This window comes from Pseudomonas sp. B111, assembly GCF_026428275.1.
GTDB lineage: Bacteria > Pseudomonadota > Gammaproteobacteria > Pseudomonadales > Pseudomonadaceae > Pseudomonas > Pseudomonas aeruginosa.
In genome coordinates, this window is record NZ_CP097857.1 from 2756559 (window position 1) to 2812423 (window position 55865).

General features: G+C 68.6%; 51 protein-coding genes (2 of these 51 cut by a window edge). 27 read left to right on the top strand and 24 right to left on the bottom strand.

What is annotated here, in order from left to right:
* Nucleotides 1-1050: the 5' portion of a UDP-glucose 6-dehydrogenase gene (locus M6E97_RS12745; protein ID WP_033939472.1), read on the bottom strand. The gene continues 312 nt to the left of window position 1, outside the view; 1050 of the gene's 1362 nt are visible here — the first part of the coding sequence; it begins with the start codon at nucleotides 1048-1050; its stop codon lies beyond the left edge, outside the window.
* Nucleotides 1051-1203: 153 nt separating this feature from the next.
* Here M6E97_RS12745 and M6E97_RS12750 point away from each other — a divergent pair, with 153 nt between their 5' ends.
* On the top strand, nucleotides 1204-1428 hold the full coding sequence (locus tag M6E97_RS12750) for a DUF3203 family protein (protein WP_003088627.1): 225 nt from the start codon (nucleotides 1204-1206) through the stop codon (nucleotides 1426-1428).
* A gap of 5 nt (nucleotides 1429-1433) precedes the next feature.
* On the opposite strand, the gene amrR is transcribed toward M6E97_RS12750, so the two are convergent.
* The gene (gene amrR, locus M6E97_RS12755) at nucleotides 1434-2066 is read right to left on the bottom strand and encodes a TetR family transcriptional regulator AmrR (RefSeq protein ID WP_003088626.1); all 633 of its coding nucleotides are present in this window, start codon (nucleotides 2064-2066) and stop codon (nucleotides 1434-1436) included.
* 164 nt (nucleotides 2067-2230) lie between these two features.
* On the opposite strand from amrR, the gene mexX reads away from it, so the two are divergent.
* Genes mexX through M6E97_RS12770 form a run of 3 tightly spaced genes read left to right on the top strand, consistent with a single transcriptional unit; the run spans nucleotide 2231 to nucleotide 6792 of the window.
* Entirely contained in the window at nucleotides 2231-3421 is a 1191-nt protein-coding gene (mexX, locus tag M6E97_RS12760; RefSeq protein WP_003088624.1) for a multidrug efflux RND transporter periplasmic adaptor subunit MexX, read from the top strand.
* A 15-nt stretch (nucleotides 3422-3436) separates the two neighbouring features.
* On the top strand, nucleotides 3437-6574 hold the full coding sequence (gene mexY, locus M6E97_RS12765; RefSeq protein WP_033939474.1) for a multidrug efflux RND transporter permease subunit MexY: 3138 nt from the start codon (nucleotides 3437-3439) through the stop codon (nucleotides 6572-6574).
* A complete protein-coding gene (locus M6E97_RS12770; RefSeq protein ID WP_033939475.1) occupies nucleotides 6574-6792 on the top strand; it encodes a hypothetical protein in 219 nt (72 codons plus the stop codon). Before mexY ends, M6E97_RS12770 begins: the two co-directional genes overlap by 1 nt.
* A 22-nt stretch (nucleotides 6793-6814) precedes the next feature.
* On the opposite strand, the gene M6E97_RS12775 is transcribed toward M6E97_RS12770, so the two are convergent.
* The gene (locus M6E97_RS12775; RefSeq protein ID WP_003088602.1) at nucleotides 6815-7744 is read right to left on the bottom strand and encodes an SdiA-regulated domain-containing protein; all 930 of its coding nucleotides are present in this window, start codon (nucleotides 7742-7744) and stop codon (nucleotides 6815-6817) included.
* 192 nt (nucleotides 7745-7936) lie between these two features.
* On the opposite strand from M6E97_RS12775, the gene liuR reads away from it, so the two are divergent.
* The 6 genes from liuR (at nucleotide 7937) to liuE (ending at nucleotide 14981) form a co-directional block, all read left to right on the top strand.
* Nucleotides 7937-8341, top strand: coding sequence for a liu genes transcriptional regulator LiuR (gene liuR, locus M6E97_RS12780; protein WP_023112462.1), 405 nt, complete (start codon nucleotides 7937-7939; stop codon nucleotides 8339-8341).
* 48 nt (nucleotides 8342-8389) lie between these two features.
* A complete protein-coding gene (gene liuA / locus M6E97_RS12785) occupies nucleotides 8390-9553 on the top strand; it encodes an isovaleryl-CoA dehydrogenase (RefSeq protein ID WP_034005057.1) in 1164 nt (387 codons plus the stop codon).
* A 122-nt stretch (nucleotides 9554-9675) separates the two neighbouring features.
* Nucleotides 9676-11283, top strand: a complete 1608-nt coding sequence (gene liuB, locus M6E97_RS12790; protein WP_003110688.1) for a methylcrotonyl-CoA carboxylase subunit beta — start codon at nucleotides 9676-9678, stop codon at nucleotides 11281-11283.
* Between the two features lie 13 nt (nucleotides 11284-11296).
* A complete protein-coding gene (locus tag M6E97_RS12795; RefSeq protein ID WP_003110689.1) occupies nucleotides 11297-12094 on the top strand; it encodes a gamma-carboxygeranoyl-CoA hydratase in 798 nt (265 codons plus the stop codon).
* Nucleotides 12091-14058 carry a methylcrotonyl-CoA carboxylase subunit alpha gene (liuD, locus tag M6E97_RS12800; RefSeq protein WP_034005061.1) on the top strand — a complete coding sequence of 656 codons (1968 nt, stop codon included), beginning with the start codon at nucleotides 12091-12093 and terminating at the stop codon, nucleotides 14056-14058. Before M6E97_RS12795 ends, liuD begins: the two co-directional genes overlap by 4 nt.
* 20 nt (nucleotides 14059-14078) lie before the next feature.
* The gene (gene liuE / locus M6E97_RS12805; RefSeq protein WP_003088593.1) at nucleotides 14079-14981 is read left to right on the top strand and encodes a bifunctional 3-hydroxy-3-isohexenylglutaryl-CoA lyase/hydroxymethylglutaryl-CoA lyase; all 903 of its coding nucleotides are present in this window, start codon (nucleotides 14079-14081) and stop codon (nucleotides 14979-14981) included.
* Between the two features lie 67 nt (nucleotides 14982-15048).
* On the opposite strand, the gene M6E97_RS12810 is transcribed toward liuE, so the two are convergent.
* Nucleotides 15049-15852 carry an IclR family transcriptional regulator gene (locus M6E97_RS12810; RefSeq protein ID WP_033939479.1) on the bottom strand — a complete coding sequence of 268 codons (804 nt, stop codon included), beginning with the start codon at nucleotides 15850-15852 and terminating at the stop codon, nucleotides 15049-15051.
* 160 nt (nucleotides 15853-16012) lie between these two features.
* Between M6E97_RS12810 and hmgA the strand changes: the two genes are divergently transcribed.
* The 7 genes from hmgA to bdhA all read left to right on the top strand — a co-directional run bounded on the left by hmgA (nucleotide 16013) and on the right by bdhA (nucleotide 24657).
* A complete protein-coding gene (gene hmgA / locus M6E97_RS12815) occupies nucleotides 16013-17311 on the top strand; it encodes a homogentisate 1,2-dioxygenase (RefSeq protein ID WP_003088587.1) in 1299 nt (432 codons plus the stop codon).
* A gap of 4 nt (nucleotides 17312-17315) precedes the next feature.
* Complete coding sequence (gene fahA, locus M6E97_RS12820; protein WP_003111363.1) at nucleotides 17316-18614, top strand: fumarylacetoacetase; 1299 nt, start codon at nucleotides 17316-17318, stop codon at nucleotides 18612-18614.
* On the top strand, nucleotides 18611-19249 hold the full coding sequence (gene maiA / locus M6E97_RS12825) for a maleylacetoacetate isomerase (RefSeq protein ID WP_003128823.1): 639 nt from the start codon (nucleotides 18611-18613) through the stop codon (nucleotides 19247-19249). Before fahA ends, maiA begins: the two co-directional genes overlap by 4 nt.
* Before the next feature lie 84 nt (nucleotides 19250-19333).
* The gene (locus tag M6E97_RS12830; RefSeq protein WP_034005062.1) at nucleotides 19334-20686 is read left to right on the top strand and encodes an MFS transporter; all 1353 of its coding nucleotides are present in this window, start codon (nucleotides 19334-19336) and stop codon (nucleotides 20684-20686) included.
* A 68-nt stretch (nucleotides 20687-20754) separates the two neighbouring features.
* The gene (gene hbcR / locus M6E97_RS12835; protein ID WP_003128846.1) at nucleotides 20755-22185 is read left to right on the top strand and encodes a sigma-54-dependent transcriptional regulator HbcR; all 1431 of its coding nucleotides are present in this window, start codon (nucleotides 20755-20757) and stop codon (nucleotides 22183-22185) included.
* 276 nt (nucleotides 22186-22461) lie between these two features.
* Nucleotides 22462-23853, top strand: coding sequence for a GntP family permease (locus tag M6E97_RS12840; protein ID WP_003088575.1), 1392 nt, complete (start codon nucleotides 22462-22464; stop codon nucleotides 23851-23853).
* A gap of 33 nt (nucleotides 23854-23886) precedes the next feature.
* Nucleotides 23887-24657 carry a 3-hydroxybutyrate dehydrogenase gene (gene bdhA, locus M6E97_RS12845; RefSeq protein WP_023097704.1) on the top strand — a complete coding sequence of 257 codons (771 nt, stop codon included), beginning with the start codon at nucleotides 23887-23889 and terminating at the stop codon, nucleotides 24655-24657.
* Nucleotides 24658-24847: 190 nt separating this feature from the next.
* On the opposite strand, the gene M6E97_RS12850 is transcribed toward bdhA, so the two are convergent.
* The 4 genes from M6E97_RS12850 to M6E97_RS12865 form a co-directional block, all read right to left on the bottom strand.
* On the bottom strand, nucleotides 24848-26272 hold the full coding sequence (locus M6E97_RS12850; protein WP_003088572.1) for a short-chain fatty acid transporter: 1425 nt from the start codon (nucleotides 26270-26272) through the stop codon (nucleotides 24848-24850).
* Between the two features lie 212 nt (nucleotides 26273-26484).
* A complete protein-coding gene (locus tag M6E97_RS12855; RefSeq protein WP_033939481.1) occupies nucleotides 26485-27666 on the bottom strand; it encodes an acetyl-CoA C-acetyltransferase in 1182 nt (393 codons plus the stop codon).
* A 149-nt stretch (nucleotides 27667-27815) separates the two neighbouring features.
* Nucleotides 27816-28472: a CoA transferase subunit B gene (locus tag M6E97_RS12860; RefSeq protein ID WP_003088567.1), complete on the bottom strand. Its 657-nt coding sequence runs from the start codon at nucleotides 28470-28472 to the stop codon at nucleotides 27816-27818.
* A 34-nt stretch (nucleotides 28473-28506) separates the two neighbouring features.
* The gene (locus M6E97_RS12865) at nucleotides 28507-29205 is read right to left on the bottom strand and encodes a CoA transferase subunit A (protein WP_003088566.1); all 699 of its coding nucleotides are present in this window, start codon (nucleotides 29203-29205) and stop codon (nucleotides 28507-28509) included.
* Nucleotides 29206-29336: 131 nt separating this feature from the next.
* Here M6E97_RS12865 and M6E97_RS12870 point away from each other — a divergent pair, with 131 nt between their 5' ends.
* The 6 genes from M6E97_RS12870 (at nucleotide 29337) to M6E97_RS12895 (ending at nucleotide 34884) form a co-directional block, all read left to right on the top strand.
* Nucleotides 29337-30257 carry a LysR family transcriptional regulator gene (locus tag M6E97_RS12870; protein ID WP_003088564.1) on the top strand — a complete coding sequence of 307 codons (921 nt, stop codon included), beginning with the start codon at nucleotides 29337-29339 and terminating at the stop codon, nucleotides 30255-30257.
* 67 nt (nucleotides 30258-30324) lie between these two features.
* Nucleotides 30325-32280 (top strand): acetoacetate--CoA ligase, encoded by a 1956-nt coding sequence (locus M6E97_RS12875; protein WP_033939482.1) that lies wholly within the window; start codon nucleotides 30325-30327, stop codon nucleotides 32278-32280.
* A 57-nt stretch (nucleotides 32281-32337) separates the two neighbouring features.
* Nucleotides 32338-32616, top strand: a complete 279-nt coding sequence (locus M6E97_RS12880) for a peptidylprolyl isomerase (RefSeq protein WP_023099661.1) — start codon at nucleotides 32338-32340, stop codon at nucleotides 32614-32616.
* Between the two features lie 18 nt (nucleotides 32617-32634).
* Nucleotides 32635-32991 (top strand): MmcQ/YjbR family DNA-binding protein, encoded by a 357-nt coding sequence (locus M6E97_RS12885; RefSeq protein ID WP_003111913.1) that lies wholly within the window; start codon nucleotides 32635-32637, stop codon nucleotides 32989-32991.
* Nucleotides 32988-33551, top strand: coding sequence for a putative glycolipid-binding domain-containing protein (locus M6E97_RS12890; RefSeq protein ID WP_003132242.1), 564 nt, complete (start codon nucleotides 32988-32990; stop codon nucleotides 33549-33551). The genes M6E97_RS12885 and M6E97_RS12890 overlap by 4 nt, the downstream gene beginning before the upstream one ends.
* 124 nt (nucleotides 33552-33675) lie before the next feature.
* Entirely contained in the window at nucleotides 33676-34884 is a 1209-nt protein-coding gene (locus M6E97_RS12895; protein WP_023099663.1) for an MFS transporter, read from the top strand.
* Here the strand turns inward: M6E97_RS12895 and M6E97_RS12900 are convergent.
* The 10 genes from M6E97_RS12900 to pedF all read right to left on the bottom strand — a co-directional run bounded on the left by M6E97_RS12900 (nucleotide 34829) and on the right by pedF (nucleotide 45271).
* The gene (locus M6E97_RS12900; protein WP_003139741.1) at nucleotides 34829-36613 is read right to left on the bottom strand and encodes a NahK/ErcS family hybrid sensor histidine kinase/response regulator; all 1785 of its coding nucleotides are present in this window, start codon (nucleotides 36611-36613) and stop codon (nucleotides 34829-34831) included. The genes M6E97_RS12895 and M6E97_RS12900 overlap by 56 nt on opposite strands.
* Nucleotides 36597-37760, bottom strand: a complete 1164-nt coding sequence (gene ercA / locus M6E97_RS12905; RefSeq protein WP_003088548.1) for an alcohol dehydrogenase-like regulatory protein ErcA — start codon at nucleotides 37758-37760, stop codon at nucleotides 36597-36599. The genes M6E97_RS12900 and ercA overlap by 17 nt, the downstream gene beginning before the upstream one ends.
* A gap of 85 nt (nucleotides 37761-37845) precedes the next feature.
* A complete protein-coding gene (locus M6E97_RS12910) occupies nucleotides 37846-39672 on the bottom strand; it encodes an alpha/beta hydrolase family protein (RefSeq protein ID WP_033939484.1) in 1827 nt (608 codons plus the stop codon).
* 4 nt (nucleotides 39673-39676) lie between these two features.
* A complete protein-coding gene (gene pqqE / locus M6E97_RS12915; RefSeq protein ID WP_020750927.1) occupies nucleotides 39677-40822 on the bottom strand; it encodes a pyrroloquinoline quinone biosynthesis protein PqqE in 1146 nt (381 codons plus the stop codon).
* Nucleotides 40794-41072, bottom strand: a complete 279-nt coding sequence (pqqD, locus tag M6E97_RS12920; RefSeq protein ID WP_003088542.1) for a pyrroloquinoline quinone biosynthesis peptide chaperone PqqD — start codon at nucleotides 41070-41072, stop codon at nucleotides 40794-40796. The genes pqqE and pqqD overlap by 29 nt, the downstream gene beginning before the upstream one ends.
* Entirely contained in the window at nucleotides 41069-41821 is a 753-nt protein-coding gene (gene pqqC / locus M6E97_RS12925) for a pyrroloquinoline-quinone synthase PqqC (RefSeq protein ID WP_003111679.1), read from the bottom strand. The genes pqqD and pqqC overlap by 4 nt, the downstream gene beginning before the upstream one ends.
* 9 nt (nucleotides 41822-41830) lie before the next feature.
* The gene (pqqB, locus tag M6E97_RS12930) at nucleotides 41831-42745 is read right to left on the bottom strand and encodes a pyrroloquinoline quinone biosynthesis protein PqqB (protein ID WP_031636222.1); all 915 of its coding nucleotides are present in this window, start codon (nucleotides 42743-42745) and stop codon (nucleotides 41831-41833) included.
* 52 nt (nucleotides 42746-42797) lie between these two features.
* The gene (gene pqqA / locus M6E97_RS12935; protein WP_003106462.1) at nucleotides 42798-42869 is read right to left on the bottom strand and encodes a pyrroloquinoline quinone precursor peptide PqqA; all 72 of its coding nucleotides are present in this window, start codon (nucleotides 42867-42869) and stop codon (nucleotides 42798-42800) included.
* A gap of 357 nt (nucleotides 42870-43226) precedes the next feature.
* Nucleotides 43227-44747 carry an aldehyde dehydrogenase family protein gene (locus M6E97_RS12940; protein WP_033989473.1) on the bottom strand — a complete coding sequence of 507 codons (1521 nt, stop codon included), beginning with the start codon at nucleotides 44745-44747 and terminating at the stop codon, nucleotides 43227-43229.
* Nucleotides 44748-44833: 86 nt separating this feature from the next.
* Nucleotides 44834-45271 carry a cytochrome c-550 PedF gene (pedF, locus tag M6E97_RS12945; protein ID WP_003088533.1) on the bottom strand — a complete coding sequence of 146 codons (438 nt, stop codon included), beginning with the start codon at nucleotides 45269-45271 and terminating at the stop codon, nucleotides 44834-44836.
* A gap of 312 nt (nucleotides 45272-45583) precedes the next feature.
* Between pedF and exaA the strand changes: the two genes are divergently transcribed.
* Nucleotides 45584-47455: a quinoprotein ethanol dehydrogenase gene (gene exaA, locus M6E97_RS12950; protein WP_003088524.1), complete on the top strand. Its 1872-nt coding sequence runs from the start codon at nucleotides 45584-45586 to the stop codon at nucleotides 47453-47455.
* Between the two features lie 53 nt (nucleotides 47456-47508).
* Nucleotides 47509-48156 (top strand): pentapeptide repeat-containing protein, encoded by a 648-nt coding sequence (locus tag M6E97_RS12955; RefSeq protein ID WP_003139757.1) that lies wholly within the window; start codon nucleotides 47509-47511, stop codon nucleotides 48154-48156.
* Between the two features lie 26 nt (nucleotides 48157-48182).
* On the opposite strand, the gene M6E97_RS12960 is transcribed toward M6E97_RS12955, so the two are convergent.
* From M6E97_RS12960 to M6E97_RS12970, 3 genes are read right to left on the bottom strand one after another with little or no spacing between them, the layout of a single operon-like run.
* On the bottom strand, nucleotides 48183-48860 hold the full coding sequence (locus M6E97_RS12960) for a response regulator transcription factor (protein ID WP_003160135.1): 678 nt from the start codon (nucleotides 48858-48860) through the stop codon (nucleotides 48183-48185).
* Nucleotides 48861-48872: 12 nt separating this feature from the next.
* Entirely contained in the window at nucleotides 48873-49523 is a 651-nt protein-coding gene (locus tag M6E97_RS12965) for a sensor histidine kinase (RefSeq protein WP_003139766.1), read from the bottom strand.
* A gap of 8 nt (nucleotides 49524-49531) precedes the next feature.
* Complete coding sequence (locus M6E97_RS12970; protein WP_003088510.1) at nucleotides 49532-49672, bottom strand: hypothetical protein; 141 nt, start codon at nucleotides 49670-49672, stop codon at nucleotides 49532-49534.
* 515 nt (nucleotides 49673-50187) lie between these two features.
* On the opposite strand from M6E97_RS12970, the gene agmR reads away from it, so the two are divergent.
* A complete protein-coding gene (gene agmR / locus M6E97_RS12975; RefSeq protein ID WP_003107754.1) occupies nucleotides 50188-50853 on the top strand; it encodes a response regulator AgmR in 666 nt (221 codons plus the stop codon).
* Between the two features lie 9 nt (nucleotides 50854-50862).
* Nucleotides 50863-51726 (top strand): DMT family transporter, encoded by an 864-nt coding sequence (locus M6E97_RS12980; RefSeq protein WP_003113465.1) that lies wholly within the window; start codon nucleotides 50863-50865, stop codon nucleotides 51724-51726.
* 1 nt (nucleotide 51727) lies between these two features.
* Here the strand turns inward: M6E97_RS12980 and nahK are convergent, their stop codons facing one another.
* The 3 genes from nahK to M6E97_RS12995 all read right to left on the bottom strand — a co-directional run.
* Nucleotides 51728-54373 (bottom strand): hybrid sensor histidine kinase/response regulator NahK/ErcS', encoded by a 2646-nt coding sequence (nahK, locus tag M6E97_RS12985; RefSeq protein ID WP_079381538.1) that lies wholly within the window; start codon nucleotides 54371-54373, stop codon nucleotides 51728-51730.
* Complete coding sequence (gene nosP / locus M6E97_RS12990; protein WP_003139768.1) at nucleotides 54303-55466, bottom strand: nitric oxide-sensing protein NosP; 1164 nt, start codon at nucleotides 55464-55466, stop codon at nucleotides 54303-54305. The genes nahK and nosP overlap by 71 nt, the downstream gene beginning before the upstream one ends.
* Before the next feature lie 102 nt (nucleotides 55467-55568).
* On the bottom strand, nucleotides 55569-55865 hold the 3' end of the coding sequence (locus tag M6E97_RS12995; RefSeq protein ID WP_003139769.1) for a porin. Its footprint extends 903 nt past the window's final position; 297 of the gene's 1200 nt are visible here — the last part of the coding sequence; its start codon lies off the right edge, out of view; the stop codon is at nucleotides 55569-55571.

Here is a 55865-nt window from a genome sequence, read left to right on the forward strand (position 1 = left end):
CACCCCGTGGCGCAGCAGTGCCTCCAGCAGGACCAGGCTCGGCGCCTCGCGCAGGTCGTCGGTACCCGGCTTGAAGGCCAGCCCCCAGAGCGCCACCGTGCGCCCTTGCCAGCGTCCCTGGAACAGTTCGCCGAGGGTCTCGAAGAGCAGTTCCTTCTGCCGCGCGTTGCGCGCTTCCACCGCACGCAGTATCTGGCTGTCGAAGCCCTGTTGCTCGGCGCTGCGGATCAGCGCGCGGACGTCCTTGGGAAAGCACGAGCCGCCGTAGCCGCAGCCGGCGTAGATGAAATGGGTGCCGATGCGCTTGTCGCTGCCCATGCCGCGGCGCACGTCCTCGATGTCGACGCCGGTGAGGGCGCACAGCCCGGCCATCTCGTTCATGAAGGAAATCTTGGTGGCGAGGAAGGCATTGGCCGCGTACTTGCTGAACTCGGCCTCGCGACGCCCCATCAGCAGGACCCGCTCGTGATTGCGCAGGAACGGCGCGTAGAGCTGGCGCAGGGTTTCCCCGGCCTGCGCCTCGGCGCTGCCGATGATGACCCGGTCCGGGCGCCTGAAGTCGTCCACCGCCGAGCCTTCCTTGAGGAACTCCGGATTGCTCGCCACCGCCACCCGGAAGCGCTTGCGCCGGCGCGCCAGGCCCAGGCGGATGATCTCTTCGACCCGTTCGGCGGTGCCCACCGGCACGGTCGACTTGTTGACCACGATGCAGGCCTGGCGCAGTTGCGCGCCAAGTTGCTCGGCGACCACCATCACGTGGCTGAGGTCGGCCGAGCCGTCCTCGCCGCACGGCGTGCCGACGGCGATGAACACCACCTCGGCGTCGGCCAGGCCTTCCGCCAGGCTCGCGGTGAAGGTCAGGCGGGCGGCGTCCAGCTGATCGCGCAGGATGTTTTCCAGGCCCGGTTCGTAGATCGGCATCTCGCCGCGTCTCAGCCGCGCGACCCGCTCGCGGTCACGCTCCACGCAACGCACCTGGTTGCCCATCTCGGCGAAACAGGCCGCCGTCACCAGTCCCACATAGCCCGCACCAATCACGCATAGCCGCATGGCGTCGTCCTCCGCTGGCCTCGCCCTCTCTCTGCGGACGATTGCAGCCAAGCGCGGTGGCAGGCGCGTGACGCTGGCGTGAAGCTACCGTGACAGAACCCGCGCGGATGCCCGGGGTCCACCCAAGGTAGGCGGAAAAAACAGGAGGCTCCCATGTCCATCGAAATCGACTCGGAACAAGGCATCTGCAGCGTGGAGATCGAAGGCAGCCGGCATCGCGCGCCGGTCGACAGCCTGCGCATCGGTACCGACGCCGAGGCGCGCCTGTCGGTGCTCTACATCGACGGCAAGCGCCTGCACATCAGCGAGGAAGACGCCCAGCGGCTGGTGGTCGCCGGCGCCGAGGACCAGCGCAGGCACCTGATGGCGGACGATTGACGCCCTCAGGCGTCCGCCAGCAACAGGTAGGGAGAACTGCGCAGGCTGTCGAGGCCGGCGCGGAACATGCGTTCGGCGCGGTTCCAGGGATCGTCGCGCAGGCGCTCGGTCCAGGCCAGGGTGCCGCAGATGCCGTCCCAGAGCGATTGCAGATAGATGCTGGCCAGCTCGACGTCCAGCCGCGCCGGCAGTTCGCCGCGCTCCACCGCCCGGCGGATCTGCCGGAGGCCGAAGCGTTGCCCCTGCTTCTCGAGCAGCTCGCGGCGGCGCAACAGCGGCTCGTTCTCGTCGCTGCGTTCGCACTTTAGGTAGAGGATCTCCAGCACCCGCTGCACCGAACCGGGCTCGCAGCACTGGCGGAGAAAGCCCATGCCGGCGCGCAGGAGGATGTCCAGCGCCGGCACCCTGGCGTTTTCGTCGGGTACCTCGATCTGGCCGAAGGCGCGGTCGCACATCGCCAGGCAGACCTCGATCTTGTTCTTGTAGTGGCCGTAGACCGCACCGCGAGAAACCCCGGCGGCGTCCGCCAGGTCGGCCATGGCAGTAGTGCCCACGCCCTTTTCCAGGAAAACCCGCTCGGCGGCATCGAGTATGCCGTCGCGGGTTTTCTGGGATTCCTCTTTGGTTTTCCTGGCCACTGAACGTCCTCACAAGGGAAAGGCGCCGCAGATCATAAGGATATGTTACAGAAACGCCAATTAATTAATCACTCATGATTGATTATATGCTACTGTCGCGCCGCTCGTGAGTTGCGGTGCCCTTTCCCGGGCAAGCTCGCGAGTTCACGAATCGAGGGACACCCATGCACATCCAATGGACCGGCTCGCTGCGCGGGCTGCTGGCGGCCCTGGTCGCCCTATTCCTGCTGGGCTGCGAAGAAGCAGCGGACACCGGGAAGACTGCGGAGGCCCCCGCCGAGGTCGGCGTGATCGTCGCCAGGCCGGCGCCTATCGGCATCACCAGCGAGCTGCCCGGACGCCTGGAAGCGTACCGCCAGGCTGAAGTGCGGGCGCGCGTCGCCGGCATCGTCACCCGTCGCCTGTACGAGGAAGGCCAGGACGTCCGCGCCGGCACCGTGCTGTTCCAGATCGACCCTGCGCCCTTGAAGGCGGCCCTGGACATCAGCCGCGGCGCCCTGGCCCGGGCCGAGGCCAGCCACGCGGCGGCGGCCGACAAGCTCAAGCGCTACGCCGACCTGATCAAGGACCGCGCCATCAGCGAACGCGAGTACACCGAAGCGCAGACCGACGCGCGCCAGGCCCTGGCGCAGATTGCCTCGGCCAAGGCCGAACTGGAGCAGGCCCGCCTGCGCCTGGGCTACGCCACGGTCACCGCGCCGATCGACGGCCGCGCGCGGCGTGCGCTGGTCACCGAAGGCGCGCTGGTCGGCGAGGACTCGCCGACACCGCTGACCCGCGTCGAGCAGATCGATCCGATCTACGTGAACTTCTCCCAGCCGGCCGGCGAAGTCGCCGCCATGCAGCGGGCGATCCGCGAAGGCCAGGTGAAGGGTGTCGCCGACAAGGACATCGCCGTGCGCCTGGTCCTGGCCGACGGCAGCGAGTACCCGCTGGCCGGCGAGCTGCTGTTCTCCGACCTGGCGGTCGACCCCGGCACCGACACCATCGCCATGCGTGCCCTGTTCCGCAATCCGCATCGCGAATTGCTGCCCGGCGGCTACGTGCAGGTGCGCCTGCAGCGCGCGGTGAACCCGCAGGCGATCACCGTCCCGCGCGACGCGCTGATCCGTACCGCCCAGTCCGCCGTGGTCAAGGTGGTCAACCCACAGGGCGTGGTGGAAGACGTGGAGGTCCGCGCCGACACCCTGCAGGGCCGCGACTGGATCATCAGCCGCGGGCTCAAGGGCGGTGAGCGGGTGATCGTCGAGAACGCCGCCCAGCATGCCGCCGGCTCCAGCGTCCAGGCGGTGGTCCGCCAGCCGGCCAGCGCCGACGCCCCCTCACCGCTGGCCGCCTCGCCGGCGGGCCAGTGACGGAGAACGCTACGAATGGCTCGTTTCTTCATTGACCGGCCGGTCTTCGCCTGGGTGATCTCCCTGCTGATCGTGCTCGCCGGGGTCCTGGCGATCCGCTTCCTGCCGGTCGCCCAGTACCCGGACATCGCGCCGCCGGTGGTCAACGTCAGCGCCAGCTATCCCGGCGCCTCGGCCAAGGTGGTCGAGGAAGCGGTGACCGCGATCATCGAGCGCGAGATGAACGGCGCGCCCGGCCTGCTCTACACCAAGGCCACCAGCAGCACCGGCCAGGCTTCGCTGACCCTGACCTTCCGCCAGGGCGTGAACGCCGACCTCGCCGCGGTGGAAGTGCAGAACCGCCTGAAGATCGTCGAGTCGCGCCTGCCCGAATCGGTGCGGCGCGACGGCATCTACGTGGAGAAGGCGGCGGACAGCATCCAGCTGATCGTTACCCTTACCTCCTCCAGCGGCCGCTACGACGCCATGGAGCTGGGCGAGATCGCCTCGTCCAACGTGTTGCAGGCGCTGCGCCGGGTGGAGGGCGTGGGCAAGGTCGAGACCTGGGGCGCCGAGTACGCCATGCGCATCTGGCCCGACCCGGCCAAGCTGACCTCGATGAACCTCAGCGCCAGCGACCTGGTCAACGCCGTGCGCCGGCACAACGCCCGCCTCACCGTGGGCGACATCGGCAACCTCGGGGTCCCCGACTCGGCGCCGATCAGCGCCACGGTGAAGGTCGACGACACCCTGGTGACGCCCGAGCAGTTCGGCGAGATTCCGCTGCGCATCCGCGCCGACGGCGGCGCGATCCGCCTGCGCGACGTGGCCCGCGTCGAGTTCGGCCAGAGCGAGTACGGCTTCGTCTCGCGGGTCAACCAGATGACCGCCACCGGCCTGGCGGTGAAGATGGCGCCCGGCTCCAACGCGGTGGCCACCGCCAAGCGCATCCGCGCCACCCTCGACGAGCTGTCGCGCTACTTCCCGGAGGGCGTGAGCTACAACATCCCCTATGACACCTCGGCGTTCGTCGAGATCTCGATCAGGAAGGTGGTCAGCACCCTGCTCGAGGCGATGCTGCTGGTGTTCGCCGTGATGTACCTGTTCATGCAGAACTTCCGCGCCACCCTGATCCCGACGCTGGTGGTGCCGGTGGCCCTGCTCGGCACCTTCACGGTGATGCTCGGCCTGGGCTTCTCGATCAACGTGCTGACCATGTTCGGCATGGTCCTGGCGATCGGCATCCTGGTGGACGACGCGATCATCGTGGTGGAGAACGTCGAGCGGCTGATGGCCGAGGAAGGCCTGTCGCCGCACGACGCCACGGTCAAGGCGATGCGCCAGATCAGCGGTGCCATCGTCGGCATCACCGTGGTGCTGGTCTCGGTATTCGTGCCGATGGCGTTCTTCAGCGGCGCGGTGGGCAACATCTACCGCCAGTTCGCGGTGACCCTGGCGGTCTCCATCGGCTTCTCGGCGTTCCTCGCGCTGTCGCTGACCCCGGCCCTGTGCGCCACCCTGCTGCGCCCGATCGACGCCGACCACCATGAGAAGCGCGGCTTCTTCGGCTGGTTCAACCGCGCCTTCCTGCGCCTGACCGGACGCTACCGCAACGCGGTGGCCGGCATCCTCGCCCGGCCGATCCGCTGGATGCTGGTCTACGCCCTGGTCATCGGCGTGGTCGCCCTGCTCTTCGTGCGCCTGCCGCAGGCGTTCCTGCCGGAAGAGGACCAGGGCGACTTCATGATCATGGTGATGCAGCCCGAAGGTACGCCGATGGCGGAGACCATGGCCAACGTCGGCGACGTCGAGCGCTACCTGGCGGAGCACGAACCGGTGGCCTACGCCTATGCGGTCGGCGGCTTCAGCCTGTACGGCGACGGCACCAGCTCGGCGATGATCTTCGCCACCCTGAAGGACTGGTCGGAACGCCGGGAGGCCAGCCAGCACGTCGGCGCCATCGTCGAGCGCATCAACCAGCGCTTCGCCGGCCTGCCCAACCGTACGGTGTATGCGATGAACTCGCCGCCGCTGCCGGACCTGGGTTCCACCAGCGGCTTCGACTTCCGCCTGCAGGACCGTGGCGGGGTTGGCTACGAGGCCCTGGTCAAGGCCCGCGACCAGTTGCTGGCGCGCGCCGCCGAGGACCCGCGTCTGGCCAACGTGATGTTCGCCGGCCAGGGCGAGGCGCCGCAGATCCGCCTGGACATCGACCGACGCAAGGCGGAGACCCTCGGCGTGAGCATGGACGAGATCAACACCACCCTGGCGGTGATGTTCGGCTCGGACTACATCGGCGACTTCATGCACGGCAGCCAGGTGCGCAAGGTGGTGGTCCAGGCCGACGGCGCCAAGCGCCTGGGCATCGACGACATCGGCCGGCTTCACGTGCGCAACGAGCAGGGCGAGATGGTCCCGCTGGCGACGTTCGCCAAGGCCGCCTGGACCCTCGGCCCGCCGCAACTGACCCGCTACAACGGCTATCCCTCGTTCAACCTCGAGGGCCAGGCCGCGCCGGGCTACAGCAGCGGCGAAGCCATGCAGGCGATGGAGCAATTGATGCAGGGCCTGCCCGAGGGCATCGCCCACGAGTGGTCCGGCCAGTCCTTCGAAGAACGCCTGTCCGGCGCCCAGGCGCCGGCGCTGTTCGCCCTCTCGGTGCTGATCGTGTTCCTCGCCCTGGCCGCCCTCTACGAAAGCTGGTCGATCCCGCTGGCGGTGATCCTGGTGGTGCCGCTGGGCGTGCTCGGCGCACTGCTCGGGGTGAGCCTGCGCGGTCTGCCCAACGACATCTACTTCAAGGTCGGCCTGATCACCATCATCGGCCTCTCGGCGAAGAACGCCATCCTCATCATCGAGGTGGCCAAGGACCATTACCAGGAAGGCATGAGCCTGCTGCAGGCGACCCTGGAGGCCGCGCGCCTGCGCCTGCGACCGATCGTCATGACCTCGCTGGCGTTCGGTTTCGGCGTGGTCCCGCTGGCGCTCTCCAGCGGCGCCGGTTCCGGCGCCCAGGTCGCCATCGGCACCGGGGTGCTCGGCGGGATCGTCACCGCCACGGTACTCGCGGTGTTCCTGGTACCGCTGTTCTTCCTGGTGGTCGGGCGCCTGTTCCGGTTACGCAAGGCGCCGCGCACCGGCACCTCGCCCCAGATCCCCACGGAGCAAGCCTGATGCCCCTAACGAAACTCTCGCTCCCCACCCTGGCACTGTGCGTCGGGCTGCTCGGCGCCTGCCCGCCGACGCCTCGCCAGCCGCGCGCGGCCCCCATCGTTCCGGCCAACGGCCCCGACCTTCGGGGCAAGCTGGACGACTGGCAACAGCAGTTCACCGACCCGCTGCTGCGACAGATGATCGGCTACGCGCCGGCGCTATCCGGCGCGCAAGCCTGAATTCCGCCGTCCTTTTCCCACCCTAGTCGGCCGCCGGCAGCGCTCGGCTGAAGCGGTAGAACAGGTTCGGCTCGCTGACCACGTACAGGCTGCCCCGGTCGTCCATCGCCAACCCTTCGGCCTGCGGCACGTCGTCCGTCAGGCCATGGTTGCCGCCACGCAGGGTCAGGCTGCCGAGCGGATCCCCGGCGCGATCCAGTTCGATGACCACCCGCGACTCGTCGGAAAGCACCAGCAGGTGATCGCTGGCCTTGTCGTAGTAGAGGCTCGACAGATCGGTGAGGAACAACCCGCGATCGCGCTGCGGGTCGCCGCCGACGCTCAGGTCGAGCGCCTCGCCGCGGTCGTTGAAGAAGCCGTTTACCTCGATGATGCCCACCGGCGCCTTTTCCCGGGCCACGAACAGGCGCTCGCGCAGCGGGTCGTAGGCCAACCCCTCGAAGCCCTTGTTGCGTTTGTTTGCACTGCCCAGGGAGAACTTCCGGGCGTTGCGCGGATCGTCGATGTCGATCACCCGGGTGTCGGCGTCGACATGGATCTCCACCAGGCGTTGGCGACGCTCCTCGGCGACCACGTAGACGCCGGGCCGGATGTACTCGATAGCCTCCGGATCCTGGAAACCGCGCAGGGGGATGCGTCGCAACAATTCGCCGTCCAGCGACAGCTCGAGGAAATGCGGGTCCTGGTTGGTCACGCTGACCAGGCTGCGCCGGCTGGGGTCGAAGGACAGCGCCGAGACGTTGGACTCCGCGCCCAGCACGCGGGCTTCGATATCGACCCGATAGTCGGCCAGGCGCAGGGCGTTCTCGCGCGCAACATCGCCGCCGTAGCGCTGCTCCAGCTTGAACCAGATGCGCTCGAACGCGCGCTGCTGCTGACCCGCCACCAGCAGCGCAAGCAACGCGGCGAGCAGGCAAGCCAGCAGTGTCCTGTAGGTCATCAGCCGACTCATCGTTACGACTCCTCCGAGAAACACAGTGTTCGGCGAAGCAGAACAGAGCCATCCGTGCCCTTTCATGAGGCGCCGATTAAATATTTCTGACAAGTATCTTTCACGGCTGTCATTTTTCCCCCGTTCCAGGCGTTGACAGGATTTCGGTGCAGCTTTACGTTAACGTAAAGGTAAACAAGCAGGTGCCTGCGCATGTCCACCACCTACACCATCTCCGATCTCGCCCGCGAACTGGACATCACCACCCGTGCCATCCGCTTCTACGAGGAGCAAGGCCTGCTCTCCCCCGAGCGACGCGGCCAGGAACGCATCTATTCGCCGCGCGACAAGGTCAGCCTGAAGCTGATCCTGCGCGGCAAGCGCATCGGTTTTTCCCTCGCCGAATGCCGCGAACTGATCGAGCTCTACGACCCGGACCCGAGCAGCGGCAACCAGAAGCAGTTGAACACCATGCTGGAGAAGATCGCCGAGCGCCGCGCCCAGCTGGAACAACAGTTGCTGGACATCGAACAGATGCAGCTGGAACTGGATACTGCCGAGGAGCGCTGTCGAGCTGCGCTGATCAAAAGCTATAACAAACAACCAGTTGCAACATAAACCTCATTCGAAGCTTTAAACCGGACAAGCACAATTACAGGTGAAAGCATGACCTATCCCAGCCTCAACTTCGCCCTCGGCGAAACCATCGACATGCTCCGCGACCAGGTCCGCAGCTTCGTCACCGCCGAACTGCAGCCGCGCGCCGCGCAGATCGACCAGGACAACCAGTTCCCCATGGACATGTGGCGCAAGTTCGGCGAGATGGGCCTGCTCGGCATCACCGTCGACGAGGAGTACGGCGGTTCGGCGCTGGGCTACCTGGCCCACGCCGTGGTCATGGAAGAGATCAGCCGGGCCTCGGCCTCGGTGGCGCTCTCCTATGGCGCGCATTCCAACCTCTGCGTCAACCAGATCAAGCGCAACGGCAACGCCGAACAGAAGGCCCGCTACCTGCCGGCCCTGGTATCCGGCGAACACATCGGTGCGCTGGCGATGAGCGAACCCAACGCCGGCTCCGACGTGGTCTCGATGAAGCTGCGCGCGGACCGGGTCGGCGACCGCTTCGTTCTCAACGGCAGCAAGATGTGGATCACCAACGGTCCCGACGCCCATACCTATGTGATCTACGCCAAGACCGACGCGGACAAGGGCGCGCACGGGATCACCGCGTTCATCGTCGAACGCGACTGGAAAGGCTTCAGCCGCGGGCCGAAGCTGGACAAACTGGGCATGCGCGGCTCGAACACCTGCGAACTGATCTTCCAGGACGTCGAGGTGCCCGAGGAGAACGTCCTCGGCGCGGTCAACGGCGGGGTCAAGGTACTGATGAGCGGCCTCGACTACGAGCGCGTGGTGCTTTCCGGCGGCCCGGTGGGAATCATGCAGGCGTGCATGGACGTGGTGGTGCCGTACATCCATGACCGCCGCCAGTTCGGCCAGAGCATCGGCGAATTCCAGCTGGTCCAGGGCAAGGTGGCCGATATGTACACCGCCCTCAACGCCAGCCGCGCCTACCTGTACGCCGTGGCCGCCGCCTGCGACCGCGGCGAGACGACCCGCAAGGACGCCGCCGGGGTGATCCTCTACAGCGCCGAGCGCGCCACCCAGATGGCCCTGGACGCGATCCAGATCCTCGGCGGCAACGGCTACATCAACGAGTTTCCCACCGGCCGCCTGTTGCGCGATGCCAAGCTCTACGAGATCGGCGCCGGCACCAGCGAGATCCGCCGCATGCTGATCGGCCGCGAGCTGTTCAACGAAACCCGCTGAAGCCTCGCTCTCCCCGGCCCTTTTCCGCCAGGGAGAGGGCATTCCATTGCATCGACAGGCGCATCGCCAGGTCGGGAGCGGGCGCCAACCGCTTCCGCCCACCTCGACACGGAGCCACCGCCATGGCCATCCTGCACACCCAGATCAATCCACGCTCCGCCGAGTTCGCGGCCAACGCCGCGACCATGCTGGAACAGGTCAACGCCCTGCGCACCCTCCTCGGCCGCATCCACGAAGGCGGCGGTAGCGCCGCCCAGGCCCGGCACAGCGCGCGCGGCAAGCTGCTGGTGCGCGAACGCATCAACCGCCTGCTCGACCCCGGCTCGCCGTTCCTCGAGCTTTCCGCCCTCGCCGCCCATGAGGTCTACGGCGAAGAGGTCGCCGCCGCCGGCATCGTCGCCGGGATCGGCCGGGTCGAAGGGGTGGAATGCATGATCGTCGGCAATGATGCCACGGTGAAGGGCGGCACCTACTATCCGCTGACTGTGAAGAAGCACCTGCGGGCCCAGGCCATCGCCCTGGAAAACCGCCTGCCATGCATCTACCTGGTGGACTCCGGCGGCGCCAACCTGCCGCGCCAGGACGAGGTGTTCCCCGACCGCGAGCACTTCGGCCGGATCTTCTTCAACCAGGCCAACATGAGTGCCCGCGGCATCCCGCAGATTGCCGTGGTGATGGGCTCCTGCACCGCCGGCGGGGCCTACGTGCCGGCGATGTCCGACGAAACCGTGATGGTGCGCGAACAGGCCACCATCTTCCTCGCCGGGCCGCCGCTGGTGAAGGCCGCTACCGGCGAGGTGGTCAGCGCCGAGGAGCTTGGCGGCGCCGACGTGCACTGCAAGGTCTCCGGGGTCGCCGACCACTATGCCGAGGACGATGACCATGCCCTGGCCATCGCCCGCCGCTGCGTCGCCAACCTCAACTGGCGCAAGCAGGGCCAGCTGCAATGCCGTGCACCGCGCGCGCCGCTGTACCCCGCCGAGGAGCTGTACGGGGTGATTCCCGCCGACAGCAAGCAGCCCTACGACGTGCGCGAAGTGATCGCACGGCTGGTGGACGGCTCCGAGTTCGACGAGTTCAAGGCGCTGTTCGGCACCACCCTGGTCTGCGGCTTCGCCCACCTGCACGGCTATCCGATCGCCATCCTGGCCAACAACGGGATCCTCTTCGCCGAGGCCGCGCAGAAAGGCGCGCACTTCATCGAACTGGCCTGCCAGCGCGGCATCCCGCTGCTGTTCCTGCAGAACATCACCGGTTTCATGGTCGGCCAGAAGTACGAGGCCGGTGGCATCGCCAAGCACGGCGCCAAGCTGGTGACCGCGGTGGCCTGCGCGCGGGTGCCGAAGTTCAGCGTGCTGATCGGCGGCAGCTTCGGCGCCGGCAACTACGGCATGTGCGGACGCGCCTACGACCCGCGCTTCCTGTGGATGTGGCCGAACGCGAGGATCGGCGTAATGGGCGGCGAACAGGCCGCCGGGGTGCTCGCCCAGGTCAAGCGCGAGCAGGCCGAGCGCGCCGGCCAGCAGCTCGGCGTCGAAGAGGAGGCGAAGATCAAGGCGCCGATCCTCGAGCAGTACGAGCACCAGGGCCATCCCTACTACTCCAGCGCGCGACTGTGGGACGACGGCGTGATCGATCCGGCGCAGACCCGCGAGGTGCTCGCCCTGGCGCTTTCCGCCGCCCTCAACGCCCCCATCGAGCCGACCGCCTTCGGCGTGTTCCGCATGTGACGAGCAGACCAGCATGAGCGAATTCCAGACCATCCAGCTTGAGATCGACCCGCGCGGCGTAGCCACCCTGTGGCTGGACCGGGCGGAAAAGAACAACGCCTTCAATGCCGTCGTGATCGACGAACTGTTGCAGGCCATCGATCGCGTCGGCAGCGACCCGCAGGTCCGCCTGCTGGTGCTGCGCGGCCGTGGCCGGCACTTCTGCGGCGGTGCCGACCTGGCCTGGATGCAGCAGTCGGTGGACCTCGACTACCAGGGCAACCTGGCCGACGCCCAGCGCATCGCCGAACTCATGACCCATCTCTACAACCTGCCCAAGCCGACCCTGGCGGTGGTCCAGGGCGCGGTGTTCGGCGGCGGGGTCGGCCTGGTCAGTTGCTGCGACATGGCCATCGGCAGCGACGAGGCGACCTTCTGCCTGTCCGAGGTACGCATCGGCCTGATCCCGGCGACCATCGCCCCGTTCGTGGTCAAGGCCATCGGCCAGCGCGCCGCGCGGCGCTATTCGCTGACCGCCGAGCGCTTCGACGGACGCCGCGCCAGCGAACTGGGCCTGCTCAGCGAAAGCTGTCCCGCCGCCGAACTGGAAAGCCAGGCCGAGGCCTGGATCGCCAACCTGCTGCAAAACAGCCCGCGCGCCCTGGTCGCCTGCAAGGCGCTCTACCATGAGGTCGAGGCCGCCGAGCTGAGCCCGGCGCTGCGCCGCTACACCGAGGCGGCCATCGCCCGCATCCGCATCAGCCCGGAAGGCCAGGAAGGCCTGCGCGCCTTCCTGGAGAAACGCACGCCCGCCTGGAGAAACGACGCATGAACCCGGACTACCGCAGCATCCAGCGCATCCTGGTCGCCAACCGCGGCGAGATCGCCTGCCGGGTGATGCGCAGCGCGCGCGCCCTCGGCATCGGCAGCGTCGCCGTGCACAGCGACATCGACCGCCACGCCCGCCACGTCGCCGAAGCCGACATCGCCGTCGACCTGGGCGGCGCCAAGCCCGCCGACAGCTACCTGCGCGGCGACAGGATCATCGCCGCCGCCCTCGCCAGCGGCGCCCAGGCGATCCACCCCGGCTACGGCTTCCTCTCGGAGAACGCCGACTTCGCCCGCGCCTGCGAGGAAGCCGGCCTGCTCTTCCTCGGACCGCCGGCGGCGGCCATCGACGCCATGGGCAGCAAGTCGGCGGCCAAGGCGCTGATGGAAGAAGCCGGCGTGCCGCTGGTGCCCGGCTACCACGGCGAAGCCCAGGACGCCGAGACCTTCCGCCGGGAAGCCGGAAGGATCGGCTACCCGGTGCTGCTCAAGGCCGCCGCTGGCGGCGGCGGCAAGGGCATGAAGGTGGTGGAGCACGAAGCCGAGCTGGCCGAGGCCCTTTCCTCCGCCCAGCGCGAGGCCAAGGCCGCCTTCGGCGACGCGCGGATGCTGGTGGAGAAATACCTGCTGAAGCCGCGCCACGTGGAGATCCAGGTATTCGCCGACAGCCATGGCCAATGCCTGTACCTCAACGAACGCGACTGTTCGATCCAGCGCCGCCACCAGAAGGTCGTCGAGGAAGCCCCCGCCCCCGGTCTCGGCGCGGAACTGCGCCGGGCCATGGGCGAGGCCGCGGTACGCGCGGCGCAGGCGATCGGCTACGTTGGCGCCGGTACCGTCGAATTCCTCCTCGACGAACGCGGCCAGTTCTTCTTCATGGAAATGAACACCCGCCTGCAGGTGGAACACCCGGTCACCGAGGCCATCACCGGCCTCGACCTGGTCGCCTGGCAGATCCGCGTCGCTCGCGGCGAGGCGCTGCCGCTGACACAGGAACAGGTGCCGCTGAACGGCCACGCCATCGAAGTGCGGCTCTACGCGGAAGACCCCGAGGGCGGCTTCCTCCCCGCCAGCGGCCGCCTGGCGCTGTACCGCGAAGCACCCGCCGGCCCCGGCCGGCGGGTCGACAGCGGGGTACGCGAAGGCGACGAGGTCTCGCCGTTCTACGACCCGATGCTGGCCAAGCTGATCGCCTGGGGCGAAACCCGCGAGGAAGCCCGCCAGCGCCTGCTGGCGATGCTGGCGGAAACCTCGGTCGGCGGCCTGCGCACCAACCTGGCATTCCTCCGCCGCATCCTCGGCCATCCGGCGTTCGCCGCCGCCGAACTGGACACCGGTTTCATCGCGCGCCACCAAGACGACCTGCTGCCGGCGCCGCAAGCGCTGCCGGAGCATTTCTGGCAGGCCGCCGCCGAAGCCTGGCTGCAGAGCGAACCGGGCCACCGTCGCGACGACGACCCGCATTCGCCGTGGAGCCGCAACGACGGCTGGCGCAGCGCCCTGGCGCGGGAGTCCGACCTGATGCTGCGCTGCCGCGACGAACGCCGCTGCGTCCGCCTGCGCCACGCCAGCCCCAGCCAGTATCGCCTCGACGGCGACGACCTGGTCAGCCGGGTGGACGGTGTCACCCGTCGCTCGGCGGCATTGCGCCGCGGACGCCAGTTGTTCCTCGAATGGGAGGGCGAACTGCTGGCCATCGAAGCCGTCGACCCGATCGCCGAGGCCGAGGCCGCCCATGCCCACCAGGGCGGTTTGAGCGCGCCGATGAACGGCAGTATCGTGCGGGTCCTGGTCGAGCCCGGCCAGACGGTCGAAGCCGGCGCCACCCTGGTGGTGCTGGAGGCGATGAAGATGGAGCACAGCATCCGCGCGCCCCACGCCGGGGTAGTGAAGGCGCTGTATTGCAGCGAGGGCGAACTGGTCGAGGAAGGCACGCCGCTGGTGGAGCTGGACGAGAACCAGGCCTGACAGCCAAGACGAGGAACAGCATGAACCTGCCGAAGAAGGTCCGCCTGGTGGAGGTCGGTCCGCGCGACGGACTGCAGAACGAGAAACAGCCGATCGAGGTGGCCGACAAGATCCGCCTGGTCGATGACCTGAGCGCCGCCGGCCTGGACTACATCGAAGTGGGCAGCTTCGTCTCGCCCAAGTGGGTGCCGCAGATGGCCGGCTCGGCCGAGGTATTCGCCGGCATCCGCCAGCGTCCCGGCGTGACCTACGCGGCGCTGGCGCCGAACCTGAAAGGCTTCGAGGCGGCGCTGGAGTCGGGGGTGAAGGAAGTGGCGGTGTTCGCCGCCGCGTCGGAAGCCTTCTCCCAGCGCAACATCAACTGCTCGATCAAGGACAGCCTGGAGCGCTTCGTACCGGTGCTGGAGGCGGCGCGCCAGCACCAGGTGCGGGTGCGCGGCTACATTTCCTGCGTGCTCGGCTGTCCCTACGACGGCGATGTCGATCCGCGCCAGGTCGCCTGGGTCGCCCGCGAACTGCAGCAGATGGGCTGCTACGAGGTGTCCCTGGGCGACACCATCGGCGTCGGCACCGCCGGCGCCACCCGCCGGCTGATCGAGGCGGTGGCCAGCGAGGTTCCCCGCGAGCGCCTCGCCGGGCACTTCCACGACACCTACGGGCAAGCCCTGGCGAACATCTACGCCAGCCTGCTGGAAGGCATCGCGGTATTCGACAGCTCGGTGGCCGGCCTCGGCGGTTGTCCCTACGCCAAGGGCGCCACCGGCAACGTCGCCAGCGAAGACGTCCTCTACCTGCTGAACGGCCTGGAGATCCATACCGGGGTCGACATGCACGCCCTGGTCGACGCCGGCCAGCGTATCTGCGCGGTGCTCGGCAAGAGCAACGGGTCGCGAGCGGCGAAAGCGTTGCTGGCCAAGGCCTGAGAAGCGGCGGATAACCGCGAGCGGTTATCCGCCCTACCCGACATCACGCCCAGGCTCGGAGACTGCGTCATCTACCCTGGGTGCCGTCATACCCCATCCGCCAACTGATAGCTCGAGTCGTCGCAAGCAGCCGTTCCGCCGCCGGCCCCTGTTCCTCGGCCTGGAAGATGCTCGCCGGGCCGACCACCGTGAGCACCGCCGCCACCCGCCCGCGGGCATCGAACACCGGCGCCGAGAGCGCTTCCACCCCAGGCATCAGCAGCCCATGGATCGCATGCAGGCCGCGCGCGCGGATGCCCTCCAGCAGCACCGCGTAGGCCGCCGGGTCGGCCAGCGGATGGTCGGCACGCCCGGCCAACTCTTCCTCGCGCAGCTCGGCCACCTCGCGTTCCGGCAGGAACGCGGCGAACACCAGGCCGGTGGACGAACCGAGCAGCGGCAGCACCGAGCCGACCTGGGTGACCACCGTCACCGCGCGCACCGCCTGTTCCACCTGTACCACGGTGGCGCCACGGTTGCCCCAGACGGCGAGGAAGCAGGTCTCGTTGAGCACGTCGCGCAGCTCGGCCAGCGGCGCGGCGGCGCTCTTCAGCACGTCCATGCTGTCCAGCGCCGCCAGGCCCACGCGCAGCGCCTCGCGCCCCAGCGAGTAATGATTGGTGGAGGCGTCCTGGACCGCGAAGCCGCTGGCGATCAATGCCTGCAGATAGCGATGGACCTTGCTCGCCGGCATCCCCACATGCTCCGCCAGGCGCGACAGCGAGGTCGCCGGGGAGAGTTCGGCGAGGGCCTTGAGGATATCGGTACCGACTTCGGCGGAGCGGACCTTCTGCTTGCCGGAGGTTCCGGCGGGACTGCTGTTCTTTTCCATGGACGCGGGTTCCTGCGGGCGGGGCCGACGTTATAGCTTGACGCTGCCTTCCACTCAAATTACGTTATGCGTAATTGAATTACGATAAAAATAACGCAGCCAGCGTGCCAGGTCCCCGGCGGATCGGCGGCAAGCTGCCCCCACTCCCCGGAGGCCTCAGATGAACCTCGACTCCACTGCCCTCGCCTATCAATCGGGCTTCGGCAACGAATTCAGCAGCGAAGCGCTCCCCGGCGCCCTGCCGGTCGGCCAGAACTCCCCGCAGAAAGCGCCCTACGGCCTGTACGCCGAACTGCTCTCCGGCACCGCCTTCACCATGGCTCGCAGCGAGGCCCGGCGCACCTGGCTATACCGCATCACGCCGTCGGCCAAGCATCCGCCGTTCCGCCGCCTGGAACGACAGATCGCCGGTGCCGAACTGGATGCGCCGACCCCCAACCGCCTGCGCTGGGACCCGCTGGCACTGCCCGAGCAGCCCACCGACTTCCTCGACGGCCTGCTGCGCATGGCCGCCAACGCGCCCGGCGACAAGCCCGCCGGCGTGAGCATCTACCAGTACCTGGCCAACCGCTCGATGGAGCGTTGCTTCTACGACGCCGACGGCGAACTGCTGCTGGTCCCGCAGTTGGGCCGCCTGCGCCTGTGCACCGAACTCGGCGCGCTGCAGGTCGAACCGCTGGAGATCGCGGTGATCCCGCGCGGGATGAAGTTCCGCGTCGAGCTGCTCGACGGCGAGGCACGCGGCTATATCGCCGAGAACCACGGCGCGCCGCTGCGCCTGCCCGACCTCGGCCCGATCGGCAGCAATGGCCTGGCCAATCCGCGCGACTTCCTGGCCCCGGTGGCGCGCTACGAAGACAGCCGCCAGCCGCTGCAACTGGTGCAGAAATACCTCGGCGAGCTGTGGGCCTGCGAGCTTGACCACTCGCCGCTGGACGTGGTCGCCTGGCACGGCAACAACGTGCCCTACAAGTACGACCTGCGCCGCTTCAACACCATCGGCACGGTCAGCTTCGACCACCCGGACCCGTCGATCTTCACCGTGCTGACCTCCCCCACCAGCGTCCATGGCCTGGCCAACATCGACTTCGTGATCTTCCCGCCGCGCTGGATGGTGGCCGAGAACACCTTCCGTCCGCCATGGTTCCACCGCAACCTGATGAACGAGTTCATGGGCCTGATCCAGGGCGCCTATGACGCCAAGGCCGGCGGCTTCGTGCCCGGCGGCGCCTCGCTGCACAGTTGCATGAGCGCCCACGGCCCGGACGCGGAAAGCTGCGACAAGGCCATCGCCGCCGACCTCAAGCCGCACAGGATCGACCAGACCATGGCCTTCATGTTCGAGACCAGCCAGGTCCTCCGGCCGAGCCGTGCCGCCCTCGAGACGCCGGCCCTGCAGAATGACTACGATGCCTGCTGGGCGTCGCTCGTATCCACCTTCAACCCGCAACGGAGATAACCCCATGAACCAGCCAACCCCCACTCGTAGCTGGGTCGCCTCCGCCAATGGGCATGCCGACTTTCCCCTGCAAAACCTGCCGCTGGGCATCTTCAGCCGTGCCGGCCTGAGCCCGCGTTGCGGCGTGGCCATCGGCGACTCGATCCTCGACCTGGACGCGGCGCTGGCCGCCGGCCTGTTCGAGGGGGCCGCCGGCGAAGCCGCCGAAGCCACCCGCGGCGGCGCGCTGAACGCCTTCTTCGCCCTCGGCAAACCGGCCCGCGTGGCGCTGCGCCAGCGCCTGCTGGAGCTGCTCGGCGAAGGCGCCGCGGAGCGCCCGGAGCTGCTCCATGCGGCCGCCGAGTGCCAAATGCACCTACCGGCCAGGATCGGCGACTACACCGACTTCTACGTCGGCATCCGCCATGCCGAGAACGTCGGCAAGCTGTTCCGCCCGGACAACCCGCTGCTGCCCAACTACAAGCACGTGCCCATCGGCTACCACGGCCGCGCCTCGACCGTGCGCGTCTCCGGCAGCGAAGTGCGCCGGCCCAACGGCCAGACCCTGCCGGCCGGCGCCAGCGAGCCGGTGTTCGGTCCCTGTGCGCGTCTGGACTACGAACTGGAGCTAGGCATCTGGATCGGCCAGGGCAACGCCCTCGGCGAAGCCATCCCGGTTTCCCGCGCCGCCGAGCACATCGCCGGCTTCTGTCTGCTCAACGACTGGTCGGCGCGCGACATCCAGGCCTGGGAATACCAGCCGCTCGGCCCGTTCCTGTCGAAGAGCTTCATCACCAGCGTTTCGCCCTGGGTGGTCACCGCCGAAGCCCTGGAGCCGTTCCGTCGCGCCCAGCCAGCGCGCCCCGAAGGCGACCCGCGGCCGCTGCCGTATCTTTACGACGACAACGACCAGGCCCACGGCGCCTTCGACATCGAGCTGGAGGTCCTGCTGCTCACCGAGGGCCTGCGCGAGAAAGGCCTGCCGCCGCAGCGCCTGACCCTGAGCAACAGCCTGAGCATGTACTGGACGGTGGCGCAGATGGTCGCCCACCACAGCGTCAATGGCTGCCAGTTGCAGCCCGGCGACCTGTTCGGCTCCGGCACCCTGTCCGGCGCCGAGCCCGGCCAGTTCGGCTCGCTGCTGGAGATCACCGCTGGCGGCAAGCAGCCGGTGCAACTGGCCTCCGGCGAGACCCGGCGCTTCCTCGAGGACGGCGACGAGGTCATCCTCCGCGCCCGCTGCAAGCGCGAGGGACACGTCTCGATCGGTTTCGGCGAATGTCGCGGCAAAGTGCTCGCGGCCCATCCGGGGGCGCGCGGATGAAGCTCTATACCTACTACCGTTCCACCTCCTCCTACCGGGTGCGCATCGCCCTGGCGCTGAAGGGGCTGGACTACCAGTCGCTGCCGGTCAACCTGGTCCGCGACGGCGGCGAACACCGCCAACCCGCCTACCTGGCGCTCAACCCGCAGGGCCGCGTACCGGCCCTGCAGGTCGACGAGGGCGAGCTGCTGATCCAGTCGCCGGCGATCATCGAGTACCTCGAGGAGCGCTACCCGCACCCCGCCCTGCTCTCCAGCGATCCGCTGCGCCGCGCCCACGAGCGCGGAGTCGCGGCGCTGGTCGGCTGCGACATCCACCCGTTGCACAACGCCAGCGTGCTCAACCTGCTGCGCCAGTGGGGACACGACGAAGAGCAGGTCCGGCAGTGGATCGGCCACTGGGTCGGCCAGGGTCTCGCCGCCGTCGAGCAACTGATCGGCGACCAGGGTTGGTGCTTCGGCGACCGGCCAGGCCTGGCCGACGTCTACCTGGTCCCGCAGCTCTACGCCGCCGAGCGCTTCGGCGTGGCGCTGGACGCCTGGCCACGGATCCGCCGGGTCGCCGACCTGGCCGCCGCCCATCCGGCGTTCCGCCAGGCCCATCCGGCCAACCAGCCGGACACCCCGGCCGCCTGAGGGACCGCAGAGTCCCGCTCCTGAAGATAAAGGGGGGCGTCCGCCGGACGCCCCATCACCAATAAGAACCTCAGGTACCTTGCGATGCACAACCAGATCGCCAGCTTTCGCGCGGCGCTCGACGCGCGCCCCGTGTCCCGCTACCAGTGGCTGTTGCTGCTGCTCCTCGCCCTGTTGCTGGTCACCGATGGCTACGATGCCCAGGTGCTCGGCTACGTGGTGCCGACCCTGGCCCAGGAATGGGGCCTGGACAAGGCCGCGTTCGGCCCGGTGTTCAGCGCCAACCTGTTCGGCCTGACCGTCGGTTCGCTGCTGGTGACGTCGCTGGCGGACCGCTTCGGCATCCGCCGGGTGCTGCTCTGCTGCGTGCTGATCTACGCCAGCCTGACCGTCCTGATGGTCTTCGCCGGTTCCCTGGAAAGCCTGATGCTGGCGCGCTTCGTCTGCGGCATCGGAATGGGCGGGGCGATGCCCAGCGCCATGGCGCTGATGGCCGAGTATTCGCCACCGCGCCTGCGTACCCTGATGGTCACCCTGGCGGCCTGCGGTTTCTCCTTCGGCGGCGCCGCCGGCGGTTTCGTCGCCGCCGCCTTCATGGACGGCTTCGGCTGGCAGGCGGTGTTCCTCGCCGGCGGCGTCACCCCGTTGCTGCTGTTCCCCTTCCTCCTCCTGTTCCTGCCGGAGTCGCTGCCGCGCCTGCTCCGCGACGCACCGCCCTATGCCCGCCTGCGCCAGCTCAGCGAGCGCATGGCGCCGGGCTGGCAGCCGCCGCCGGCACAGGCCGACGCCGAGCCGGCGGCGAGCCTGACCGTGCTGGAGCTGTTCCGCCACGGTTACGCGCGGCCGACCCTGCTGCTCTGGGCGACCTTCTTCGTCAGCCTGATCCTGCTCTACTTCATGGTCAGCTGGCTGCCCTCGCTGCTCCAGGAAAGCGGCCTGACACGCAATGCGGCGAACCTGGCGACCTCGATGTTCCTCTTCGCCGGCACCCTCGGCGCGATGCTCCTGGCCTGGCTCGCCGACCGCCTGCGCAGCAAGGTCCGCCTGCTGGCGGCGATTCTCGCCGGCGCCGCGCTGTTCACCCTGCTCCTCGGCCTCAACCACGACCAGCCGCGCTGGCTGCTGGCGTTCGTCTTCGCCGCCGGCTTCTGCATCATCGGCGGGCAGTTGACCCTGAACGCCTTCGCCAGCAACTTCTACCCGGCCCAGGTACGCGCCACCGGCACCGGCTGGGCGCTGGGCGTGGGCCGCTTCGGTTCGATCCTCGGCCCACTGTTCGGCAGCCTGCTGCTGGGCATGCACATATCCGTGGAGAACATCTTCATGCTTGCGGCGATTCCCGCCGGGCTCGCCGCGCTACTGATCCTCCAGGTCCGCTCGCCCGCTGCCCAGGCACAACGGGAAAGCGCCGCCGCGCTGGCCGTCGAGGAGTCCTGAGCCTTCACCGCGAGCGGCTTCCCGGCTACAGTGGCGGGCCGTTTCGCCGTCCGCCGCAGGAGCCGCCGATGAACGACGCCGACAGCCTCCAGGATTACCAACGCGTACGCCAGCAGGCGATCCGTTCGCTGTTCGAGATCGTCGAAGGCTCCAGCGAAGGCACGGTGATCGTCGACCGCGAGGCCCGCATCGTCTGGATCAACCAGCGCTACGCCCAGCGTTTCGGCCTCGCCGACCCGGCGCAGGCCATCGGCCGGCCCTGCGAAAGCGTGATCCCCGGTAGCCTGCTGCGCGAGGTGGTAGGCAGCGGCAAGCCGATCCTGCTGGACATGATGGATAGCGCGAAGGACCCGCTGGTGGTGATGCGCCTGCCGATCCACGACGACGCCGGCGAAGTGATCGGCGCCATCGGCTTCGCCCTGCTCGACGAACTGCGTTCGCTGTCGCCGCTGGTGACCCGCTACCTGAGCATGCAGCGCGAACTGGCCTCGACCCGCTCGCAATTGCAGGCGCGCCAGGCCAAGTACAGCTTCAGCCACTTCGTCGGCACCAGTCCGGCCAGCCTGGAAGTCAAGCGCCGCGCCCGTCGTGGCGCGGCCAGCGAAGCGCCGGTGCTGTTGCTCGGCGAGACCGGCACCGGCAAGGAACTGCTCGCCCACGCCATCCACAGCGCTTCGCCGCGGGCGCACAAGGCCTTCGTCAGCGTGAACGCCGCGGCGATCCCGGAAAGCCTGCTGGAGGCCGAATTCTTCGGTACCGCCCCGGGGGCCTTCACCGGTGCCGAGCGCAAGGGCCGGCCAGGCAAGTTGCAGGTGGCCCAGGGCGGCACGTTGTTCCTCGACGAGATCGGCGACATGCCGCTGGCCTTGCAAGGCAAGCTGTTGCGCGTGCTACAGGAGAAAGAGTTCGAAGCGGTGGGTTCCAACGAAGTGATCCGCAGCGACATCCGCCTGGTCGCCGCCACTTCCATCGACCTGCAGCAGGCGATGCGCGAAGGCCGTTTCCGCGCTGACCTCTACTACCGGCTGAACGTCCTGCCGATCGAGATCCCGCCGTTGCGCCAGCGCCTGGACGACCTCCCGGCGCTCTGCGAGTCGATCCTCGACAGCCTCGACCACGGCCGTCTCCACGAACTCGGCGGCGACGCCCTGGCGCTGCTCGCCCGGCATGCCTGGCCGGGCAACGTCCGCGAACTGCGCAACGTGCTGGAACGCGCGCTGCTGCTGGCCGACCAACCGTTGCTGGACGCCGCCGCCCTCGGCGCGGCGCTGGGCCCCCTGCAACCGCTGCCGGAGCTGCCTCGAGCGGCGGACGACAGGCCGGTCGGGGATTTCCAACAGGCCCGCGAAGCCTTCGAGCGCGACCTGATCGGACGGGCCCTGGCGCAGAGTGCCGGCAATGTGGTGGAAGCGGCGAAACGCCTGGGCCTGGGTCGCTCGACCCTGTACAAGAAGATCGTGGCGCTGGGCATGCGTCTCGATAACGGGACCCATCTCTAAATAGAGACGAACTGAGACCTGCATAGCCACGGAACTTTCGCTCGATTACGTCTCCATTTTGAGACAACGCTATTCCCCACGCTCCCCTTCGTCTCGCCGCAGCCCGCGAAAACCGCGACTCTGGGGCCTGGCACGGTTATCGCAACGTGCCTTTCCGACGGCCCTGCCCCGTTCCAGGCCGTCACGCCGGTGCCCGCACCGTTCGACAACAAGAAACAGGCCCGGAGCGCCTTCCCCATGCGAAGCGCGCCCCGCAGCGCCGTGGAGATATGCCCGATGAGCGTGATCATCGCCCTTGCCGCCCTGGGCCTGCTGATGCTGGCCGCCTACCGCGGCTACAGCGTCATCCTGTTCGCCCCCCTCGCCGCCCTCGGCGCCGTCCTGCTCACCGATCCCAGCGCGGTCGCGCCGACCTTCACCGGGGTGTTCATGGAGAAGATGGTCGGTTTCATCAAGCTTTACTTCCCGGTTTTCCTGCTTGGCGCGGTGTTCGGCAAGCTGATCGAGCTGGCCGGCTTCTCCCGCTCCATCGTCGCGGCGGCGATCCGCCTGCTCGGCACCCGCCAGGCGATGCTGGTGATCGTACTGGTCTGCGCGCTGCTCACCTACGGCGGCGTCTCGCTGTTCGTGGTGGTGTTCGCGGTCTACCCGTTCGCCGCGGAGATGTTCCGCCAGAGCGACATCCCCAAGCGGTTGATTCCGGCGACCATCGCCCTCGGCGCGTTTTCCTTCACCATGGACGCGCTGCCCGGCACCCCGCAGATCCAGAACATCATCCCCTCGACCTTCTTCGGCACCCACGCCTGGGCCGCGCCCTGGCTCGGCACCCTCGGCGCGCTGTTCGTCTTCGCCGTGGGCATGCTCTACCTGCGACGCCAGGCGAACAAGGCGCGGCGCAACGGCGAAGGCTACGGCAGCGACCTGCGCAACGAGCCGGAGACCGCCGATGACCTGCGCCTGCCGAATCCCTGGCTGGCGCTCTCGCCGCTGGTGCTGGTCGGGGTCGCCAACCTGCTGTTCACCCACTGGATCCCGCAATGGTACGGCCAGGTCCATACCCTGCAACTGGCCGGCATGGCCACGCCGTTGCAGACCGAGGTCGGCAAGCTCACCGCGATCTGGGCAGTGCAGGCGGCCCTGCTGCTGGGCATCCTGCTGGTGCTGGCGAGCGGCTTCGCGGCGATCCGCAGCCGCCTCGCCGAAGGCACCCGCAGCGCGGTGGCCGGCTCGCTGCTGGCGGCGATGAACACCGCCTCGGAATACGGCTTCGGTGCGGTGATCGCCTCGCTGCCGGGCTTCCTGGTGCTGGCCGACGCGCTCAAGAGCATTCCCAATCCGCTGGTCAACGAAGCGATCACCGTCACCCTGCTGGCCGGCATCACCGGTTCCGCGTCGGGCGGCATGAGCATCGCCCTGGCGGCGATGTCCGATACCTTCATCGCCGCCGCCAACGCCGCGCAGATCCCCCTGGAAGTCCTCCACCGGGTCGCCGCCATGGCCAGCGGCGGGATGGATACCCTGCCGCACAACGGCGCGGTGATCACCCTCCTGGCGGTCACCGGCCTGACCCATCGGGAGGCGTACAAGGACATTTTCGGCATTACCCTGATCAAGACCCTGGCGGTGTTCTTCGTCATCGGGCTGTTCTACGCCACCGGCCTGGTCTGATCCGCCCTTTTTTCATCCAGCGGGAGAAACAGCATGACCCTGAAAGGCAAGACCGCCCTGGTCACCGGTTCCACCAGCGGCATCGGCCTGGGCATCGCCCTGAGCCTGGCCGAGGCCGGCGCCGACCTGCTCCTCAACGGCTTCGGTGAGGTCGACGCGGCGCTGGCGCAGGTCCGCGCCCACGGCGTGCGCGCAGAGCACCACCCGGCCGACCTCTCCAGCCCGGAGCAGATCGGCGAACTGATGGCCTTCGCCGAGCGGACCTTCGGCGGCGTCGACATCCTCGTCAACAACGCCGGCATCCAGTACGTGGCGCCGGTGCAGGAATTCCCCATGGAACGCTGGGACGCGATCATCGCGATCAACCTGTCCTCGGTGTTCCATACCACCCGCCTGGCCCTGCCGGGCATGCTCGCGCGCGGCTGGGGGCGGATCGTCAACATCGCCTCGACCCACGGCCTGGTCGCCTCAGCCGGGAAGAGCGCCTACGTCGCCGCCAAGCATGGCGTGCTCGGCCTGACCAAGAGTGTGGCGCTGGAAACGGCGCGCACGCCGGTGACCTGCAACGCCATCTGCCCCGGCTGGGTGCTGACCCCGCTGGTGCAGAAGCAGATCGACGCGCGCATCGCCGAGGGCGTCTCGCCCGAACAGGCGGAACACGACCTGCTGGCGGAAAAGCAACCCTCGCTGGCCTTCGTCACCCCCGAGCAACTCGGCGGACTGACGCTGTTCCTTTGCAGCGAAGCCGCCGACCAGGTGCGCGGCGCGGCCTGGAACATGGATGGCGGCTGGGTGGCGCAGTAGCCGGGGCGGCCAGCCTCTCCCCAGACCCTCTCCCTGAAGGGAGAGGGAACCATCCGGAGTTCGCCCGCCCCATTGCGTAGGGCGGATAACGCCACAGGCGTTATCCGCCGATACCTCGTTTCCCGGCGCGGCTGTCCTCTCCCCAACCTTCTCCCTGAAGGGAGAGGAAGTTATCGGGGGTGGCGATGCGCTACGGCATCACCGGCGGGATGTACGCCAGGGTGCTGCCCAGGGCCCAGAGCAGCACCAGCACCAGCGGGATATGCACCAGCAACTGGACGAACGAGAAGCCGATCAGGTCGCGCGCCTTCAGCCCCAGCACGCCGAGCAACGGCAGCATGTAGAACGGGTTGATCAGGTTCGGCAGCGCTTCGGCGGCGTTGTAGATCTGCACCGCCCAGCCGAGGTGGTATTGCAGCTCGTTGGCTACCTGCATCACGTACGGCGCCTCGATGATCCACTTGCCGCCGCCGGAGGGAATGAAGAAGCCCAGCACCGCCGAGTACACGCCCATCAGCAGCGCGTAGGTGTCGTGGGAGGCGATCTGTACGAAGAAGGTCGAGATATGGTGGGCCAGGGTCTCGCCGTCGCTGCCGTTGACCGTGGTCATGATCGCCGCGATCGAGCCGTACAGCGGGAACTGGATCAGCACCCCGGTGGTGGTCGGCACCGCGCGCGCCACCGCGTCGAGGAAGCTGCGCGGGCGCCAGTGCAGCAACGCGCCGAGCATCAGGAACAGCAGGTTATAGGTGTTCAACCCGGAGATCGCCAGGATCGCCGGCTTGGTCGAGAACTCGTGGACCAGCCAGCCACCGGCCAGCAGTACCAGCAGGATGATCAGCAACGGGCTGTGCTCCAGCCACTCGCCGGGCCGGGTCGGCGCCAGCCTGGCCGGAGCGGTGAAGCTCACGTCGACCCCGCAATCCTTGGCGTCGCGGGCGCTGGCGGCGCTCGGCGCGGTCATGTAGGCGATCACCAGCGAGACCAGGATCAGCGCCAGCAGCATGACCCCGGACTGCCAGAGGAAGATGGTCTCGGTGAACGGGATCACCCCGGTGATCGCCAGGATCGACGGTGGCAGGCTGGCCGGGTTGGCCTGCAACTGCGCGGCCGACGACGACAGGCCCAGCGCCCACACCGCGCCCAGCCCGAGGTAGGCCGCGGCGCCGGCGGCGCGGTAGTCCATGCGCAGGTCGCTGCGGCGCGCCAGGGCGCGTACCAGCAGGCCGCCGAAGACCAGGCTGAGGCCCCAGTTGAGCAGCGAGGCGAGCATCGACACCAGCGCCACCCAGCAGACCGCCGAGCGGCCATTCTTCGGCACCCGCGCGAGCAGGTCGATGAGACGCGAGGCGGGGCCTGAACTGGCCACCACATAGCCGCCGATGACCACGAAGGCCATCTGCATGGTGAATGGGATCAGGCTCCAGAAACCGTCACCGAAGGCTTTCGCCGTGGCGGTCGGTCCGGCGCCCATGGCCAGCGCGGCCAGGCTGACGATGAGGATGGCCAGGGCGGCGAACACCCAGGAGTCGGGAAACCAGCGCTCGGCCCAGTTCGAGCAACGCATGGCAAAGCGCGCGGAGCGGCTTTCTTGGATGGGAAGGATAGCGGTCATCGCGGATTCTCTCGGTTTTATTGTTATTCGGCGACTACGGGGCCGCCTGTGTGTGCTACGGCTCCCTGGGCACCCGGCCGTCCCGAGGGGCGGAACGGTACGGGGCCGGTCGGACGGTCAAGGCCGTCCGCCGCTCGTTCCCTGGACACGAGCGCGCCATGCCCCCGCGAAAGGACATGGCGCGATCACGCCGCGAGCGGCAGGTCGATGGATCAGTCGCGGGCCAGGGTCAGGGCGACGCCCTGCCCGCCACCGATGCACAGGGTGGCGAGGCCCTTCTTCGCGTCGCGACGGATCATCTCGTGCAGCAGGGTCACCAGCACCCGGCAGCCGGACGCGCCGATCGGGTGGCCAAGGGCGATGGCGCCGCCGTTGACGTTGACCCTGACGGCATCCCAGCCCAGTTCCCGGCCCACCGCCAGGGACTGCGCGGCGAAGGCCTCGTTGGCCTCGATCAGGTCCAGTTGCTCCAGGCTCCAGCCGGCCTTGTCGAGCGCGCGACGGGTGGCGGAGACCGGGCCGATGCCCATGATCGCCGGGTCGACCCCGGCGCTGGCGTAGCTGGCGATCCGCGCCAGCACCGGCAGGCCCAGGGCCTTGGCCTTGGCCGCGCTCATCAGCAATACCGCGGCGGCGCCGTCGTTGAGGCTGGAGGCGTTGCCGGCGGTGACGCTGCCGTCCTTCCTGAAGGCCGGCTTGAGCTTGGCCAGGGCCTCGACGGTGGTGCCGGCGCGCGGCTGCTCGTCGGTGTCGAAGCTCAGCGGCTCGCCCTTGCGCTGCGGGACCTGGATCGGCGTGATCTCGTCGCGGAAGCGCCCGCCCTCGATGGCGGCGATGGCCTTCTGCTGCGAAGCGGCGGCGAAGGCGTCCTGCTCCTCGCGGGTCAGGCCGTACTTCTCCGCCAGGTTCTCGGCGGTGATGCCCATGTGGTAGTCGTTGAAGGCGTCCCACAGGCCGTCCTCGATCATGCTGTCGACCAGCTTCGCATGGCCCATGCGCAGGCCGGTGCGGGCGCCGGGCATGACGTAGGGCGCCAGGCTCATGTTCTCCTGGCCGCCGGCGACGATCACCTCGGCGTCGCCGCAGCGAATCGCCTGGGCGCCCAGGTGCAGGGCCTTGAGGCCGGAGCCGCAGACCTTGTTCAGGGTCATGGCCGGCACGCCGACCGGCAGGCCGGCCTTGATCGCCGCCTGGCGCGCCGGATTCTGCCCGGAACCGGCGGTGAGCACCTGGCCGAGGATCACTTCGTCGACCTGGCCGGCATCGAGACCGGTCTGTTCGAGCAGGCGGCGGATCACCGCGGCGCCCAGCTCGGGGGCGGGAATGCCGGCCAGCGAGCCCTGGAAGCTGCCGACGGCGGTACGGGTAGCGGCGACGATGACGACGTCTTGCATGGATGGTTCTCCTGGATTCGCCCGTGGCCGGGCCGAATCGCTGCGGGTGGACGTAGGCGGTGCGACAGCCTCCTATCCTACGCCCTCTGGAAAGGACGGTCCGCGCGGCCGGCGCCTTGCGTGGAGGCGCCGGCCGCGCGGGCCGCGATTCAGAAACTCATTTCCGGCACGTGCTCGGGGACGATCAGCTTGCCGGCGGTCTTCGCCACGATCTCCTCGACGCTGACCCCGGGGGCGCGCTCGCGGAGGATGAAGGCGCCGTCCTCGATCTCCAGGTAGGCCAGGTCGGTGAGCACCTTGCGAATGCAACCGCAACCGGTCAGCGGCAGGGTGCAGTACGGCAGCAGCTTGGACTCGCCGTCCTTGGAGGCGTGGGTCATGGTGACGATGATGTTCTCGGCGCCGGCCACCAGGTCCATGGCGCCGCCCATGCCCTTGACCAGCTTGCCGGGGATCATCCAGGAGGCGATGTTGCCGCGCACGTCCACCTCGAAGGCACCGAGCACGGTGAGGTCGACGTGGCCGCCACGGATCATGGCGAAGGATTGCGCCGAGTCGAAGATCGACGCGCCGACGCGAGCGGTCACGGTCTGCTTGCCGGCGTTGATCATGTCGGCGTCGACTTCCGCCTCGCTGGGGAACGCGCCCATGCCGAGCAGGCCGTTCTCCGACTGGAGCATGACGTCGATGCCCTCCGGCACGTAGTTGGCCACCAGGGTCGGGATGCCGATGCCGAGGTTGACGTAGTAGCCGTCCTTCAATTCGCGCGCCACGCGCTGCGCCATCTGTTCGCGGGTAAGTGCCATCTGGGGAAACCTCTTGTCGTTGTAGCGGCCGCCGTCAGGCGCGCAGCGTGCGTTTCTCGATGCGTTTCTCGAAGCGACCCTGGATGATCCGGTCGACGTAGATGCCGGGGGTGTGGATCTGCGTCGGGTCCAGTTCGCCGGGCTCGACGATCTCCTCCACCTCGACCACCGTGATGCGCCCGGCGGTGGCGACCAGCGGGTTGAAGTTCTGCGCGGTGTGGCGATAGACGACGTTGCCGAAATGGTCGGCCTTCCAGCCCTTGACGATGGCGAAGTCGCCGGTGATGGCCGGCTCGAGGATGTAGTGGCGGCCATTGAACTCGCGCGCCTCCTTGCCCTCGGCGACCGGGGTGCCGTAGCCGGTGGCGGTGAAGAAGGCCGGGATGCCGGCGCCGCCGGCGCGGATCTTCTCGGCCAGCGAGCCTTGCGGGGTCAGTTCGACTTCCAGCTCGCCACTGAGCAGTTGTTGCTCGAACAGGGCGTTCTCGCCGACGTAGGAGGCGATCATCTTGCGGATCTGCCGGTCTTCCAGCAGCACGCCGAGGCCGAAACCGTCGACGCCGCAGTTGTTCGAGACCACCGTGAGGTCCCTGACCCCGCGCCGGCGGATTTCCGCGATCAGGTTCTCGGGAATCCCGCAGAGGCCGAAGCCCCCGGCGAGGACGGTCATGCCGTCGGTCAGGCCTTCGAGGGCCTCTTCGTAACTGCCTACTCGCTTGTCGAGTCCGCTCATGCTGCTGTGCCTCTTCCGGCTCTTGTGATTGTGCGTGCGGCAGTCTGACTGCCGGGTCGCACAGAGCTTCTCCGCTGCGGACTGATTTGTTAAGTTTGTTTTTCCAATCCATTGATGAGAAAAACAAATAAATGACCGTCAAGCAGTTGCGCGCCTTCCTCGCCGTGGCGCAGAGCCTCAGCTTCGCCCAGGCCGGCGAACGCCTGCACCTCTCCCAGCCGGCCCTGAGCCTGGCGATCAAGAGCCTGGAGGAAAGCCTCGGCGGTCCGCTGCTGGAACGTACCACCCGCAGCGTCAGCCTCACCCCCGAGGGCGAGACCCTGCTGCCGCTGGCGCTGCGCCTGCTGGCCGACTGGGACAATACCGAGGAATTGCTGCGCCAGCACTTCACCCTGCAACTGGGCAAGGTCTCCATCGCCGCCATGCCCTCCTTCGCCGGCAACCTGCTGCCGCTGGTCTTGAAGACCTTTCGCGAACGCCACCCGCGGGTCAACGTGGCGGTGCACGACGTGATCAACGAGCAGGTGCTGGAGATGGTCCGCAACCGACGCGTCGAGCTGGGCATCGCCTTCGAGCCGGAGTCCCTGGAAAACCTCGAGTTCACCCCGTTCTACAGCGACCGCTTCGTCGCCGTGGTGCCGACCGGCTCGCCGCTGTCCGGGCAGGAGCGGATCAGTTGGCGCGAACTGCTCGGCGAGCCCTTCATTACCCTGCAACGCCCCTCGGCGGTGCGCCTGCTCCTGGAAGAAAGCGTGGCCGCCGAGCACGGCCGCTTGCCGGTGGCGTTCGAGAGCCACCAACTGGTCACGGTCGGGCGGATGGTCGCCCAGGGACTCGGTGTCAGCGCCGTGCCGACCCTGTGCATCCAGCAGATGCAGGAACTCGGCGCGCGCTGCCTGCCGCTCTACGCGCCGCAGGTGCAGCGACGGGTCGGCCTGCTGCGGCTGAGCGAGCACAAGCTGTCCACCGCCGCCCAGGCCCTCAGCGACGTGCTGCTGCATGGCACCGACTGGCGCTCGCTGGCGCTGCCGCAGGACCAGTCCACGGAGTGAGGCAGGCAGCGGCGGGTCCGGTTATGCTTCCTGCATGTCCCGGAACAACAACAAGGACGGACACGCCATGCCCGCACCGCTCTGGAGCCCTTCCGCCGAACGCATCGCCGCCAGTCGCATGGAGGCCTTCCGGCGCTTCGTCAACCAGCGCCATGCCCTCGGCCTGGTCGACTACCCGGCGCTGCATGCCTGGAGCGTGGAGCGGCGCGAGGCGTTCTGGCAGGCCATCGTCGACTTCTTCGAGGTGCGCTTCCAGCAACCGCCGCGTGCGGTCCTCGAGGAAGGCGCGCAGATGCCCTCGGCGCGCTGGTTCCCCGGCGCCACGCTGAATTTCGCCGAACACCTGCTGCGCCGCCGCGATGATGCCCCGGCGCTGATCGCGGTGAGCGAAGACGGTCGCCGCGAGGTGCTCAGCCACGCCGAACTGGCCCGTCACGTGGCGGGCCTGCAGAAGCGTCTCGCCGCCCTGGGCATAGGCCCCGGCGACCGGGTCGCCGCGCTGATGCCGAACACCTGGCAGACCGTGGTCGGCATGCTCGCCACCGCCAGCCTCGGCGCCACCTGGTCGAGCTGCTCGCCGGACTTCGGCACCCAGGGCGTGATCGACCGCTTCGGCCAGATCGAACCGCGGGTGCTGATCGCCTGCGCCGGCTACCGCTACGCCGGCAAGTCGCTGGACCTGACCGCCAAGCTCAACGAGGTGCTCGCCGGCCTGCCCGGCCTGGAGCAACTGCTGGTGGTGCCCTACGACCGTCCGCAGGCGCAGCCGCAGGACTACCGCTGCCAGGCGCGGGTCGCGCTGTGGGACGGGTTCTACCAGGCCGAGGGCGAGCCGGTCTTCACCCCGGTGCCCTTCGAGCAGCCGCTGTACATCCTCTATTCGTCGGGCACCACCGGGGTACCCAAGTGCATCGTCCATGCCACCGGCGGCGTGCTCCTGCAACATCTCAAGGAGCACGGCCTGCACACCGACCTGGGCGACGGCGACCGGCTGTTCTACTACACCACCTGCGGCTGGATGATGTGGAACTGGCTGGCCTCCGGCCTGGCGGTGGGCGCCAGCCTGGTGCTCTACGACGGCTCGCCGTTCCACCCCGGCCCCGAGCGCCTGCTGGACCTCATCGACGCCGAGGACATCGCCGTGTTCGGCGCCAGCGCCAAGTACCTGGCGGCGCTCGAGAAGGCCGGCGTGCGCCCGCGCCACAGCCACCGCCTGGACAGCCTGAGGACACTGCTCTCCACCGGTTCGCCGCTGGCCCACGAAAGCTTCGACTACGTCTATCGCGAGCTGAAGAGCGACCTCTGCCTGTCGTCGATCTCCGGCGGCACCGACATCGTTTCCTGCTTCGCCATCGGCAACCCGGTGCTGCCGGTGTGGCGCGGCGAACTGCAATGCAAGGCGCTGGGCATGGCCGTGGAAATCTGGGACGACGACGGCCGCCGCCTCGCCAGCGGCAAGGGCGAGCTGGTCTGCACCCGGCATTTCCCGTCGATCCCGCTGGGCTTCTGGAACGACCCGGATGGCTCCAGGTTCCACGACGCCTACTTCGCCAGCTTTCCCGGCGTCTGGGCCCATGGCGACTACGCCGAGGAAACCGCCCACGGCGGGCTGGTCATCCACGGCCGCTCCGACGCGGTGCTCAATCCCGGCGGCGTGCGCATCGGCACCGCGGAAATCTACCGCCAGGTGGAAAAGGTCGAGGAAGTCCTCGAGTCCATCGCCATCGGCCAGGACTGGCAGGGCGATGTGCGTGTGCTGCTGTTCGTCCGCCTGCGCGACGGCGTGCGACTCGACGAGCCGCTGCGCGAACGCATCCGCCAGACCATCCGCGCCAACGCCACGCCGCGCCACGTACCGGCGAAGATCATCCAGGTCGCCGATATCCCGCGCACCCTGAGCGGCAAGATCGTCGAGCTTGCGGTGCGCAACGTGATCCACGGCCGCCCGGTGAAGAACACCGACGCCCTGGCCAACCCGCAGGCGCTGGAGCTTTATCGCGACCTCGCCGAACTGCGCGACTGAAGCCGCGGCGAGCCTGGGCTAGAATGCGCGTTCCGTGCTACCGCAAAAGGTAATCCCATGCCCGTCGCCATGGCCCGCCATATCCTGGTCAAGACCGAAGCCGAGGCCGCCCAACTGAAGCAGCGCCTGGCCAGGGGCGAGGACTTCGCCACGCTGGCGAAGAAGCATTCGACCTGCCCGTCCGGCAAGCGCGGCGGCGACCTCGGCGAGGTGCGTCCGGGGCAGATGGTCAGGTCCATCGACAATGCCATCTTCAGGAAACCCGTGGGCGTGCTCCAGGGTCCGCTGAAGAGCCAGTTCGGCTACCATCTCCTGGAAGTGTATTTCCGCGACTGAACCGCCACCGGAGCGTCCATGACCGCCGACCAGATCGCCGCCTTCTGCCTGCAACTGCCCGGCGCCCGGGAAGACCTCAAGTGGGGTTCGAACCGGGTGTTCTCGGTGGCCGGCAACAAGATGTTCGCCATCCTCGACTTCGTCGACAAGGACGGCGGCCTGGCCTTCAAGGTCGGCAGCGAGCTGTTCCTCGGCTATGTCGACCGCCCCGGCATCCGTCCGGCGCCCTACCTGGCGCGCGCGCACTGGATCGTCATGGCCCGCCCCTACCCGATGAAGGCGGCGGAGTTGCGCGAGGCCCTGGTCCGTTCCCATCAACTGGTGGTGGCGCGCCTGCCCAAGCGCCAGCGCCTCGGTCTGGTACTCGACGCATGAGTCGCGACCGTCTGTACACCTGGGCCGGCCTGTGGCGCTCGCCGTCGTCCAGCTGGGAGGCCCTGCGCCTGGAGGACGACCAGGCGGAAAGCCAGTTGCGCGCGCCGGACGAACGCAGCGGCCTGCCCTACCAATTGGACTACCGGCTGCGCTGGGACGCCGACTGGCATCTGCGTGAGGCGGTGTTCCACGTCGAAAGCGAAACCGGGGTGCGCAAGCTGCACCTGCTCGCCGATGGCCGCGGCCACTGGCAGGACGGCGACGGCGAAGCGCTACCGGCGTTCGACGGTTGCCTGGACATCGATCTCTGGCCAAGCCCCTTCACCAACACCTTCCCGATCCGCCGCCTGGGCCTGGCCGATGGCCAGCGCGCGGAAATCCGCGCGCTCTACATCGAGGCCCCGGCCCTGGAGCCGCGTAGCATGCGCCAGGCATACACCCGCCTGGACGCCAGCCACTACCTCTACGAGAACCTCGAAGGCAGCGCGTTCAAAGCGGTACTGCTGGTGGACGAACAGGGCCTGGTGATCGATTACCCGGGTCTCTTCCAGCGTCTCTGAACGCGCTAGCGCCGGGCACCGCGCGTCGCCGATAGCCCGGCGAATCCGTTAGCCTGCTTTCATTCGTCATCCGCAACGGTCATCATGGCGGACCGCGACAACCCACTGCGACCGCGTTTCCCACATGTCCGTCGATATCCGCCCCACCCCGCCGGCGCAGGACAGCGCCCGGCAAAACGTCACCCTGCAGATCGTCTCGGTGGTGATGTTCACCTTCATCGGCTACCTGACCATCGGCATCCCGCTGGCGGTGCTGCCCGGCTACGTGCACGACGACCTCGGCTACGGCTCGGTGCTGGCCGGCCTGGTGATCAGCCTGCAGTACCTCGCCACCCTGCTCGCCCGGCCCTACGCCGGGCGCGTCATCGACGGCCTCGGGCCGAAGCGCGCGGTGCTCTACGGCATGGCCGGCAGCGCCGCGAGCGGGCTGTTCATGCTGCTCTCGGTGGCGATCCAGGACTGGCCGGCGCTGAGCCTGGCCAGCCTGCTGGTCGGCCGCCTGGTACTCGGCGCGGCGGAAAGCCTGGTCGGCTCGGCGGCGATCGGCTGGGGCATCGGCCGGGTCGGCGCGCCGCACACCGCCAAGGTGATTTCCTGGAACGGCATCGCCAGCTACGGCGCCATCGCCCTCGGGGCGCCGCTAGGGGTGCTGCTGGTGCAGTGGCTGGGGCTGTGGAGCATGGGCGCGTCCATCGTCCTGCTCGGGGCGCTCGGCTTCGCCCTGGCCTGGCCGAAGTTGCCGGCGCCGCTGGTGCACGGCGAGCGACTGCCGTTCCACCATGTGCTCGGCCGGGTCACCCCGCACGGTATGGGCCTGGCGCTGGGGGCGATCGGCTTCGGCACCATCGCCACCTTCATCACCCTTTACTACGCCAGCCGTGGCTGGGCCAACGCAGTGCTTTGCCTGAGTGCCTTCGGCGGTTGCTTCATCGGCGCCCGGCTGTTGTTCGCCAATAGCATCAACCGGCTCGGCGGCTTCCGCGTGGCGATCATCTGCCTCGGCGTCGAAAGCCTCGGCCTGCTGTTGCTGTGGAGCGCGCCGAATCCCTGGGTCGGCCTGGCCGGCGCGGCCCTCACCGGCTTCGGCTTCTCCCTGGTGTTCCCGGCGTTCGGCGTGGAAGCGGTGAACCTGGTACCGGCTTCCAACCGTGGCGCGGCGCTGGGCGCCTACTCGCTGTTCGTCGACCTGTCGCTGGGCATCACCGGGCCGCTGGTGGGCTTCGTCGCCAACCTGTTCGGCTTCCGCTCGATGTTCCTCTTCGCCTGCCTGGCCTCGCTCAGCGGGCTGGCCCTGGCCATTGCGCTGCACCGACGCAGCCGCCGGCCGGGCTAGGACCTGCACCTTCTCCGGCGCCGCGGGGAGCGCCCTGGGCCTCGCCGAGCAAGGCGCTTAGCGCCGCGCGCAACTTGCCGGGCTTCAGCGGCTTGTTGAGCAGCGGCACGCCCAGGCGGGCCAGCGCGCGGCGGCAATCGTCGCTGCGGTCGGCGGTGATCATCACCGCGGCGATCTCCGCGCCGTAGTCCTCGCGCAAGGCGCCCAGCAACTGGCAACCGGTAGCGCCGTGGTCCAGGTGGTAGTCGACCAGGATCGCATCCGGCGCGCGGCCATCGAGCGCCTTGCGCGCGCCTTCCAGGTCGGTGGCGGTAAGCACCTCGCAGCCCCACTGGCCGAGCAGCGCGGACATGCTGAAGAGAATCTCGGTCTCGTTGTCCACCACCAGCAGCCGCCGTCCCGGCAGCGGATCGCCGGCCGAAAGCCGCGCAGTCGCCTCGCCGGGCACTGGCCGCGCCGGCTTGCGGACCAGCGGCACCTCGATGGCGAACAGCGAGCCTCGGCCTGGAGTCGAATGCACCTCGATGCGGTAGCCGAGGATGCCGGCGATACGGTCGACGATGGCCAGCCCGAGTCCGACGCCACGGCGCTCGGAAGCGCGCCCGGCGTCCAGTTGGTTGAACTCGAGGAAGATCGCCTGCAACTGGTCGGCGGGGATGCCCCGGCCAGTGTCCCACACCTCCAGGCGTACCTTGCCGCCACGCCGGCGCGCGCCCAGCAGCACGCTGCCGCGCTCGGTGTAGCGGCAGGCGTTGCTGAGCAAGTTGCGCAGGATCCGCGACAGCAGGCGCGCGTCGGTGCGCACTGCCAGTCGTGGGATCCGCGCACGCAGGGCCAGGCCGGCGGCACGCGCGACTTCCTCGAACTCCGAGGCCAGCGGAGCGAGCAGTTCGTCGAGGGAATAGTCGTCCAGGTCCGGACGGATCGCGCTCTGGTCGAGCCGGGCGATTTCCAGCAGGTCGGTGAGCAAGGTCTCGGCGCCTTCCAGGGCCAGGTGGGTGCGCTCCACCAGTTGCAGTTCGGCGGCCGGCAGGCCCCGTTCGCGCAGGGTGTCGACCAGCAGCCGCGCCGCGTTGAGCGGTTGCAGCAGGTCGTGGCTGGCGGCGGCGAGGTACTTGTCCTTGCTGTGGTTGGCGGCTTCGGCGGCGTCGCGCGCCTGGCGCAACTGGCGGTTGAGCTCTTCCAGCTCGTGGGTGCGCTCGGCTACCCGCCGCTCCAGCTCCTCGTTCATGGTCTGCAGGCGCTGCTGGGCCTGGACCCGCTCGGTGATGTCGGCGACAAAACCTTCGACCAATTCTTCCTCGTCGTGCCTGAGCAGCAGGTTCATCAATACCTCGATGTGACTGCCGTCCCTGCGCCAGAGGCGCGTCTCGTAGCCGAACAGGCCGCCGCGCTCGCGCAGCAGCGCGCGGATCCGTCGCATCTCGGCCTCGCCGCCGACGAAAAGTTGCCCGGCCATGTCCTCCAGCGACCAGAGCACCTGTTGCGGATCGTCGTAGCCGAGCATCTGCGCCAGCGCCGGATTGGCGGCGCGCAGCCCCTGGCCGAGGCTGGCCTGGAAGATGCCGTGCACCGCGTGCTCGAACAGCCATTTGTAGCGGTTGCGCTCGGCCTCCAGCTCCTCCAGGCGCGCCAGCAGCTCCGGGTAGTGGCTCTTGCGCGCGGAGTGGCTGCCCAGGCCGAGCAACCCGGCCAGGGCCTCCTGCTGCTGCTCAGAGGGCCTCGCCATAGACCACCTCGACATCGCGCTGGCTCGACTCGCGCGGGTTGGTAAGGATGCACGGGTCCTGCATCGCGTGGCGCGAGAGGAAAGGAATGTCGGAGCTGCCGACCCCGTGCAGGGCGAGGCTCTCGTGGAAACCCACGGCGTGCTTGAAGGCGATCAGGTGGTCCACCAGGCGCTGGCGGACCTGCCCCTGGGTCAGACCGCGGCAATCGATGCCGAAGGTCTCGGCGATCACCTTGAAGCGTTCCGGCGCGGCGCTGTAGTTGAACGCCACCACGTGTTCGACCAGCGCCGCGTTGCACAGGCCGTGGGGCAGGTCGAGATAGCCGCCGAGGCTGTGCGACATGGCATGCACCGCGCCGAGGATGGCGTTGGAGAAGGCCAGCCCGGCCTGCATGCTCCCGAGCATGATCTTCTCGCGCAGGGCGATGTCGCCGGGATTGGCGATCATCTGTACCAGATTGCCATCGATCAGGCGCATCGCTTCCAGCGCGTGGGGATCGGTCAGCGGCCCGTGGCCGGTGGAGACGAACGCCTCGATGGCGTGTACCAGTGCATCGATGCCGGTACAGGCCGAAAGGAAGGGATCCATGGTCAACGTGGTTTCCGGGTCGATCAGCGAGACGTCAGGCACCACCGCCTTGCTCACCACGGAGAACTTCATGCGCTCGTCCTGGTTGGAAATGATCACGAACTGCGAGACGTCCGCCGAAGTCCCGGCGGTGGTCGGGATCAGGATCAGCGGCGGACTCGGCACCCGCAGCCGGTCGACGCCTTCGAACTCGAGGATGCTGCGGCCATGGGCGGCGACGATGCCGATGCCCTTGGCGCAATCCATCGGGCTGCCGCCGCCCACCGCGACGATCACGTTGCAGCCCTCGCTGCGATAGAACTCGGCGCCGAGCATCACCTCGTCGACCCGGGGGTTGGGCGAAACGTCGGTATACAGACAATAGTCGATGCCCTGCCCCTCCAGGCTTGCCTGGATATCGGCGACCCAGCCGGCGGCGAGCACGCCGGGGTCGGAGACCAGCAGGACCTTGCGCGCACCGAAGGTCTTCACGTAGTTGGCGACGCTGTGCCGGCAGCCGGCGCCGAAGATGATCTCGGGCGAGACGAATTTACGCAGTTGGCTGAGGTCGTGGCTCATCTGACAGACCATTCTTATTGTTATCGGACATTGCCGGCAGCCTACTGCATTCGTCGGTTATTGCAATGCGACCTTGGCGGCCCTTTCAATCCTCCAGCAGGCCCAGGTAGAAGCGCCATTCCGCCAGCAGCGCATGGGCGCGATTGGCCGGCTGGCGGAAACCGTGGCGCTCCTGCGGATAGCGGTGGCACTCCACGCGCACGCCGCTGCGCCGCAGGCCGGCGACCATCGCCTCGGTCTGCTCCGGCACCACCACCGCGTCGAGCCCGCCCTGGAAGAACACTACCGGCGCGCGGATACGCCCGACCTGAAGCACCGGGCTGCGCACCAGGTAGCGACGGCGCTGGCGCAGCGGGTCGCCAATCAGCCAGTCGAGGTAGTCACCCTCGAACTTGTGGGTGCAACGCGCCAGTGCCAACGGATCGCTGACCCCATAGAGACTGGCGCCGCCGCGCAGGCCATCGAGGCAAGCCAGGGCGCGCAACGCGCTGTAGCCTCCGGCGCTGGCGCCACGGACGAAGACCCGGGCGCGGTCGATCCGTCCCTCCGCGTCCAGCCGCGCCAGCGCGGCCTCGATATCGCGCAACTCCAGGCGCCCCCACTGGCCGCGCAAGCGCTGCCGATAGGCGCGGCCGTAGCCGCTGCTGCCCCGGTAGTTCAGCGCCGCCACGGCGAAACCGCGCTGGGTCCAGAATTGCAGGCCGGCATCGAACGCCGGCGAATGCATCGAGGTCGGTCCGCCATGCAGCCACACCAGCAGCGGCGCTGGTCGTCGGGGATCGACGCGGCGGCGGGCATTGCGCGGCGGATAGAAGAAACCGTGGCCGTTTTCGCCGTTGCCCAGCCCATAGACGAAGGCCTGCGGATGCGACAGGTCATCCTCCGCCAGCGGTCGCTCGCCGCCACGCAGCACCTCGACGCGCAGGTCGTCGCGGTGGATCGCCAGCAGCGCCGGCAGGCGTCCGGCCGCCGCCGCGATGCAGTAGAACGCCCGGGCATCCGCGGCCAGTCCGGCGAACCGGTTCCAGTCCGCGGCCAGGCGCCGCTCGCTGCCGTCCGCTTCGCGCAGGAACAGTTGCCCGCCGCCGACCTCGACGCGACTGAGCAGCAGCCTTCCCTCTCCCAGCGGCAGGTAGCTGCAAGCGCCCAATTGCCAGGGCGCGCCAGCGTGGTCGGCATCGGCGAAGCGGCCGGCCAACGCGACCTCGGCGCAGGGACGCCACCAGCCGTCGCGGTCGCTCAGCCAGTGAAGGCGGCCGGCGGGATCGAAGCGTGGTTGCTGGATCGACTCGCCGCCTCCGGCTCCGGCCAGGCAGCGCGTACGCCCATTCTCCGCCAGGCCCAGGCGGGTCTCGGTCCAGGGCTGGTGCGGACGGTCCCATTCGATCCAGGCCAGCCGCCGCCCCTGGCCGGCGGCACGCGGCGCGGCGTAGAAATCGGCGCCCTCGACCAGCACCCGGCGCGCGCCATCGGCGTCCAGGCGCACGATGCGATGCACGACCCCGGTCGGCCCATGGCTCTCTTCCACCGCCAGCAGGGCATCCCAGGCATCGACGTAGGCCAGGTCGCCGTAGCGACACTGCGCCCCGCCGCCCAGCACTTGGGCTGCGCGGCCCGCTCGCCAGCGGCGTACCTGCTGGTCGGTTTCGTCGACCCAGGCCAGCCCGTCGAGCGTCACGCAGCAGGCGCCGCCGCCGTACTCGTAGACCCGGCTGCGCACCGAGCCGTCCGGCGCGGTGGGCTCCTCCAGCACGCCGTCGCGCCACAGGTACAGGCGCGAGCGCGCGCTGGCCGGATCGAATTCCACCCAGGCCAGCCCGCCATGGGCCGCCTTCAGCTCGCTGAAATCGCGCCCGGCGGCTACCGCGCGCTCGGCGCTCCAGTCGCTCGGCCAGTCGCCGTAGTCGACCATTGCCTCAGGCCTTGCAGATCAGGCGTGACGCGCGCTGGTTGCGCCAGGTCAGCGCGTCCAGGCCAAGCGGCGCCTCCTCGGCCTGGCGACGGGCCGCGAGGATCAGGTCGTGCCGTGCCGACTTGGCGCAGACCGGGTCGGTGGCGTCGGCATCGCCGGTGAGGAGGAACGCCTGGCAGCGGCAGCCGCCGTGGTCCCTCTCCTTCTCCTCGCAGGAACGGCAGGGTTCGGGCATCCAGGCGTCGCCGCGGTAACGGTTGAAGCCGAACGATTCGTACCAGATGTGGCGCAGGCTGTGCTCGCGCACGTTGGGAAACTGCACCGGCAATTGCCGCGCGCTGTGACACGGCAGCGCGGTGCCGTCGGGGGTGATGTCGAGGAATACGCTGGCCCAGCCGCCCATGCAGGCCTTCGGCCGTTCCTCGTAGTAGTCGGGGGTGACGAAGATCAGCTTGCACGGATTGCCTTCGGCGGCCAGCCGCTGGCGGTATTCGGCGGTGATCCGCTCGGCGCGCTCCAGTTGGGCGCGGGTCGGCAGCAGCCCGGCACGGTTCAGCGCGGCCCAGCCGTAGAACTGGCAAGTGGCGAGTTCGACGTAATCGGCTTCCAGCTCGATGCACAGCTGGATGATCCGCTCGATGTTGTCGATGTTGTGCCGGTGGGTGACGAAGTTGAGCACCATCGGATAGCCGTGCGCCTTCACCGCGCGGGCTATCGCCAGTTTCTGGGCGAAGGCCTTGCGTGAGCCGGCGAGCAGGTTGTTCACTTCTTCGTCGGCGGCCTGGAAGCTGATCTGCACGTGGTCCAGCCCGGCCTCGGCGAAGCGCGCCAGGCGTGCCTCGTCGAGGCCGATGCCGGAGGTGATCAGGTTGGTGTAGAAGCCCAGGCCGCGCCCTGCCTCGATCAGTTCGGCGAGGTCCTGGCGCAGCAGCGGCTCGCCGCCGGAGAAACCGAGCTGTGCGGCGCCCAACTCGCGAGCCTGGCGGAACACCTCGATCCATTCCGCGGTACTCAGCTCGGCGCCCTCGCGGGCGAATTCCAGCGGGTTCGAGCAGTACGGGCACTGCAACGGACAGCGATAGGTCAGCTCGGCCAGCAGCCAGAGCGGCGGCCCCACGCTTTCACTGCAGCTCGATCCAGAATTGCGCATGGGCCACCTCGAGGAACGCCAGGATGTCTTCGTCTATGCCGGGGACTTCGGGGAAACGCTCGCGCAGCGCCGCGACGATGGCCGCCACGTCGCGGCGGCCATCGACCAGCTTGAGGATTTCCCCGGCGCTGTCGTTGAGCTTGACCATGCCTTCGGGGTAGAGCAGCACATGGCAGTCCTGGGCCGGTTCGAACTGGAAGCGGAAGCCCCGGCGCAGCATCGGCACGCTGTCGAGCGACGGCAGGCTCATGATGCCAGCCCCCGATGCCAGACCCGCTCGCGGGTCACCGTATGGTACGGCGGGCGTTCGAGTTCGTAGGCCATGCTCATCGCGTCGAGCATGCTCCACAACACGTCCAGCTTGAATTGCAGGATATCCAGCATGCGTTCCTGTGCCTCGCGGGTCCGATAGTGCTCCAGGGTGATCCGCAGGCCGTGCTCGACGTCGCGCCGGGCCTGGGCCAGGCGACTGCGGAAATACTCGTAGCCGGCCGCCTCGATCCACGGATAGTGGCGCGGCCAACTGTCCAGCCGCGACTGGTGGATCTGCGGGGCGAAGAGTTCGGTCAGCGAACTGCTCGCCGCCTCCTGCCAACTGGCGCGACGGGCGAAGTTGACGTAGGCGTCGACGGCGAAGCGCACGCCGGGCAGCACCCGCTCCTCGGACAGCACCTGCTCGCGCTCCAGGCCCACCGCTTCCGCCAGACGCAGCCAGGCCTCGATGCCGCCCGCCTCGCCGGGGGCGCCGTCGTGGTCGAGGATACGCTGGATCCACTCGCGGCGGACCTCGCGGTCGGGACAGTTGGCCAGGATCGCCGCGTCCTTCAGCGGGATGTTGACCTGGTAGTAAAAACGGTTCGCCACCCAGCCCTGGATCTGTTCGCGACTGGCACGGCCCTCGTACATCGCGACATGGAACGGATGGTGGATATGGTAGTAGCGTCCCTTGTCGCGCAGCGCCCGTTCGAATTCGGCGCGATCCATGGCGGCACGGCTCATGTTGGCCCCCTACAGCTGGATGTGCATGCCATCCCAGGCCACTTCGATGCCACTGGCATCCAGCTCGGCGCGTTCGGCCGAAGCGGTGTCGAGGATGGGATTGGTGTTGTTGATGTGGATGAGCACCTTGCGCGCGGCCGGCACCTTCGCCAGCACCTCGAGCATGCCGCCCGGCCCGCTCTGCGCCAGGTGCCCCATCTGCCGGCCGAGCTTGTCGCCGACCTCGCAGACCAGCATCTCGTCGTCGCGCCAGAGCGTACCGTCCACCAGCAGGCAGTCGGCGCGGCGCATCCATTCGAGCAGCGCCTCGTCCACCTCGCCGAGGCCCGGCGCATAGAACAGCGTACCGGCGCTATCGAGGTCCTCGACGAACAGGCCGATGTTGTCGCCCGGATGGGGGGCGCCGCGATGCGGGGAATACGGCGGCGCGCTGCTGCGCAGGGGGATCGCGGTGAAGCGCAGGCGCGGACAGGCCGGAATGGCGAAAGGCGCGCCATCGAGGGCGATCGGCCGGTGGCGCAGGCCGCCGTTCCAGTGGGAAAGCATGGGGAACAGCGGGAAGCCTTCGTTGAGGTCCTGGTGGACCATCTGCGTGCACCAGACTTCGTGCGGGCAGCCTTCGCGCAGGCTGAGCAGGCCGGTGGTGTGGTCGATCTGGCTGTCGAGCAGGACGATCGCGCCGATCGCCGTATCGCGCGGCCGACGCGCCGGCTGGAGGGCCGGGAAGGCGGCGATCTGGGCACGGATGTCGGGCGAGGCGTTGCAGAGGATCCAGCGCTCGCCGTCGTCGGACAGGGCGATGGAGGATTGCGTGCGTGGCTGGGCCGCTACGCTGCCGTCGCGGACCCCGCGACAGTTGCGGCAGTTGCAGTTCCACTGGGGGAAGCCGCCGCCGGCGGCCGAACCGAGAATACGGATGTGCATGGGTCTGCCCCGCGGGCTGGAGGGAGGCCCCGGAAGACCGGGGCCGAACGGATCAGCGGTTGGCGAAGTAGAGGGTCACTTCGAAACCGAGACGCAGGTCGGTGAAGCTGGGCTTGGTCCACATGGGGTCGATCCTCTCTGGTGGGGCCGGGCGATTCCGGCAGGTCGAGTTAAACATCAGCGGGGCTCGCTCCGAATGAGACTTTCGAAGGAGTTTTCCCCCTGATTTGGTAGGGACTGCCTGTTCCGCCCAAGGTTCGCCGGGAGATCGCCGTTGCGCCCCCCTGGTTCGCCCTGGTGCAGGGCAGAAGCCTAGTCCATGCCGGGGCGGCGGCGAGGCGAAAAAAAAGACGCGGCCAGGGCCGCGTCGCGCCAGAACCCGCCATGGGGAAAGCCGCGTCGGGACGCGGGACGAGCGCACCCGCAGGTGCCTTGGCGGAAAGGCCGCGGGTCGGAGCGATCCGCGGCGGCTGAGGACCGCTCAGAAGAAGCCCAGCGGGTCGATGTCGTAGCTCACCAGCAGGTTCTTGGTCTGCTGGTAGTGGTCGAGCATCATCTTGTGCGTCTCGCGACCGACGCCGGACTTCTTGTAGCCGCCGAACGCGGCGTGGGCCGGGTACAGGTGGTAGCAGTTGGTCCACACGCGACCGGCCTTGATCCCGCGGCCCATGCGGTAGGCGCGGTTGATGTCACGGGTCCAGAGGCCGGCGCCGAGGCCGTACTCGGTGTCGTTGGCGATGGCCAGGGCCTCGGCTTCGTCCTTGAAGGTGGTGACGCCGACCACCGGGCCGAAGATTTCCTCCTGGAACACGCGCATCTTGTTGTGTCCCTTGAGCAGGGTCGGCTGGATGTAGTAGCCGCTGGCCAGGTTGCCTTCGAGCTTCTCGACGCTGCCGCCGGCGAGCAGCTCAGCGCCTTCCTGCTGGGCGATGTCGAGGTAGGAGAGGATCTTCTCGTACTGCTGCTGGGAAGCCTGGGCGCCGACCATGGTCTCGGTGTCCAGCGGGTCGCCGCGCTTGATCGCCCTGACCTTTTTCAGCACCTCCTCCATGAACGCCGGGTAGATCGACTCCTGGACCAGCGCGCGGGACGGGCAGGTGCACACCTCGCCCTGGTTGAAGAAGGCCAGCACCAGGCCCTCGGCGGCCTTCTCGATGAACGCCGGCTCGGCCTGCATGATGTCTTCGAAATAGATGTTCGGGCTCTTGCCGCCCAGCTCGACGGTGGAGGGAATGATGTTCTCCGCCGCGCACTTGAGGATGTGCGAGCCGACCGGGGTGGAACCGGTGAAGGCGATCTTGGCGATGCGCTTGCTGGTGGCCAGGGCCTCGCCGGCCTCCCTGCCGAAGCCCTGGACGACGTTGAGCACGCCCGGCGGCAGCAGGTCGCCGATGAGTTCCAGCAGCACGCAGATGCCCAGCGGGGTCTGCTCGGCCGGCTTGAGCACCACGCAGTTGCCGGCGGCCAGCGCCGGGGCCAGCTTCCAGGCGGCCATCAGCAGCGGGAAGTTCCACGGGATGATCTGCCCGACCACGCCCAGCGGCTCGTGGATGTGGTAGGCCACGGTGCTGTCGTTGATCTCGGCGGCGGAGCCTTCCTGGGCGCGGATGCAGCCGGCGAAGTAGCGGAAGTGGTCGGCGGCCAGGGGGATGTCGGCGTTGAGGGTCTCGCGCACGGCCTTGCCGTTGTCCCAGGTCTCGGTGACGGCGAGCAGTTCCAGGTTCTGCTCGATGCGCTCGGCGATCTTCAGCAGGATGTTCGAACGCTCCTGCACCGAGGTACGGCCCCAGGCGTCGGCGGCGGCGTGGGCGGCGTCGAGGGCCTTGTCGATGTCCTCGGCGGTGGAACGGGGGAACTCGGCGATCGGCTGGCCGTTCACCGGCGAGGTGTTGGTGAAGTACTGGCCCTTGACCGGAGGCACGAACTCACCGCCGATATAGTTGCCGTAGCGAGGCTTGAAGGTGACGACGGCACCGGGGGTTCCGGGCGCTGCGTAGATCATGGCGAAGCTCTCCTGTGTGGTCGTTCCGCCGTGGCGCGGCGGACTCGTGCAAGGGCGCCGCGGTCGGCGGCGAAGGGTCGGGCGCGTCACTCGTCGACGTGCACGCTTTCCAGATAGCTGCGGATCGCCCAGAGGCCTTCCTGGCTGATGAAGTCGGCCATCTTCGGCATGTACACCGCGCCATCGCGCACCGCGCCGTTGATGACCCGCTCCTTGAACCATTCGTCGCCCTCGGCGCCGGTCTCCAGCAGGCGCAGGTCCGGGGCGATGCCGCCGGACTTGGCTTCCAGGCCGTGGCAGCGCGCGCAGTTCTGGTTGTAGGCGGAGGCGCCGATCTCGACGGCGAGGTCGTGCTTGGCGTAGGGCTCGCGGTAGGGGTTGGTGTCGCGCCATTCCTTGCCCAGCGGCTCGAGTCCCTTGGTGTCCACTGCCTGGGGGGTCACATCGCCGTGGGCCAGCGCCAGGCTCGAGAGGCTGAGACCGGCCAGCACCAGCAGGCCGCGCAAGGCGTTGTTCTTGTTCATCACTTCATTCCTCCGGGGAGACAGGACAAGGCACGGGCGCCAAACGGCGCTCATCGCCATCCTAGGAAGCTCCGCCGCGCGCCCGAATCCTGCTTTGGGCGTCCTCGCCTACTCCCTTCGGAGTAGAGCCTCGGAAGGCCTAACGTGGGGCTTTGGCAGCAAGTCCAAGTCATGCCCCGTCCGGGAAGTCTTCCCGGCCGAATCGGGCGATCTTCCGTTCCCGTCGGCGCGCCCCGCTTCCACCATGAAGCCGCCGCGGCCCGAGCAGCGGCCTGCCGTTTCTCGACCCTCACTCCAAACGGGAACCCGATCATGACAACAAGAACCTCACCCGCCCCTGCCGGCCTCCTGCGCCCGAGCCTGCACTGCCTCGCCTTCGCCGTCGCCCTGGGCAGCGCTGGCGCCGCGCTGGCCAAGGATGTGACCTGGGAGGACATCGCCAACGACGACAAGACCACCGGCGACGTGCTGCAGTACGGCATGGGCACCCACGCCCAGCGCTGGAGCCCGCTCAAGCAGGTCAACGCCGACAACGTGTTCAAGCTGACCCCGGCCTGGTCGTACTCCTTCGGCGACGAGAAACAGCGCGGCCAGGAGTCCCAGGCCATCGTCAGCGACGGCGTGATCTACGTGACCGCCTCCTACTCGCGGCTGTTCGCCCTCGACGCGAAGACCGGCAAGCGCCTGTGGACCTACAACCACCGCCTGCCCGACGACATCCGCCCGTGCTGCGACGTGGTCAACCGCGGCGCCGCGATCTATGGCGACAAGGTGTTCTTCGGCACCCTCGACGCCTCGGTGGTGGCGCTGAACAAGAACACCGGCAAGGTGGTGTGGAAGAAGAAGTTCGCCGATCACGGCGCCGGCTACACCATGACTGGCGCGCCGACCATCGTGAAGGACGGCAAGACCGGCAAGGTCCTGCTGATCCACGGCAGTTCGGGCGACGAGTTCGGCGTGGTCGGCCGCCTGTTCGCCCGCGATCCGGATACCGGCGAGGAAATCTGGATGCGTCCCTTCGTCGAAGGCCACATGGGCCGCCTGAACGGCAAGGACAGCACGGTGACCGGCGACGTCAAGGCGCCCTCCTGGCCGGACGATCGCAACTCGCCGACCGGCAAGGTCGAGTCGTGGAGCCACGGCGGCGGCGCTCCCTGGCAGAGCGCCAGTTTCGACGCCGAGACCAACACCATCATCGTCGGCGCCGGCAACCCCGGCCCGTGGAACACCTGGGCGCGCACCGCCAAGGGCGGCAACCCGCACGACTACGACAGCCTCTACACCTCCGGCCAGGTCGGGGTGGACCCGAGCAGCGGCGAGGTGAAGTGGTTCTACCAGCACACCCCCAACGACGCCTGGGACTTCTCCGGCAACAACGAACTGGTGCTGTTCGACTACAAGGCCAAGGACGGCAAGATCGTCAAGGCCACCGCCCACGCCGACCGCAACGGCTTCTTCTATGTGGTCGACCGCAGCAACGGCAAGTTGCAGAACGCCTTCCCCTTCGTCGACAACATCACCTGGGCCAGCCACATCGACCTGAAGACCGGCCGCCCGGTGGAGCGCGAGGGCCAGCGCCCGCCGCTGCCGGAACCGGGGCAGAAGCATGGCAAGGCGGTGGAAGTATCGCCGCCGTTCCTCGGCGGCAAGAACTGGAACCCGATGGCCTACAGCCAGGACACCGGCCTGTTCTACGTGCCGGCCAACCACTGGAAGGAAGACTACTGGACCGAGGAGGTCAGCTATACGAAGGGCAGCGCCTACCTTGGCATGGGCTTCCGGATCAAGCGCATGTACGACGACCACGTCGGCAGCCTGCGCGCCATGGACCCGGTCAGCGGCAAGGTGGTCTGGGAACACAAGGAACACCTGCCGCTCTGGGCCGGGGTGCTGGCCACCGCCGGCAACCTGGTGTTCACCGGCACCGGCGACGGCTACTTCAAGGCCTTCGACGCGAAGAGCGGCAAGGAGCTGTGGAAATTCCAGACCGGCAGCGGCATCGTCTCGCCACCGATCACCTGGGAACAGGACGGCGAGCAGTACCTCGGCGTGACCGTCGGCTACGGCGGCGCCGTGCCGCTGTGGGGCGGCGACATGGCCGACCTGACCCGGCCGGTGGCCCAGGGCGGTTCCTTCTGGGTATTCAAGCTGCCCAGCTGGGACAACCGCACCGCCAGCCGCTGATCCCCGCGCCGCGCCCTGCGAGGCGCGGCTTTCCCCGCCTGCGGAGTATCCCGATGAAGACCTTCCTCCTCTGCGCCACCCTGCTCGGCGCCGGCCTGGCCCAGGCCGCCGACGACATCGACGACGTCCGCGTCATCGCCGGCTGCCGCCTGGAGCCCGGCGCGCGCTGCGCCAAGGCCGACTTGCGCGGCGCCGACCTGCGCAACCTCGACCTCGGCCGCATCGACCTGGCCGGCGCCGATCTCTCCGGCGCCGACCTGCGTCACGCCAGGCTCGACCTGGCCAACCTGGAAAAAGCCAACCTGCGTGGTGCCGACCTCACCCGCGCCAGCCTGCAGCAAGCCAACCTGCGCGGCGCCGACCTCTCCGGCGCCAGGGCGGTGGCGATCCAGGCCTGGGGCCTGTTCGCCCAGGGCGCCCAGTGGCAAGGCGCCGACCTCACCGCCGCCTACCTGGAGTTCGCCCGTCTCAGCGGCGGCCGCCTGCACCAGGCCACGCTGCGCGCCGCCGACCTGGAGATGACCTGGCTGTCCCGCGCCGATCTCAAGGGCGCCGACCTGCGCGACGCCAACCTGCAGGAAGTCAAGCTGGCCGAGGCCAACCTGGAAGATGCCGACCTGCGCGGCAGCAAGGTGCGCTTCGGCAACTTCCAGGGCAGCAACATGCAGGGTTGCAAGGATTGCCCCGCGGGCTGGCAGTGAAGCGCCGGACAGCAGCGACGGCGCCCCTAGCCGAGGCTGCCGCGAGCCTCCTCGGCGAGCGGCAGCGGCAGGCCCAGCCGCAGCACGCCGCTGTCGATGGCCCGGTGCACCAGTTCCGCCTGGGTACTCACCTGCAACTTCTGCTTGAGCAGGCTGACATGGTTGGACACGGTCTTGGCGCTTACCCCCAGGTGCTCGGCCACCTCGCGCAGGGCCAGGCCACGCGCGAGCAGGCGGAAGATCTCGAACTCGCGACGGGTCAGCCCGCGCAACGCTGCCCCGCCCTGCTCTTCCCACGACTGGCAGGCCAGGCGCGTGGCCAGGGGCTGCTCCAGATAGAGCTGGCCGGCGAGCACTCGCCGTATCGCCTCCAGCAGCACCGTCGGCGCCGCGCGCTTGGTCACGTAGCCGCGGGCACCGGCATCCAGCGCCTGGCGCACCAGGGCCAGTTCGTCGTGGAGGCTGAAGAACAGCACACGCAACTGCGGCAGGCGCTGGCGCAGCCGGCGAGTCAGTTCCAGGCCGCTGATGCCCGGCAGGCCGAGATCGACGATGACCAGCGAAGGAATTTCCCGCTGCACCGCCTGCAAGGCTTCTTCGCCATCGCCGGCCTCGCTCACCTCCACGTCGGGGAGCAGCCCGCGCAACAGCGCGGCCAGCCCTTCGCGGACCACGAAATGATCGTCCACCAGCAGGATCTTCATCGTCCTCTCCTCTCAGTCGCCGCGTTCCAGCGGCATCCGCAGGCGCAACGCCAGGCCCTGTCCGGGACGGCTGCGCAGGCTCAGTTCAGCGCCCAGGCAGCGCGCGCGCTGGCGCATCGAGTCCAGGCCGAAGCCGGGTGCCGGGTCCGCCGCGCAGCCGCGACCGTCGTCGCGTACGCTCAGGTAGAGAAAGCCGCCACGGCGTTGCAGGCGGATCCGCACGCGGCTGGCGCCGGCATGCCGGGCGACGTTGTTCAGCGCCTCCTGCAACAGGCGGTAGAGATGGGTCCCGGCCGCCGCATCCAGGGGCGGCAGCGGACCGCCCAGGCGCAGCTCGCAGGCGATGCCCTGGCCTTCCTGCCAGTCCGCCACGCAGGCGCGTAGCGCCTCGTCCAGCGACTGGCGTTGCAGGGCCGGCGGCGGTAGACCGCGCAGCAACGCGCGGAAGCTGTCGTCCAGCCCCTGGCAGTAGCGCTCCAGGCGTGCCAGCGCCGGCTGCCCGGCGCCTGCCGTGCAGCGCAGCAACAACAGTTGGGTGCGGATGCCCGTCAGGTACTGGCCGATATCGTCATGCACCGCCTGGGCCAGCAAGCGCCGCTCGCGCTCCTGCACGGCGAGCAGCCAGCGGTACTCCGCCGGGCCGGCGGGTCGCAGGTCATCCATGGCGTGGCTCAGGGGGCGATCCGACAGGCCTGTCCGACGGCGCAGGCGGCAGGTCTTTCCTGGCCGAGGTGGCGGGAATAGAGGAAATCGAACCCGAGCAGGCTGAGGATCAGCAGGATGGGCAACACCAGGGTGACGGCGATGCGCATGGCGGCGACTCCTGTCCATTGTCGTTGTCGAGACATGCTAGGACGCGCGGAGCCACGGCGTGCTACTACCTTGGTACTGCCGGGCCGCTACTTTTGCGCGGCCACCCGCCTCCAGCCGCCCTTGCGGGCGCCGCCGATGCAGCAGGAGCGCTGCGCAAGCGCCTGGTCCTGCTACTTTGGTACTGGTTCACCCCTCCGGACGTCGAATTTCCAAAGCAGCGCGCCTGCCCTGTAATGACGCATACAAGAAGAAACGACGAGAAGCCGCCATGCCCCGCCTTGCCTTGCCCCGCGTAGCGCCCGACTACCCTGCGGCGGTCCCGCCGCAGTACCGAGTTCGCCTTCTCCGCCTACCCGGCTGCCGACCGTCCGCGACGCGTCCCCGGCAGCGCGCGGCGGAACGCCCGCCCGCTGGGCTATCGCGCCCACGGCTGCTACCGTGAGCGCATTCGCATCCGCCCGCGTGCCCCGAGCCGCCACCAGCCGCCCATAACGACAATAACGAGGTGCAGGCCATGTACAAGATCCTGATCGCCGACGACCACCCGCTGTTCCGCGAGGCCATCCACAATGTCATCGCCGACGGATTCCCCGGCAGCGAAGTGATGGAAACCGCCGACCTCGACAGCGCCCTGGGCCTGACCCAGGAACACGACGACCTCGACCTGATCCTGCTCGACCTGAACATGCCCGGCATGCACGGCCTCAACGGCCTGATGAACCTGCGCAACGAGGCCCCGACCATTCCCGTGGTTATCGTCTCCGCCGAGCAGGACAAGCAGGTGGTGCTACAGGCCATCACCTACGGCGCGGTGGGCTTCATCACCAAGTCCTCGCCACGCGCGCAGATGACCGAAGCCATCGAGCAGATCCTCAACGGCAACGTCTACCTGCCCTCGGACGTGATCCGCACCCAGAAGAGTTCGCCGCGACGCAGCGGCCACGAAGAACACGGCATCTCCCCGGAACTGCTCCAGGCCCTGACCCGCAAGCAGCTGCTGGTGCTGGAGCGGATGACCAAGGGCGAGTCGAACAAGCAGATCGCCTACAACCTGGACATCGCCGAGACCACGGTGAAGGCGCACGTCTCGGCGATCCTGCGCAAGCTCAAGGTACACAACCGGGTCCAGGCGATCCTCAGCGCCGGCGACATCGACTTCGCCGCCTACCTGCGCCGCTGAGACCCGCCGATGCCCGACCGCCGTACCCTGCTGCTCACTGTCCTGGCGATGCTGGCCTTCGCCGGCAATTCGCTGCTCTGCCGCGCGGCGCTGAAGGACACCGCCATCGACGCGGTCAGCTTCACCGCCCTGCGTCTCTTCTCCGGCGCCCTCATGCTCGCCGTCCTGCTGCATCTGCGCCGGCGCCCGGCCACGCCCGCGCGCGGCGGCTGGCGCGGGGCGGCGGCGCTGTTCGTCTACGCGGCCGCGTTCTCCTACGCCTACGTGCAGCTGGACGCCGGCACCGGCGCGCTGCTGCTGTTCGGCGCGGTGCAGGTCACCCTGCTGCTGGCCGGCCTGCTGCGCGGCGAACGGCTGGGCGGACAGGCGCTGCTCGGTTTCCTGCTGGCCCTGGGCGGCCTGCTGTTCCTGTTGCTCCCCGGAGCCAGCGCGCCGCCGCTGGGCGGTGCCCTGCTGATGCTCCTGTCCGGCCTCGCCTGGGGCCTCTATACCCTGCTCGGCCGCGGCGGCGGCGATCCGCTGGCGGTCAGCGCCGGCAACTTCCTCCGAGCCCTTGCCTTCGCCGCCCTGCTGCTCCTGGCATTCCACGGGCAGTTGCGGCTGGACGGCGCCGGACTGGCCTATGCCCTGCTTTCCGGCGCCCTCGCCTCCGGCCTCGGCTACGCCGTCTGGTACAGCGCACTGCCGGGGCTGACGGCGATCCAGGGCGCCTCGGTGCAGCTCAGCGTGCCGGTGCTCGCCGCCCTCTGCGGCGCCCTGCTGCTCGGCGAGCCGCTCGCCCCGCGATTGCCGCCGGCGACCCTGGCGGTGCTCGGCGGGATCGCCCTGATCCTCGCCCCGCGCCTGGGCCGCGCGGCACGCGAAGGCGCCTGAATCAGACCGAGGCTTCGCGCTCCAGCAAGTGGCAGAGCGCGGTCTTCAGCTTCATCGGCCGCACCGGCTTGTGCATCAGGGTATGGCCAAGCTCGCGAACCTGCTGCTTGAGTTCGTTGCTGTAGTTGGCTGTGATCATCAGCGCCGGCAGCGGCGAGCCGCGCCGGGCGTTGATCGCGGCGACCGCGTCGACGCCGTTGCGCTGGTCGTCGAGGTGATAGTCGACGATCAGCAGGTCGGCCTCGGCATGGTAGTTGTCGACCTGTCGCGCCAGGTCTTCCTCCGACAGCGCCGTCACTACCCGGCAGCCCCAGGCTTCGAGCAACGTGCGCATGCCGGCGCAGATCGCCGCATCGTTGTCCAGCACCCACACCCGCGAACCACGCAGGCGCTCGCGCAGGTCGTCCGCGCTGGCCAGCGGCTCGGCGCGACTGCGCGGGGCATGGCGGGCCAGCGGTACCTCGATGGCGAAGCACGAGCCCTTGCCCGGCAGCGAGCCGACCCGGACCCGGTGGCCGAGCATGCGGGCGATCTTGTCGACGATCGCCAATCCCAGGCCGAGCCCGCGGTCCTGGTGGCAACGCTGCGACTCGCCGCGCTTGAATTCCTGGAAAATCTCGCCGAGCTTGTCGGCGGCGATGCCCACCCCGGTGTCCCAGACCTCGATCGACAGGCGCTGCCGATGCCGGCGGCAACCCAGCAGCACGCGCCCTCGCGGGGTATAGCGGATGGCGTTGGAAAGCAGGTTGCGGAGGATTCGCGCGAGCAGTTGCTGGTCGCTGCGGACCAGCGCCCCGCAGGCCACGAAGTCCAGGCGTAGCCCTTCGCTGGCGGCTACCTGGCGGTACTCCGCGGCCAGGTTGCCGAGCAGTTCGCCAAGCTCGAACGGGGCGATGTCCGGGGTGATCACGCCGGCGTCCAGCTTGGAAATGTCCACCAGGGTGCCGAGCAGGTTCTCCACGTCCTCCAGCGAATGGCTGATGTTGTTCACCAGCGCCTCGTTGTCCGGCGCCGCGCTGCCGCGCTCCTGCAAGGCGCTGGTGAACAGCCGCGCGGCGTTCAGCGGTTGCAGCAGGTCGTGGCTGACCGCCGCGAGGAACTTGGTCTTCGACAGGTTGGCCTGTTCCGCCTCGCGCTTGGCCTCGCGCAGGCGCGCCTCGACCTGGCTGCGCTCGTGGATCTCGCGCTTGAACTGGTCGTTGAGGGTGGTCAGCTCGGCGGTCCGCTCGCGCACCCGCTGTTCGAGGTTCTGGTAGGCCTGGTGCAGCGCCTCGGCGGTCCGCCGGCGCTCGGTGATATCCCGAATCAGCACGAACAGCCCGGCGACCCGGCCGTCGGCCTGGCGGTTCGGCACGTAGGAGCGCTGCATGTAGCGCTCCTCGCCGGACAACGCGGTCTCGGCGATCTCGAAGGTCACGCTTTCGCCGGCCAGGGCCCGCTCGAAGTACGGTTCCAGGCGCCGGCAGTGCTCGGCGCCATGCACGTCGCGCAGGCAGCGGCCGAGCATCGAGCCGCTGGGCCAGCGGTACCACTCCTCGTAGACCTTGTTGGTGAATTCGTAGACCAGTTCGTCGCTGAGATAGGCGATCAGCGCCGGCACCTGGTCGGTGATCAGGCGGATCCAGCGCTCGCTGGCGCGCAACGCCTCGGCGTGGCGATAGCGTTCGGTGATGTCGGTGAAGGTGTTGACGAAGCCGCCGGTGGGCAGCGCATGGGTACGGATCTCCAGCACCCGGCCATCGAACAGGCGCTGCTCGCGGGCGCTCAGCGGACTCCCCTGGGAGTCCTGGCTGCACGGCGTGAGCAACGGCAATTCGCTCTCCGCCATGACTTCGGCGAAGGCCCGGTGCCCGGCGATCGGCGCCAGCCCGCAGAGTTCCAGGAAGCGCCGGTTCCACAACTCCAGCACGCCGTCGGCACCGACCATCGCCACGCCCTGGGAGAGGTTGTCCACCGCCCGCTGCAACAGGTGCGACTTCTGCGCCAGCGCCTGCTCGCGGCGCGCGGTCTCGCTGAGCTTGATCTCGGTGACGTCGCTGTAGAGTACCGCCAGCCCGCCGTCGCGGGTCGGCCGTTCGCTCATCCGCAGCCAGCGCTCGTCGCGCAGGCGATACAGGGTCTGCTGGTCGCCGCCGCGCTGTTCCTCGACGATCAGCCCGCCGCTGCGCGCCAGCCGGTGCAGTTCGGCGCGGCGCATGCCAGGACCGATCCGCGCCCGGCTGTCGACCCACAGCGCGCGGAAGCGCTCGTTGAACAGCACGATGCGCTGCTGCGGATCGAACAGGACGAAGGCGTCGGAGATGCTTTCGATGGCGTCGAGCAGATGCTGGTGGGCGGTCTCGGCACGCAGGCGAGCGTCGCTGAGCAACTGGTTGCTGGCCTTCAGTTCGAGCATCGTCTGGCTCAGCGCGTCGGTGCGCTCGCGGACCTGCTCGGCCAGCACCACGGAATACTGGAAGGCGCCGTAGGCCTCGTCGCTCTGCGCGGCGCTCGACTCGATGCGTCCGATCAGCGCCTGGTTGATCCGCTGCAACTTGTGCCGCTCTTCTTCGAGGGCGACGACCCGCGCCTGCAGCTCAGCGACGGACACCTCCGCGGGGTCGGCCAATGGCGACCCCGGTGAAGGTCTGGTTGATATGCATGCCATTGAATTGCTCTCCGTAGGTGTTGAAGCCGATCACCTGCTGGCTGCGGAGAAACGCGGCGGTCGCTTGCGTGTCACCGCCGACCTCCAGCTCCAGGCGCCGCAGGAAGCAGTCGCAACCGATGGTCAGCAACGGCGGTCCGAGGCGCTCGTGGAGGCGGCGGAACTGCGCCTCCAGGTTGGGCAACAGCGGGCCGGTGCTCATCGCGGTGAGAACGATGCCGTTCTCCACCGCACAGTAGAACGTCAGGCTCAGGTCCTCGTTGGCCTGCTGGATCGAGCGCACGTAATAGCGTTCGTCGACCCGCACCGCCAGCGGATGCGCGGAGAACAGGGCGAAATCCAGCGCCTGCGGCGCCACCCCGACCAGCCGGGCGTATTCCAGCGCCGCCGGCTCGGCGTTGAGTTCGTGGACCCGCCGGCTGCCGCTGTCGGCGCGGGTCACCACCAACTTTTCGGCGCGCGGCACCACGTGATGGGTGGTGAAGACCTCGAAGTCCAACCAGGTGTTGACCAGCACCACCACTGCCGCCCCGGTATGGAACTGGCCCTGGTGGTAGACATGGGTGTGGGTCAGGTGCCGGTCGTCGCCGGCCGAGCCACCGAAATGCGGGATCGCGCCGAGCGCCGCGCCAAGCGCGGCGAGCACCACCTCTTCGCGGCTGGACAGGCCGTCGAGCAAGGTCAGGGCGAAACTGTGGTCCTTGATCGGCGCCAGGCCGCCGCGGCGACAGCCGGCCACCAGGGTCTCGACCATCTGCTGCGCGTCCAGCAGGCTGAAGCGCTCCATTTCGTCGATCAGCGCGCTGCTGATGGCGAAGCTGCGCACGTCGAAGCCCACCGCGCTGACGCAGCCGCGCCCGTAGCCCGCCGGAGTGATCTCGCCGGCGGTGGTGCAGCCGACCAGGTCGATGCCGCCGAAGTAGCGTTCGAGCATCTCGCCGAGGGCCGGCAGGTCGTATTCCGCGGAACAGAAGAACAGCACGAAGCCCAGGTGCGGATGGATAAGCTGGCGCGCCAGGTCCTGGGCCACCACTTCGACGTCGCGCGCGCTGGACATGCCCCTGCAGACCCCTTCCCCCTGCCCTTCGTACATGCCCGCTCCCCCGTCGTTCCGCCTCGCCAGCATTCTACGAAGGGCGCCGCCGCGGCCCCTATCCTACTTGGGTCGCGGCGGGGTCCTTCGAAAGTAGCGGTATCACCAGTTCAATACGGCGCCGAGGGCCACGGTGTCGGTGTCCTCGTCGAGCGCGGCACCGTCGCGCCCGTCGATCCGGTAGCGGTTCAGCTCGGCGACCAGCTTGAGGTTGTCGTTGATCGTGCGGAAATAGGCGATGCCGCGACTCTCGTAGTCGGCCGCGGAACCCAGGCCGTTGCCGTCGTCGACGGTCTTGCCGTAGGACAGCGCCAGGCGGTTCTTGCCCCATGAATACGAGCCCTGCAGCAATGCGCCGCGGCTGTCCACTTCGCGCAGCGCGGCTTCGCCGGCGTTGTT

Excerpts from the sequence above, each read along its gene's own strand:
- liuA (WP_034005057.1), top strand. The coding sequence starts at position 8,390 with ATGACCTATCCCAGCCTCAACTTCGCCCTCGGCGAAACCATCGACATG.
- ercA (WP_003088548.1), bottom strand. The coding sequence starts at position 37,760 with ATGAGCCACGACCTCAGCCAACTGCGTAAATTCGTCTCGCCCGAGATC.
- M6E97_RS12840 (WP_003088575.1), top strand. The coding sequence starts at position 22,462 with ATGAGCGTGATCATCGCCCTTGCCGCCCTGGGCCTGCTGATGCTGGCC.
- M6E97_RS12980 (WP_003113465.1), top strand. The coding sequence starts at position 50,863 with ATGCCCGACCGCCGTACCCTGCTGCTCACTGTCCTGGCGATGCTGGCC.
- M6E97_RS12910 (WP_033939484.1), bottom strand. The coding sequence starts at position 39,672 with ATGGTCGACTACGGCGACTGGCCGAGCGACTGGAGCGCCGAGCGCGCG.
- M6E97_RS12860 (WP_003088567.1), bottom strand. The coding sequence starts at position 28,472 with ATGGCACTTACCCGCGAACAGATGGCGCAGCGCGTGGCGCGCGAATTG.
- pqqC (WP_003111679.1), bottom strand. The coding sequence starts at position 41,821 with ATGAGCCGTGCCGCCATGGATCGCGCCGAATTCGAACGGGCGCTGCGC.
- M6E97_RS12810 (WP_033939479.1), bottom strand. The coding sequence starts at position 15,852 with ATGGAAAAGAACAGCAGTCCCGCCGGAACCTCCGGCAAGCAGAAGGTC.
- M6E97_RS12875 (WP_033939482.1), top strand. The coding sequence starts at position 30,325 with ATGCCCGCACCGCTCTGGAGCCCTTCCGCCGAACGCATCGCCGCCAGT.
- M6E97_RS12830 (WP_034005062.1), top strand. The coding sequence starts at position 19,334 with ATGCACAACCAGATCGCCAGCTTTCGCGCGGCGCTCGACGCGCGCCCC.
- M6E97_RS12895 (WP_023099663.1), top strand. The coding sequence starts at position 33,676 with ATGTCCGTCGATATCCGCCCCACCCCGCCGGCGCAGGACAGCGCCCGG.
- liuR (WP_023112462.1), top strand. The coding sequence starts at position 7,937 with ATGTCCACCACCTACACCATCTCCGATCTCGCCCGCGAACTGGACATC.
- nosP (WP_003139768.1), bottom strand. The coding sequence starts at position 55,466 with ATGTACGAAGGGCAGGGGGAAGGGGTCTGCAGGGGCATGTCCAGCGCG.
- liuB (WP_003110688.1), top strand. The coding sequence starts at position 9,676 with ATGGCCATCCTGCACACCCAGATCAATCCACGCTCCGCCGAGTTCGCG.
- fahA (WP_003111363.1), top strand. The coding sequence starts at position 17,316 with ATGAACCAGCCAACCCCCACTCGTAGCTGGGTCGCCTCCGCCAATGGG.
- M6E97_RS12775 (WP_003088602.1), bottom strand. The coding sequence starts at position 7,744 with ATGAGTCGGCTGATGACCTACAGGACACTGCTGGCTTGCCTGCTCGCC.
- mexY (WP_033939474.1), top strand. The coding sequence starts at position 3,437 with ATGGCTCGTTTCTTCATTGACCGGCCGGTCTTCGCCTGGGTGATCTCC.
- M6E97_RS12870 (WP_003088564.1), top strand. The coding sequence starts at position 29,337 with ATGACCGTCAAGCAGTTGCGCGCCTTCCTCGCCGTGGCGCAGAGCCTC.
- hmgA (WP_003088587.1), top strand. The coding sequence starts at position 16,013 with ATGAACCTCGACTCCACTGCCCTCGCCTATCAATCGGGCTTCGGCAAC.
- M6E97_RS12885 (WP_003111913.1), top strand. The coding sequence starts at position 32,635 with ATGACCGCCGACCAGATCGCCGCCTTCTGCCTGCAACTGCCCGGCGCC.
- M6E97_RS12900 (WP_003139741.1), bottom strand. The coding sequence starts at position 36,613 with ATGGCGAGGCCCTCTGAGCAGCAGCAGGAGGCCCTGGCCGGGTTGCTC.
- M6E97_RS12795 (WP_003110689.1), top strand. The coding sequence starts at position 11,297 with ATGAGCGAATTCCAGACCATCCAGCTTGAGATCGACCCGCGCGGCGTA.
- M6E97_RS12855 (WP_033939481.1), bottom strand. The coding sequence starts at position 27,666 with ATGCAAGACGTCGTCATCGTCGCCGCTACCCGTACCGCCGTCGGCAGC.
- bdhA (WP_023097704.1), top strand. The coding sequence starts at position 23,887 with ATGACCCTGAAAGGCAAGACCGCCCTGGTCACCGGTTCCACCAGCGGC.
- M6E97_RS12770 (WP_033939475.1), top strand. The coding sequence starts at position 6,574 with ATGCCCCTAACGAAACTCTCGCTCCCCACCCTGGCACTGTGCGTCGGG.
- liuE (WP_003088593.1), top strand. The coding sequence starts at position 14,079 with ATGAACCTGCCGAAGAAGGTCCGCCTGGTGGAGGTCGGTCCGCGCGAC.
- M6E97_RS12850 (WP_003088572.1), bottom strand. The coding sequence starts at position 26,272 with ATGACCGCTATCCTTCCCATCCAAGAAAGCCGCTCCGCGCGCTTTGCC.
- mexX (WP_003088624.1), top strand. The coding sequence starts at position 2,231 with ATGCACATCCAATGGACCGGCTCGCTGCGCGGGCTGCTGGCGGCCCTG.
- pqqB (WP_031636222.1), bottom strand. The coding sequence starts at position 42,745 with ATGCACATCCGTATTCTCGGTTCGGCCGCCGGCGGCGGCTTCCCCCAG.
- pqqD (WP_003088542.1), bottom strand. The coding sequence starts at position 41,072 with ATGAGCCTGCCGTCGCTCGACAGCGTGCCGATGCTGCGCCGGGGCTTC.
- pqqE (WP_020750927.1), bottom strand. The coding sequence starts at position 40,822 with ATGCGCAATTCTGGATCGAGCTGCAGTGAAAGCGTGGGGCCGCCGCTC.
- M6E97_RS12865 (WP_003088566.1), bottom strand. The coding sequence starts at position 29,205 with ATGAGCGGACTCGACAAGCGAGTAGGCAGTTACGAAGAGGCCCTCGAA.
- M6E97_RS12965 (WP_003139766.1), bottom strand. The coding sequence starts at position 49,523 with ATGGATGACCTGCGACCCGCCGGCCCGGCGGAGTACCGCTGGCTGCTC.
- maiA (WP_003128823.1), top strand. The coding sequence starts at position 18,611 with ATGAAGCTCTATACCTACTACCGTTCCACCTCCTCCTACCGGGTGCGC.
- pedF (WP_003088533.1), bottom strand. The coding sequence starts at position 45,271 with ATGAACAAGAACAACGCCTTGCGCGGCCTGCTGGTGCTGGCCGGTCTC.
- M6E97_RS12960 (WP_003160135.1), bottom strand. The coding sequence starts at position 48,860 with ATGAAGATCCTGCTGGTGGACGATCATTTCGTGGTCCGCGAAGGGCTG.
- M6E97_RS12880 (WP_023099661.1), top strand. The coding sequence starts at position 32,338 with ATGCCCGTCGCCATGGCCCGCCATATCCTGGTCAAGACCGAAGCCGAG.
- M6E97_RS12955 (WP_003139757.1), top strand. The coding sequence starts at position 47,509 with ATGAAGACCTTCCTCCTCTGCGCCACCCTGCTCGGCGCCGGCCTGGCC.
- nahK (WP_079381538.1), bottom strand. The coding sequence starts at position 54,373 with ATGGCATGCATATCAACCAGACCTTCACCGGGGTCGCCATTGGCCGAC.
- M6E97_RS12970 (WP_003088510.1), bottom strand. The coding sequence starts at position 49,672 with ATGCGCATCGCCGTCACCCTGGTGTTGCCCATCCTGCTGATCCTCAGC.
- M6E97_RS12890 (WP_003132242.1), top strand. The coding sequence starts at position 32,988 with ATGAGTCGCGACCGTCTGTACACCTGGGCCGGCCTGTGGCGCTCGCCG.
- exaA (WP_003088524.1), top strand. The coding sequence starts at position 45,584 with ATGACAACAAGAACCTCACCCGCCCCTGCCGGCCTCCTGCGCCCGAGC.
- agmR (WP_003107754.1), top strand. The coding sequence starts at position 50,188 with ATGTACAAGATCCTGATCGCCGACGACCACCCGCTGTTCCGCGAGGCC.
- hbcR (WP_003128846.1), top strand. The coding sequence starts at position 20,755 with ATGAACGACGCCGACAGCCTCCAGGATTACCAACGCGTACGCCAGCAG.
- M6E97_RS12940 (WP_033989473.1), bottom strand. The coding sequence starts at position 44,747 with ATGATCTACGCAGCGCCCGGAACCCCCGGTGCCGTCGTCACCTTCAAG.
- M6E97_RS12750 (WP_003088627.1), top strand. The coding sequence starts at position 1,204 with ATGTCCATCGAAATCGACTCGGAACAAGGCATCTGCAGCGTGGAGATC.
- liuD (WP_034005061.1), top strand. The coding sequence starts at position 12,091 with ATGAACCCGGACTACCGCAGCATCCAGCGCATCCTGGTCGCCAACCGC.